This is a genomic window from Bacillus sp. LB7, assembly GCF_030449715.1.
Lineage (GTDB): Bacteria > Bacillota > Bacilli > Bacillales > Bacillaceae > Bacillus > Bacillus paralicheniformis.
Genome location: NZ_JASGCA010000012.1, coordinates 1 through 52,679 on the forward strand (window position 1 = coordinate 1; position 52,679 = coordinate 52,679).

Sequence of the window (52,679 nt, forward strand, 5' to 3'; positions counted from 1 at the left end):
CCATAGTTAAGCGCATTTTTAAAGTTAAATCTCGTTTCAATATACTGCCCGTCTGCAGCCAGACGGTCCCATAAAGTCGGGTAAATTGTTCCCTTACGATCAACACGCGCGTCAACAACTTCTTTTATGTTCGTTCCATCGGCATTGAGCACTAAATTTCTGAGCCGTGCTTTACCTGTTTCAATCTCTTGTGAAACTGTCAATCCACTATGATGTGAGATTTGTTCTGACGTATGGGCTTTTTTGGCTTCCTTATGAGAATTTAATGCCCTGATATTGTCGTTAAGTGCATTTTCCGTTAATGTTGCGTTTCGGTCAAGAATCGAAAAAAGGTTCGAATTTGGTGTCACTTCATGACTTTTCGTGAGCTTGTACAAGGCGTATCACCTTCCTATAAATCCTATAATCATGACCGTCACTTTCGAATCGGCTGGAGCGCTTAAAGGTTCTATTTCTTTACCATTCTGGAAGAAAGTGAGGATATATTGATCATGATTTATTTCATGCTGTTCTATTGCCGCAAAAATTCCGTTTTGCTTCATGATGGATGAGGTTTCCGCGGACGCATATTTCATCGTAATTTCGTCATCAGTTTCAAGAAGCAGCGTATTGCCTTCGATCGAAACAGAAGCATCTGACGTAGTCACTTGCCACGCTCCTTTTGTAAATCTCAAAGGATATGAAAATGTATTCGGTATGCTATCTAAAGAGTTCTTTGTCTCTCCAATCGCAAGCTGCAGGTCTTTTTTGGCGGCCAAAATTTCAGATTCAACAAATTTCTTTTGGTCGTTAATGTAACGCTGCTGATCTTTTATTCTCTTTTTCTGCTCAACCTGCAGATCGACAGGGTCCTTTTCTCCGCCGTCGATCGTCAGTTCTGGAGCTTCCGTAGAATCCAAGGGGTTATAGGAGACTTTGGTCACGCGAATGTCATCCTCGAATGTAATGCCATTCAATTCGGTGTCCGCCAATACGTGAATAGTATCCCCTTTGGTCACTTGGTCTTCTATGCCTTTCAATGCTGCATGTAACAATTCTTCATAGTCCACCTCAAAGGTCACTGTTGGATAAGGGTTTACCTTTTCTTTCAAAACTTTCATCATATCGGCTTCCGTGGTGATTGATTCGTCTGTTACCGTTGTAGCCCAGGAAGGCTGCCCCTCAATCAGAAAATTCTTTTCTTCGGGATGAATATAAGTGACAGGCGGAAAAACATACTGTTCGTCCTCACTTTTAAAGGATCGATAAATGTCGATCATATTCCCGCGCAACAAATACATAAGAGGATTAGCGCCCTTTGAACCCTTTGTATTGGGGTTCTTGCTGTCCTTACCCTTAAATGTCGCCACCACTTTATGCTTTTTGCTATCTAACCCACGAATGACATCAAATGATTTCTCGGACGGTTCGGAATCCTGATAGGTCGTAATAGTTTTGGTTTGATCATCAATTTTAAATTCCCATTTTCCGCCCAACTTGGAGACAAGCGTTTTAAATTTAAATCCTGTTCCCGTAAATGAAAAAGAAAAAGTGGCCCCTATTTTTTTGGTAAAATCTGCATTTAATGAGCTATCATAAGACCATTCCCCTGTCTTGGATTCATAGGTAATCGATTGATCACTCAGGATATCCTTTTCTTCTCTTTTCTTCCCGTATCCCTTGATCCTTGTCGTCGTATTGTCTTCCGACATGTTGATGTGCAAAGAGGTTAAATTGACGGAAGAATCCAGGGTTTTGACGATCTTTTTCCCCATTTTTTTATAGACGTAAATCATCGTATTATCGACATCGATTTCAACGCCATAACTTGAAATAATATCGTCCATCAGCTCAATAGAATACTTATTTCCGAAGCTCTCAAGCTTTTTAGGAGATATTTTTTTGGCGTCGTCCATGATTTTGTAAGAAAAGCCGCTGCCCTTCAATGCGTGGGACAAAGCTTCGTCAAGCGATTTTGTTCCTTGGATCGTATCAGGTATAAGCCATTTACCCAACCGAAAAACATAGATATGAGTTGCTGTAATATCCTTGGTGACCTGGCCGCCTTCTTGTTTGAGATTTGGCGCATTAATAAAATACCGCTGGCTTTTATGGACTGCTTCATCTATCACAATAAAATTACGGCCGACCAAAGCGTTAAAAGGAATCCGATTGTCTTTGTTTAACTCAATTGAAAAGCTCAAGTCTTTCTTGCCGTCAATCCCATCATTGACCTTCGGCTCTACGTACATCATTTCGTATTTTTGATTTGTCGTTTTATCCAGGACATACATTTGGTTCAATAGGAGCCGCCCCCTTTCTACTTGTAATAAAAGTGAGTAATAAATTTGATGTTGCTGCTTGTCGCACCGTTTATTCTGAATTTGTTTTTGCCTGGTTTAAGTGTTGGGAAACGCCCCTTTGTATTGATGACTTTCGATCCGTTTATGATATATGGCATTAAAAGAGTCAATTGATTTTTTTTAGACTGTTGCCCAAGCAGGGTGACGCTTTCCCCGGTCGTTTCGTTTAAGATTGAAACGTCTTTACCTTCGATATACATTTCCACTTGATAATTATGATCAACGTGGGACAGGGTAATATCTCCGAGGTTATACACCTCAAAGCTTTTTTTGTCTACAAATGAATAGGAAGGATTATCGACCATGCCTATATTCATGCCAAAATGAAATTTATTATCTATCAGATTAAAAGAAGCCTGGCTGTTATAGACTGACTCCGCCACTCCTTGAATGGCTGTCAAAGATATCTCAACTTCTTGCCATGTTTTCCCGTTCTCTTGAAAAACGGAGAATACATCATCACATGTTACGAGCCATCTTTTCAAAGGCTGCCATGTGTATATCACATAATACGGGTCTTCTTGTACAAAAAGCTTATATAAGGCATCCCTTTTTAAATGGAATTGCTGCGAATTGCTCGCCTCCACAGTGATCTTAAGTGTGATTTTTCTTTCCGTATAGCGCCCCATATTGTTTTTAAGAGGCATTGGAATTCCGTTTCTTAAGGGATGAGACGTCGGCAGCTTCCTTTCAAATTTGGGTGACTCCGGAATAAAAGAAGAAAGCGAGACACCTTTAATGTGCTCGCTTAACCGTTTATCAAATATGATCAGATCATAGCCCCTCATTCATTCACCCCCGCCAGAACGATTTTTTGCTTGTATTTCTTCATGTATGCCTTGTTTTGCTGCTTGGTTAGCTTATCCACGGGAACGACTAGCTCTTTTTCCACAAACTGAGCCATCAAGCTGATCATTGTATCAAGCTTATTCGTGAGTATCGCATTTTGTTTTTTCAACTCCGCGATTTCCGCACTGTTGTCATGTTGTATGATGGTTTGCTGCGGACCCGGATTGTACCCGACCATTGAGCTGGCCTGACTTAGCACTTTGTGAGCCTGGCTGCGTCTGAACCGCCGCAAAGGCAGAAGCATTTCCCCTCTATGGACCTCGGCCATATGATCCCGGGTAATCAAGCCTCCTTGGTCATAGCCAATGTAACGGCCGCCGCGCGCCATTGATTTTAATCCGGGATGGTTCATAATGCCGCCATACCTTTTATTTAGGTAGTTGATCGCCGCTAAGACTTGATGGACTGGATTTTTGATATTTCCGTATCCTTTTTCTTTGTAGGCGTTGAATGTACTAGGAATAAACTGCATGAGTCCTTGCGACGGATGACCGGCCTTCGCGTTAGAATCCCAAGTATTGACTACGTTCGGGTTGCCCCCGGATTCCTTCATAGCGATGGTTTCTAACGCTTTCGCGTATGTTGAATCCATCCCTTTAATAGCCAAAGCTTGGGCAACCCATTTCTTGACGGCCTTCGATCCACCTTCTCCTTTAAAAGAGGAAGTGAAATCGGCCATCATATTTTTTAGAAACGATACGGCTTTAACCTTTATGAAAGTGAACCCGCTACTGGCGATTTTACCAAAACCTCCAGCCATTTTAGGGGCACTCACGCCGAGCTTGTCTAATATGGTATTTAGTAGCTTTCCAGGATTAGTAGTATAATCAAATACGTCAATAGCCAGCCCTTTAATTTTGTCCCCTAATTGTGTGAACCAGTTCCCGCCGGTTCCATCTTTATAGAACGGGACTTTACCGCCAAACATTTTTTCAGCATCATCCCCGCCTATTACTTGGGTGCCGCGCGGCAGGTTCATAAGGGTGGGAACATTTGGGCTAATGCCTATTTGTCCATCAGGTGTTATAAAGGGCTCGTGTTTATAACCATCGCCCAAGACAGCTAAACCACCGGGGTGACCGCTCGTACCTTTTTCATAATGGGGAACTTCCCATTTTGGAATTTGGTTCTTTTTGTCAACGCCGATTTTTCCAAGAACCCAGTTAACGCCGCCAATGACGCCGTTTACGACTCCGCCGAGCCCATCAAACATTTTATTAGCTAAATGCTTGATCCCTCCCATGGCTTTACCTGCCATGTTCTTGATGCCGTCACCCATTCTTTTTGGCAAGGCCTTGGCTCCGTCTACGATGTCCCAAAATTTCTTGATGATCCCGTCTTTCATTTGTCCGACAAGTTGAAATCCCTTATCTTTTAAGGACCCGAACAATTTTACGGCATTCGCTACACCATCTTTAAACGTGTTTTTGATCCAGCCCCACATCTTCGGGAAAATACCTTTCAAGCCAGCACCTAAAGCCTTTGCGCCGCCTAAGATCTTCCCGAAAAATGAAAGACTTATGAAGTTCCAGACAAATTTTACGGCGCCGGAGAAAATTTGTTTAATACCTTCCCACATTTTTTCGAAGTTACCTGTCAAAAGGCCAGAAAAAAAGACGATAACCCCTTGGATGACAGAAAGAGCACCGCTGACTATGCCGGAAATATTACTCCAAACAGATTGGACAATGCCGACCACAAGAGGCAAGATAAATTGAACCACTGACCAGACATTTTGCAGGGCTTGAGATATGACTGCACCGTTTTGCTGCCAAAACTCCTTCCATTGAACGGCTAATTGATTAATAAAGGAGAGTACGCCTGAAATCGCCTGCTGAATGATTGGACCGAGTGTTACAAACATGCTTTTTGCAATGTTTCCGAGAGTTGAAAAAACCGGAGTCATTGCAGCAAAACCAGCTTTTACACTTGTGATTATGGGCTGTACTTGCTGCTTAAAACCGGCAAAGGCTATTTTTATATTGTTAATGCCCGTAACAATAAATTGAACCGTGGAAGGAGGTAGAAAATCTTTAAGAGTGTTCGCGCCCTTCGCTGTATCACCGTTAAAGATATCTGTAATTCCCGAAAAAATAGTCTTTAAATTGCCGCCGGTGTTGGCAATATTCTTCATTGCAGGTTCAAGGCTCTTCATCTTATTTTCTAAGCCGGACATAACGGGTTCTAAAATGTCCAGGATTCCGTTACCTATTGGCTGCAGGGCTGAAAGAGCCGAGCGCCCTAACTTTTTAAGACGGTCACCAAAGTTATCCTGTAAAGATTGGCCGGCTTTTTTCGTCGCCCCGTCAATATCGCCAATTTTTCCATTAATGCCACCAAGGGCATACATCGCATCGGCCTCAAGGTCTTCCCATTTCGTACCGTATAAGGCAACCCCGATGTTATTGGCCGCCACTTGGTCTTTCATGCCTTTCAATTCGCCAAGAACCGCGTTAGAAACGTCCTTTACTGTGCCCTTACCTTTAAGGAAATTTTGCCATACCTTTTGGGTGCTGCCGGACATTTGGGCCATTGCTTCGCTTGTCGATTTCGATCCGTCTTTGACTCTGATCTGAAATTCTTTCATGACATCGTTAATGTAATCAAGATTGTAAACCCCAGCGTCCGTGCCTTTCTTTAAAAGCTGAAAATACTCCTCAGCAGAAAAGCCCATTTTAGCGAATAAAGGGCCATACTCTGAAAGGTTGTCGAACAATTCATTTGAGAAGTTCAGGCCGTTTTGTGCCCCATAGGTCATTAGATCAAATGCCTTTTTGCTCTCAACGCCGAAGCCTTTCATAATATTGTTACCAGCCCGGGTTACCTCGTTTACATCCGCGTCAAAGGTTTCTGAAAGTATGATCGCGCCTTTGGTGACATCTTTCAGGTCCTTATCGCTCAAGCCCCTGATATTTTGCCTCACCTGTTTAATGGCATCCTTAACAACATCCATGTTGTCGCCAAAGCCATCTTTCCATACACTTGTCGCCGATTGCGTCAATGATTGGGCTTCCTCTTTGGTTAGACCCAACTGAGCGCGGAATTCACCTTGTGATTTCTGAGCATCCAATGACATTTTGGCCCCTAATGATCCAATCGCTGCCGTTAAACCGGCAACTCCTGCAACACCGGCAGACAAAGCGCTGACCAATCCCACTTTGATAAAAGATGAGAATTTAGACACTTTTCCGCTCACGCTGACGCTGGCAGCTCCGATTTCACGCTGGCTCTCTGCCATATTGTCAGAACTTTGGCTGGCTTCTTGTTGCGCCCGTTCGAGCTGTTGGTATTGCATTTGAGCACGCCGCAAAGATCCTTCTAGTGAGTGATAGGACTGAATTTGCGTGTTAAGCCGCTGCGCGTATTTTTGAGCCTGCTGCGAACCCTCGCCATATTGTTCAACCTGTTTTTCATAGGCTTTTCGGTATTCTTCTACTATCTTTTCTTGAATAGATAGCTCATTTGATAAGCCCTCGACCTTCTTCTTACTGGCTGTAAGTTCATCGCCCATGGATTTAAATTCCTGGACAGTTGCCTTTGTTGCTGTTCTCGCTGTTTTCAGATTGTTCCGGAGCCCAGTAATTCCTCTATTAACACCGGCATCATCTAGGGTTGTGTTAATGACCAAATTCCCTATCGGTCTACCTTCTGTCGCCAAATGGTTATCCTCCTTTCTTTAAATTTTGCACGCCAAAAAGAGCGTCTTGAATCGACACTCTTTATAAAGTCACGCCAAATATCCGGTAAGCTGGCACAAGTTTGTTTTCTTCTTCGTATTTGAAATCGGCAAGTTCAAAGAATCGGTGGATATCCATTTCATCAATTTCATGAAGTTTATAACCGTTTTCCATCAGATCAGTATATAACTTTTTCATTTGATTCAGGTAATCCCGATAGGTCAGATTCTCGCCTTTTATTTCTGAGCGTCCAACGCCTTCTTTTTTAACTTTCCCTTTTTTTCATCTTTCGCCATAACCTGTTTGAAAATGTCTTGCATCCAGTCAGCTAAATCATCAGACAAGACACCATCTAAAATGTCATCAAAAGTGAATTGATTGTTAAATAACTCAACCACGTAATGCAGCATTTCTTCCATTTGTTCAAATTCAGACATTCCCGATTCTTCTGCCGTTGCATGTATTTCCAATGCTCTGTATACGTGTCTAGAAGTTACAAACGGCTTAATATAAATCTTTTCCGGCACTTCAATAATATTTCCATCTTTATCAACTTTCGCTTGTGTGTAGTCTCTTAAAATAGCTTTAATCATCCTGTTCCCCATCCTTCTTTAAAAATATGAAAAGACAGCCTCGACGGGCTGCCTGTTATTTTCCTAGATCAACGCTTTCCTGCGGTGTTTCCGAGCTGTCCGGGTCTATGCCATAAGCTCTTTGGTAGAACTTCTCAAGAGAAAAATCTTTGTTTTGATCATATCCAACTAGGAACACCAACCCGTCTTTTTTACGAGGCAAAAACTGGCCTTCGATTGAATCTGTTTGAAAATCTACTTTGTCCTCTTTAGTCTTCCCTTCAGCAGAAGGAATGCCAAATTTCCCTTTTAACAAAGCATAATACACATAGCCCTTTTCATGATGTTTCTGGCGCCATGTGATACAGACGTATGGCGGTTCCATGTCTTTATGATACAATTCAATACCATCCTCAACCGTAACACCGAGGAGTTTTCTTTTCACTTCCGTGGTTAGATCAGCTAAATTTAATTCTAATTTTGTTTCACCTACACCAGAGCTTTTCACAGCATAAAGACCGTCATCAGCGTATAGTGATGCAAGTTCGGAAGCAACGTCCAACTTTGCTTCAATTGCTCCCGGCATACTCTGTACAGATGGAGCTTTTTCATTTTCGTCAAGTTCTCCAAATCGAATACCGTCTAATCCTGTACGGGCCATTCATATCATCCCTTCAAATTTATATTTTCTGAATATCGATTAATTTTGTTGCCCTGTATCTCCGGGCGTACCGGTACAAAGCAATATCTGGGTCACGATCAAAAGCAGAAGCATATTGCTGATAATCGTTGTTCGCCATGATCTGATCAATAATAGGTTGAATCTGCTGTGCTTCCTTGATCGTTTTCGTCCATAAATCTATTTGAATATCAACCTCAAACGTTAGGGCTTTATCATCCGCATAGTCTTTCCTGTGGCTCTCAAGCTCATTTATCCGAATCATTGGAGCCTTTTCTATGTCCTGATCCTCTTCTGGTACATAAACCAGGAAAATGCGCGCACTGTCCACAAAAGATGAAAGAGTTTCGTTTTCACTAAGAAGCTTTTCAACTTCCTGAATTGGCAGCATCATAGTCCCAACTCCCTTGCGTAAACCTCTTGGACTTTTCGCAAGACGATATCCGCATATTCATTTTCTGTTCTCTCAATGAAATGCTGCGGACGCTGTTTGATCGTCCCGAAGTTAGAAAAATGAAGCCGGGAAGCCGTTTCTTTTCCATAGCCCGTACTGGCGTAAATCTCTCCGTCTTCCCTGGGCTTCGAGTAGACCACATTGTCTTTCATGTGCGTTTTGTGGCCGTCGTTTCGTCCGATAGGCGTATTTCGTTCCAGACCTTCCGCGAAAATGGCCGTGCCTGCCTGAACGGCAGCTTTCGCAGCCCTCACCTTTTTCCTCGAAAGCTTGTCTAGCTCTTTTTCGATGTTTCTTGTTCCGTCGTCCTGGCGTGCCATTAGCTCACCTTCTCCGCTAAAACATTCATCAGGTCTTTTTTCTGAGAGTTTGGGAGGATGTCTTTTATTTCGAACAGTTCATCATCGTGAAGAACATACATGTTGTTTGTTACTTTCTTGATCTGCTGATAACGAATAATGAAAGTGATACTGTTTTCCAAAAAGGTGCCAGCCGTTGAAAGCTTTTCTCTTAACTTTTGTTCTCTCACCTCGGCCCAGCAAGAAAATAAGGGCTCAACCAGCTCAATATTTTCCCCGGATTCCGGGTCCTTCCCGTTTTTCCTCGTAACAAAGGAAATGCGTGTATTGAGCCGGCTAAACTCCATACTTGTATGCCCCTCTGAACTGCTGTATAAAATTTGTCACGCCGAACGGGATTTCTTGAAGAGCTTTGTCAACGGAAGAAACACGCTGCTCATACCATGCCCCCACCAAGAACATGACCGCCATATCAAATTTCGGATTATCTTTGAAAAAATCTTCTCGATCTGGTGAAAGCGTGACCGCATCCTTGATGTAATTTTCTGCAGCATCTTTTAACTGCTGAATTAAACGATCGTCAAATTCGTGATCGATACGCATAGCAAGCTTTAAATCGTCAAGCGTCATCTCGTCACTCCTTCCCAAACAAAAAAGGGACGCTATGAGGCGTCCCAAGCATTTTTATTATTCGGTTGTTTTTGGTTTCAGTTCGTCAATTTGAGCTTGGAGATTATCTAAAACCGCTTTGACTTCACTGTTTAAGTTAACTATCATGACACTGCCGGTGCCAATGTTGTTACTTCTGACAATGTTGTCACCAAGCATTTCATGAGTGATGCCTTTTTCTTCGATAACGGCCGGATCACCTTTGTCCCCTTTCGGACCTTGGGGTCCTGGCTCTCCCTGGGGACCTTGTGGGCCAGTATCTCCTTTATCCCCCTTGTCGCCTTTTGGACCTTGGGGCCCCTGCGGCCCAGGTTCCCCCTGCATCCCTTTGATGTACAAAGGATTTTCTTCGCTGTTGCCTTTCAAGTAAACGGGCGTTACCGGTTTGCCCGTGCCGTCGTCCTCTGCAGAAGTGTACACGCCGTTACTTTGGTTTAGAAATTGATCTGCCATTATCCCTCATCCTTTTCTATTTTTTATTTTCCAACGTCGACTGCTTTTTCTTCGGTTTCTGCTGCTGGCGGATTGATTGTGACAAAGTAACCAGCTTTTCCATCTGCCTTTTTAACATCAAAACGCACAGCAAGAGATAGGACTTGTCCATAAACTTCATTTTCGATCCATTTAGCTGTAGCATCCACACGATTTGCAAACAAAACAGCCCTTTTCAAGTCACCGATAAACATGACCGCGTCGCCTGACTTCGTCCCTAAAACTGTGTCATCCACAACTTTGACCTGACTGCCAAACAACATTTTGCCTGTTGGTGTTGAAATGTCCTGGCGTAAAATATATTGGCCGTTTTTGTCTTTTAAGGTGTCAAGAAATTGGAATGCCGAGGCTGTGGCTACGATATTACGGGCATAGGCTTGCTTTAAGTCCACATTAAAAATATGTTTAATCTCATCCGTTCCCGTAACTGTTTTCTTAGGGAAAGAGCGAAGAACCTCCGCGACTTTTGCGTTTTTAGTATTTCGTTTAACTTGCTGCAGATGATTGGCCACAAGTGCGGTTAAATCGATGCCTGAATCGTCAATCGCTTCTTGTGAAATAGGCAATTGACCGCGATATGTGTCAACTTTCCACTCCACTTTATTGAATTTTGGTTTCGCCAGCTCCGGGTTTTTCTCCAGTTCGGCGACAGATACCAGACCGGTATCCGCGTTTGCAAGCACCGGATAAGTCCCGGACGCCGTCGTCACATTGACGTTATTGACGATCGCCGCTAAATCTACAACGTCTTCCGGCTCTTGCTGTGGTTTGGTGATCACATCGATTGGAATAACCGCCTCAGCCCCATCCGATTTTAGGCCGTCTCGTGTCTCACCTTTAGATCGAAGAAAGGCCTCAAAGGCTCTGACTTCTTCCTTCCCTTGTCCAGGTAAAATTGCGCGATATTCGCCGCCAGGTAGTGATCTTTTCTCCTCGTCGTCGTCTTCTTTACCGCCAGCTGGCGCAGGATTCTCCGGCTTAAGCCCGGCTAACTCTTCATACTCCGCAAGCTTTTTCTGCAGGGTGTCAAGCTCTTCTTTCATGGAGGTAATTTCACCTTTCAGAGCTGTAGCTTCGTCCAACTTGTCTTCCTCTGCTCGTTTTTGGGCATCTGTGATTTTTGTATTAATGGCCGTTTGTTTTTTAATAATCTGTGATCGTAGTTCCTTAATTTTTTCAGTTAACATGTGTTTGCTCCTTTTCAAATAAAATAAGCACCCGATTTTCGAGTGCTTTTACAATCCGATTTTTAATAAATCCAACTGCAACAGCAGCTTTTCTTTTTCCGGATTCCGGTTTCTTTCCTCGTACTGCTGTAAATTCCGTTTTGCAATTGTCACGTCAGTGTCTTCATAAGCTGGATAAGTGACAACTGAGACATCCGTCAATTTAGATATGTTCCGCAAACTGCGCAACGGCAGGCCAGTTTCCTGATCTCGCGTAAAGCTGTCCCCGCCTTTTCCTAATAGGAAGCCGAAAGAACAATTCGAGATATTGCCCAGCCTGATATTCTCATATAGATCATTCGCGTATTGTGTATTCGGCAGCGTAATGTCAAAGCGTAACCCGACATCATCGACATCGAGTTTGAGCGTGCCGGCAGAAACCCGGCCAAGAATTTTAGAAGGATCATGATCGATTAGCGCCCTAACGTCGCTCAAATCTGTATGATCCAAAGCCCGTTTGTCGATCATTTCAATGAATCCGCCCAAGTTATGGCTTCGGGTGCCGAATTTCAAAGCGTACCCACTGATAACCTTGGGGCCGTCTTCTTCTGTATGAGCTTTTAAAGCCCCGCCCTGCTGCGTTCTGATCTCTACATCCTTAGACATCCCCCTCACCTCCTTTACCTGCTGACGGGATAGGCAGAGCCTTTGCTTTTGCTTTCTGAATTTCGTCCATCAATTCGATATCAACATAGTTCAAACTCATAAAACGTTTATCACCGTTTGGAATAGGTGAGAAACCATATTCGGCCAGCGCATTGTTAAGTGAAAAAATGCCGTTTTGCAGAAGCGCGATGACATTTTCCCGTTTTGTTTTCGCATCCGTTTCCCTGAATCGCCTTGTATCGAACTGGAATTTCGTTGTCAAATTCAAAGGATACGGCAACATTTTAAAGTTCAACTCTGAGGCAATAGCCACAAAGTAATTGGATAAGGTATTCGTCAGATAGTCCAAGTTTGCTTGTTCAAGCGATGTGTTCACCTGCTCGATCCCCAATTTGTGAGGCGGCAAACCAAATACTTTTGCAATTTGTTTTGTGGAATGTGTGTAATTATTGACGATTTCAAGAATCTTCGTATTGATTTCAAGTTGTTTGAATTCCTCATTATCGCTGAGAACAACAACCCGCTGCTGATTTCTGGCCCCTGAATTGGCTTTTTCGAATTCGTTGCGAATGTTGTCCTTTGCCTCCGGGGAAAGGTGCCCCTTTTTGATATTTACAATACCGCTTAAATTCGTGCCCCTTCTGAAAAAGTCGGTAACAAGGCGCTTGCCCGCCTCCTGGCTTTCAACTTCATGCTTGAGACTGTATAATGGCCCGACCCCGGTTATACCATCAAGGCTAAAAAATTTAATATGCAAAACGTTTTCAGGCTTTAAAGTCCTTTCCTTGCCGCCGGATGGATAATACCGGTAGACTATTTCATTACGGTCTTTCAGCTGTTCAGCATAAACTTCACTGTTCAATAAATGGATCAGCTCCAAGGGGGTACCCTCGCTGTCCCTTCTGATTTCAGCATAGGATTGCCCGTTTAATAAGGCATTAGCAACGAGAATAAACTTGAAAAAGTATCCTGAATAGTATTCATTGGGCTTTTCATTCAGTAGCCTAAACAAATCGGATTCCTTTTCCTCGACCCCGTTTTGTGTAACCATGATCGGAGATGCCGCAATATCTGACGCGAGGGTAAGAACGGCCGTGAAAACATCACTATTTTTAATTGCATTGACGGATGTGTAGTACAATCCATCAAGCCCTAATACTGCATCAATAAACTGCCTTTCTCCCCTGCTCATTTCTCCATCACTCTGCTTATTCATAGATCGAAAGAATGCCACTCAATTACCTCCCTTCCTCTTTAGGGTTTAATAAAATGGCAATGAGGACGAGGAATAAGCCTGTCATCATTAACCCGGCAACTGAATGAATTATATAGACTGCATAATTAATCACAAACAGCCCAGCCAAAAACAAAAGAGTATGTAAGTTTAATATGATAAACTGCCATACTCTCAAGAAAAACGTATTGATCTTTCCGATTTTCATTTCGTCTCGCCCTCCCTTGCTTAAAGTGTGAAATTGCCGCTTTCATAGTAGCTATTCCAGTCAAAATCATCAGAATAGTAATACATGGCTTCAAAATGCGCTGTTATTAAAGCGACAATAGGGTCAATCTTTTCTCGGTTCTTTTCCTTATCAATTCTGATTAAATCGTTAAACTCTTTGACGATTGCATTATTTACGGCAATCGTTAGTAAAGGATTATTGGCATGAACAATCCTCTTATCATAGACACATAGTCTAAAATCCTTTGATGGTGGCGATAGTCTTTTGGCTCCCTGTCCCACCTCGATCAAAGGGTATTCTTCAAGCTCATTCAACAAGAGAGAAATAGCATGAGGGTCATAAAGGATTCCTTTCACATTGAGTTTCTGGGTCTTAATTCGATTTTTGATATAGTCGAGGACTTGTTGTTGATTGATAATGCCCGTGTCTTTATCTGTTATTGTGCAATACCCACGTTCTGCTAGGCCCCTATAATCAATTTTATCTCGGCTGATTTTAGCATCTAAGCCGCCTTTCGTCCCCACAAAAGAATGACTATCTACAAAATATCGTTGGCGTTCATCATTCAACGGAAAAATAAATGATACCGCTGCTAAATCATCCGATCGTGCCATATCAAGCCCTATATAGACGTCTAATCCCTCAAGATTAGGCACTTTATCGGTGCCGCATTGATTCCAATCATCTATAGAGATAAAGCTTTCTTCGCTTGCTTGCCGCCAAACATTAAAATTTTTTACATATAGAGCATTTAAATTGTGCTGCTCTTTGGCTGCAACTAAATCCAGCTTTAAAGACTCCATGATCGTTTGACCAATTTCAGGATGTTCTAAAATAGGATTTGATTTGATCCATGTTTCTGGAAGCTCAGCCTCTTTTTCAACATCATCCTGTTCATAAATGGCGATAAAATAATCATCCATTTTCCGCTCTTTTTTCAATACTCTTTTGAGCATTTGAATTTCTTTATACATCGGCACATTAGGATTTAGACCTGCCGTACTAATGATTGCAAGCAGGCTGTTTTCCAAAGCGATCTGACCTGATTTTAAAACATTGTACATTTTTAAGTCTTTGCTTTCGTGAAACTCATCAATAATAGCAACCGTTGAGGCAAACCCGTCCCCAGTGGACGTATCAGAAGATATAGGATAGGCTGTGCTGCCTGAAAATAAGTCCTTAATTTCAGCATCCTTAATTTTCACTCTTTTTTTCATAGGTTTAGAGCCCTTTGCCAATGACCGGATTTGATCTTTCATATACTCAAATCCAAGTTTGGCCTGCTTCAAGGCATTCGAAGCAAAAACAATTTTTCTGTTTCGTTTCGGGGTTTCACACAAGAAAAGTTCATTCGTTCCCATTGTGGAAATAATGAAGGTTTTCCCGTTCCTTCGAGCCATAGAAATCATCGCTCTTTTAAAACGGCGATTTCCATTATCCTTTCTTTTCCACCCGAAAATACTGCCTATAATCCATTTTTGAAAACGTAGTAATTTCACTGGCTCTCCTGTTTCTGGATTAGGCAGAATTTCAGTAAAATCTATTCTTGTGTTTGCTTCCTCAACATCAAAATAATACATAAAGGTGTGTAATTTGGATTTTTCTAAATCCTCAAGATGCCGCTTGCAGGCAAGTATAATAAATTCCCCCGCAACGATTTCCCCATTAACAACCGCCCGGGCATATTCAGTTACATGGTCAATCATTGTTACCCCGGCGTTTCATAAATTTTGTAATTGGGTCCTCTTCTTCTTCGTCATCCCCAAGGCCAACAAGTCGCAACCTTGAGTCCAGGGAAAGTCCTAACTGACCTGCAATTCCACGAATCTCTTTTGACATGCTGTTCAAGATATCGACGGATGGGTTTTTCTTTTTGACCGGAAAACCTTTGCTGTTTATTTCCACGATCGTTTGACCGTTTTCGTTAATGTCATTCAGCGCGATCCTGTATTGAGCGTAACTATTGCAAAACAGAGCAAAGAGTGTCCTGTCTAACTCTGATATCGGCAGCTCGCTAAGATACGGGTATATCCTTTCCCATTCGTTCTTTGCCATCGTTGAAAGCCAGTAGGGTGGTTTCTCTTGCAATGGCGTAAAACCTTTTAATTTTTCTTCCTGTTGCTTCCGTTTCTGCAATTCTTCTTTAGATATTTGTCCTTTTAATGTTTCTGTCATTTGTTTTCGTCTCGCCAATAAAAACCACCACCTTTCAGCGAATTTCCGCACTACTGTTTTCAAACAAATGAACACATAACAAAAACGCCGGCCAACTTATGTGCGACAAGGGACCAAGCGCAAAGAACACATATTCAAAAACGGCTCAAAATAGTGAAAATCAAAATTTCATTTCAACAATTTTTACGAAGATGAGGGGGCGCCGATGTCCTGGAAATAAAAAAGCCCACCCCGTTCATTGTCGGGGGGACTTAATTATCTTTTTTTAACTGATATTGAAGTTTGTACCCTTCAAGCTCCCAAATTTTATCTTTTATTTTCTCAAGACAGATTTTAGCTCCAATGTTCTCATCATAGTTTTTTGGATCAACACAAGCTGAATATTCCACAATGACGAAACCGTTTGGAAGAACACATGTAACGATTGTGCATTTATCAAAAACCGTTTTCACATCCATAGTTGATTTACTAATGATCTTCTCTACTTGTTCTTTAGTTACAATATTTTGAGTCATTCCCTTACACTCCTTTTTTTAAATGTCACCTGGTTATGATGAAACTGACAAAGCACTTCAAGGTTGTTTAAATCAGTGCGCTCTATATCGTCATGGAATACCTCTCTAAGCTCTTTATGCTTATGATGAACCACTAACCTATCAGACTTGTTTAAACGTCCCTGTGCGGCGCATATGGCGCAATGATAGTTACTTTCTCGTAGCTTCTGTTCCCGCAATAACTTCCACTCTCTTGAATGATAGTAAGAGTAAAGATCATTGTTCTCCCTGTTGTATCTCACAGTCTTGTTGTAATGCTTGTCAGCATAGCCCTGGTGTTTCTCACAATACTTCTGTGTCCAATCCACATACTCGCGGCAGCCAGGTGCGTTACATCTTTTTAACGGCATGTTTTCCCCCGTCTTCCTTTTGGTTGCGGAAGCGTCGATTATAAACGATTGCCTTTGTTCCAAACTTGCTTTCTTTATCAGTGTATTCAATGTCGATATGTGTTGAATTAAGTCCTATAGCATCATTTGTTAAGAATGAAAAGTCTGCGTTTATAATCTCTTTTATCTTCTCACCCTTGTAAAAAACACATGGAGCTGAATCAATATCATCAAGCTCAATTTGTAGCAAAGGTGGCTTATTCAGCGGTTCTGCTTCCAGATTATTTAAATCGCCTTTTGGAATAGACCCTCCCTCGAGAAGTACAGTTCCCCCATGTTTGTAGCCAACATAATTCACAGCTTCTCTTATAGCGGATAATGAGTCTGGTTCTTCCCTCACAAATCCTGTTAACAGCACACCAAGCTTATGAAGCCTTTTAACAGCATCCTTTGGTATGCCTTCATCACAAACGACATTATAAAGCCCATCGACTTCTGATCCGTCTACATATCCAATAATATTAAGGTCCGGATGTTCTACCTGGTAACATCTCGCTATCTCTCTTTTTGTCAGGACAGGATAATTATTCTTTCTCGCAAACTCCAATAGGGCAGTTGTTTTACCAACACATCTTTGCCTAGCTCTTACATAAATTAGTTCATTCTTTTCAGCAGCCTTTTCTAACAACTCTAAAATACTCGTATGCGCTAAATTCAATTCAAAGCTCATAGGTCAATCCCTCCCTCAAATAAAAAACGCCCTCCCGTTTGGGAAAGCGTTTGGATATATTCTTTCTAAACCGGACCCACACTCAGAGGCTCTCATTGGCCGCCAATTGTTTTTTCTGAAATTCACTGGACCCGGTTTACAGAGAACATAAAACCAAGGGGTTTAAGACTGAACCCCCTGAAACGCTTGCTTTCATCCGGCTATCCGTGTGCACCCGAACGCCTTCCGTGGTCAGTAGCTACCCAAATAAAAAAGCACCCCGTAGGATGCCCATTGAAATAAATAAAAAATAACAAAAGATACTTGATACGTATTTTTATACGTGTTATAATAAGTATGTCGAAAGGAGATGGTAACCATCAAATGAATTCAAGAGAGCTAATCAAGAAAATTGAGCAAGATGGTTGGTACCAAGTAAGGGTAAAAGGTAGTCATTATCAGTTTAAACATCCAACAAAACCCGGAACGGTTACCATCCCACATCCTAAGAAAGACTTTCCAAAGAAAACAGTAAAATCAATCCTTAAACAGGCGGGGCTTGAATAGCCCTGCTTGTAAAGGAACTATCATAAAAATATAAAGGGGTTATATATTATGAAAAAAGATCGTTACATTTATCCAGCCCTTTTCGATTACGACGATGACGGAATCACAGTGACTTTTCCTGATCTGCCTGGCTGCATCACTTTTGGTGATACGGATGAAGAAGCTCTAACAATGGCTAAAGAAGCTATGGCACTCCATCTATATGGCCTTGAACAAGATGGTGATGAAATTCCTCAGCCCACATCTTCAAAAGATATCGAAACAGAAGATAGCCAAAGCATCGTATTAATCGAAACATGGATGCCGCCTTTCCGTCATGAAATGGAGAATGCGGCAGTTAAGAAAACATTAACTATCCCGCGCTGGATGGACGACATTGCAAAAGAGCATAAAATTAATTATTCGCATCTTCTTCAAGATGCTATTAAAGAACACCTTGGTATTTACAAAAACCCTAGATCATAAGACAAAAGAGCAGCCAGCCGGTTGCTCTTTTTTTAATTTCACTTTCGTTGTTTTTGACCTATTACCATATTAACCGATCTAAAACAAAACAGAGTGCCAACGTTGTGCCATAATTGTGCCAAAATCATTTTGCTGTCAATCGAATTTTTTTATTTATCCACATTATCCACGAATTAGCCATATCTTATATTGTGTCCAACTCACAGAAACGCTGAACCCTTTGCTCTGCAATGTTTTAAGCCATTTCTTCAAAATGAGTCGGACACTTTCTCATTATGGTTAGTTCGTTAAAATAGGCAGAAAAAAACTCATCCGTTTTGAAGACAGATGAGCCTATAAGCTGAATGAATCCATCGTTTGATCCATTGTGTCTTGAGTAATCCCGATATATCGAAGCGTGACGTCAGGGCTGGAATGGTTGAATATCTCTTGCAGCAGAGCCACATCTTTGAATTTTTTATAGTGCCAATAACCGAACGTTTTCCTCATGGTGTGGGTACCGATCCCATCAAGTCCGACGTATTCCGCCGCCTCTTTCAACATGTTGTATGCCGTGCTTCTGCTGATTGGTTTGTTAAGCCCTTCTCGGCTCTTAAACAAAAATTCCTGGTCATCCTTGTCTTTAATGTAATTAGCCAGGGCCTTTTTTAGGGCCTTATTTATTTTGATTCGTTTCTGCTTGCCGGTTTTCTTCTCGCGTAAATCGATGTACATTCGTTTGGCGTCGCGGACTCTTAAACGAAGTAAATCGGATATACGCAAGCCTGAGTTTATGCCGGTAACGAAAAGCAGATAGTTTCTTTCACTCCGTTCTCTCAGGAATTTCTTTATATAATAAATCTGGTCCATATCCCGGATAGGCTGCACAAAATTCATTATGAAGCACTTCCCTTCACATACACTTCTTCTTTCAATGCAAAAGCCAGGTTGTAAAAAGCGCGCGACTTAATTCTGAAGTATGTGCGCGGGCTTAACCCAATTTCGTTGTAAACCTCATAATCAAAACGGTTATCTTGGGACATATATCGCATGATGATGATTTGCCGTTCATTGACAGGCAAACGGTTCACAGCCTTTTGCACTTTTGCAAGAAAGGCATTTCGTTTCTGTTCCATTTCAATTCTTTTGATGGCCGTATCCTCGGTAGATGAATGAAATGCGTTTGTATTTGACGATGGAACGATGTTAAAACCCGCTGTTATCTTCGGCAGCAGATCATCTGGCACTTGCAGAAGAACCACCCTGTAATTATCCAATATGGCTTCAACCTTCTTTTTGGTTGCTTCTCTATCGATTTCGGGTAATTGAAATAACATTGGTTAATTCCTCCTTTTATTTGCGCTTATAAGCGCCGCCTTTGCCTCGTTTAAGAATCTGCTTGTTTTGCCCCATAATCTCTCTCCAAAAGCGCTCAGAGCGTTCCTGCACTTTTTCAGGGCGTTTTCTTTTGATAGGTTTCATGTCTATTGCTCCTTTCGCTAGACCGCAGCCGATACAAATAAAAAAAACAGACACCAAACAAACAGCGTAAAAGCTGTAAGTTCAGTGTCCGCAGGTATTCCATTTAGGACATTATTCTATTTCCGTCCGCCAGGCGCCCATCGCGCCTACAAATTTTAATTTGCAAGCATCGGCAAGATCACAATAACAAAGAACAGAACGGCAACCCCAAGTATCGGCAGCAGAGAAGATTGTTTCTGAGCATAGGCCACGTTGCCCTTAATCGCCAGCCCTTCAGTTCGCTCTATGATCGATTTCACGTAATCCGGGTGAAGTTCGTACTTCTCAGCCAGCTCGTCAATGGTCATCATGTTATCCCGCTGAGCCTTGATTGTATGGAGTAATGAAGATTGTAAGAGTGTCATTCTTTCATCGCCTCTTCTATTTTTTTAAAATCATCCGAATCTATCGCAACATCTTGGATTCCACAGAAAGGGCAAAAAATTTCGGACGGACAATCAGCTTCCGCCGTCTTGCATAGGGCGCACGGGTTCGAAAAAACATTCGGGTCATTCATCCCTTCTCACCCCCCGTCTGTTCCCAATGGATGACAACTTCATTTGAATAAATCCGTAAGAAATCCCCTGAATCAAAGCGGACCTCAAAACCGCCCTCGTTATGTGAAAAAACATTCCGATTATCTACAATATTTGTGACAGTCGCCATCTTGGTGAAGCCTGGCGGCTTATATTTTTGACCAAGCATATAAGTTTCAGAATTAAAGGTGATTGACTTTGCTTTAAACATTACGTTCCTCCCCCGCAGGGGAACGCCCCTGCAAATTAATTGAATTTGTGTGATGATTCAAGATTAATTCTGGAAAAAGCACCTTTAAACGTTTCGATGATCGTTCTGCCGTGTTCCGGTGCCTGTGCTTCATAAGCCTTTCCGTTCAAGCCATCTAAAACAATGACAGTGACCTTCCCGTCTTGAATTTTGCTTGATAAATCTTGATTGACGTTGATCTCTTTAGGACTGTTCACCAGCCGCACCCCCGTGTTAAAATAAAAGTGGCTAGTTTTTAATTTCCGGGGCTTTTAATAGCTCTGGTTTTTTTTATGCAAAGATTTCATCCGTCTGCCTGAGCATAGCCAGGTTATAAAGCTTTTTAATTTCCTCATCACTCTTCTGTTTAAGCGATTCCTTTCCGTACCTTTCAATCAAATTGATCCATTCGATTTTTTCCAAACGTTCTTGTTCTGTCATGCAGATTTCACCTCTTTAAAAGATTTTTCATCGCAGCATTTTTCAAATGCTTGGGACAAGATTCAAACCTGATAATGACTAAAAGCTGCTGTAAGGATGCTTTTTCAAACGATAATCTTGAACCGCCTTTTTTCTTGTTCAGATGCTTCCTCACCTAAAAGCCCCCCATTTCGCGGCTGAATCATTCCCTTGTTCCCCTGATCAATGACGAGGAATAATAATTCTTCTATTTCTCTTTTAAAGAATTTTGCGATTTTGATAATGGACTGCCCCCGATTCCACAAATCTCTAAACCTATAAAGCTATTGGTCATACCAAATAAAATTATTTTCAAGGAACGGGATATAAACAGGACTTTCACAGAATAGCTGTCTTACTCCGTTCTTTTTCGTTTTCATCATTTGCGGACTAATCCATATTCTCAGATTCGCGCCTATACCGTAAGGCCTGTGAGGGAGTATCCTTCTTTTGGCAAGGTCCACAATCAGAATCAAAAGCTCGTCCGGGTTTCTTTTCAGAAGATCGGCAGCGTCATATAATGACTTGCCGTCGTACCAGTAATCTATCACTTTACAAAGCTGGACATATGACCATTCATAATTCAAGTTATCAAGTGCAATTTCTAAACAATCAGCGTGGGCAGCCATTTTCATGCCCAACATTCCCGCACGGTCCCGGTGTGACGGTGAACAATGATTAGTCTTTGTTCATGCTGTAAATTCTTTGATATAAGCCAGTTCTCAGGGTTTAAACCGTTCTTTTTGATGATTTGCTTTTGCGCGCGCGTTGGTCGCTTACCGTGTTTCATATGCTTTCCCTCCGTATGTTTGACCAATAGGCCAGCCAATTTTCTAGTTTTTGTTCAATTTCCTTTAATCCTTGCTTGAGTTCCTCCGGTGTTTTATCGGTTGCCACATGCCCCCACACGCCCGGCATGATCGTTTTCAAGTTAGTATCCTTCACTTTATTTTCATCTCCTAAAAGGTTAGAGCAGGAGCTTTCCGCCCCTTTTTCTCTTTTTGTTTTTCTAAAAACTGAATCGCTTCAAGATGTGCTGTCAAACGGCTAACGGTTTTCTTGTCATAGAGTTTGGTTAAAGCCACACCTGAAAGATTGGTCGTGATGATCGTTACTTTTCCTTGACGGCCAGTAGAAACCCCATACCATACACGATGAATAAAATCATTTGCGGCTCTGTTTTCGTTGTCTGTGTCCCCTACTTCAGCGCCCAGGTCATCGATGACGAGATAATCAACCCTTGTCAGCAGCTCGATTGCAAAAGCCTCTGTCAACTTTTCGGAGTCATCTTTAAATGAGTTTTTAATTCGCCTCATGAGAGCATCACTGTTAACAAAGAGGGATGACTTCGCGTACTCTTCGACATCATTTTTGTTCAGTTCTTTGAGCGCGGCCATTGCAAGATGACTTTTTCCGGCGTTAGACTCTCCTGTCAAAAAGATGTTCATCACAGCGCCTGCCTTGATTTGGCTGACAAATTCCATCATCCTGCGTTTATTCTGCTCGTCCTCTTGGTTGTAGCTGCGGAACGTTTCGAACGTTGCTTTTTTAAGAGTAGGATCGGCAATAAGGGAATAAGTCGATAGAATCTGCCGTTCTACCTGGCGGCGCCATATCTCGGCTTCACGCTCGATTTCCTTATTACGTTGTTCTCTTTCGCACATAGGACATTTTATTGAGCCGTCTCGGAGTTTCATCAGTTGGACCTGATAAGGCTTTTCTTCTCCTCCAATGAGCCTTGTATGCTTGTTGCAATAGACAGGCTTTCCATTCTCATCAGTATGGAATGTCATCCTCCGTGATAACTCGGCCTTGACTCTTGCCGCCCGATCTTTGGTGAATGTTTCTGCCATGAGTTCTACCTCCTTTTGGCTTTTGGTTAAGATAATTTTCAAATTTAGTGCCAAACAGCGTTTCAGGCCTTAAATACTTGTCCAGATCAGTGCCGCGCCATTCTTCGCATTTGACTAGAATGACATGTTTGAAATCATCAAATCTAAAACCTTCGTTCCATCGTGCCTTTATTAAGGTCTTGGTTTTTGGTGTAGTATGACGGTACTTTGTTCCAGCGACTTTGTTTAAAAGGTCGATGATCAGTTTGTAAGGAATTTCATCTTTTTCAGAAGATGCCTCGTCGGGCTTGCCCGACAATATATTATTTTCTTTATCTATATCTTTATCTAATTCTTTATCTATATCTGCACCGTCACGTGACGTCACGCTAACGTCACTCTTTTTTTGGGGAGAAGAAAGCTGCAATTGCTTTTTTCTTTCTCTGTATCTCTTGTTTCGTTCGGCGTTGAGTTTTCGAACTCGGTCCATGCCTTCGACATTTTGATGCTTTTCCCAATTTGAAATATTAATGAAATTATGTTCATCTATCTCAATCATGCCGAACTGTTGAAACGTCTGTAATGCCATTCTTACGATCGGCAACGGCCGATTAAAAATTGTTGCCAGCATTTCGTCTGTATACGGGATATTTTTGCTTAGGTAGATGTATCCTGACGCATTGGTTTTCCCAGCCTGAGCCAGCAGCTTGACCCATATAATTAGAATGGTGTCGGCTTCCGGCATCTGTTCAATCAGTTTGATTTTTTCGTCTTCAAACATTTGCGTACTCAGCTTGATCCACTTGACCTCAGCCATTTACTTTCAGTCCTTCCGACTTGGTCAAAGGCCAAACTGATCTTTTCCCGTTCACGATCACAGAGCCGAGAGCATTGTTTTTACATTCATCTTTAATGATCGCGCCTCCCTGCTGTTTTAGCTTGCCCAAAGCCTGATTGTGCGTTTGGACAGATTCACTGATGACGGCATGAATTTGATTATGTAGCCATACATAGCTGACTAAAAACATGCTTGCTCCTCCTTTTTCGGTATAATGTCCCTATCAAATAATAGAAGGTGAAAGAATATGAAACTGATTGTGTCCACTAAGAAGATTTTCAAATTCAATTTAGATACATTCGGATACTTAGAGAGTTGCCTTCCGCTGCCAGGAAAAGTTCTGAAGGCTCGAAACCAAAATTTTCAATAAAATCAGATGTTAACTCTTTAATGTACTCATCAATATCTTTTAGTCGTGTATCTTTTATGATCAGTTTTATACAAACTTGATTTTCAACCTCTGTGGCCGCAGGGGTTGAGTTATTTTGTTTGGTCATTGTACATGTTCCTTTCTAATTGGATTCTGTTTTCTTTTCAAAAAGAAAATCCTGTTAAAATCAGACCCGTATTTCTTTTTAAAACCCTGTGCACCTTTTTGACCCATCTCATATCGAGAAAAAACAGGTGTAGTTGCAGCTATATATGGATCCCAACCAAGTTTATTTACACGACTTGTTAGTGTTTTATACCTGATGCCATTCTTTTCAGCTAACCTGACAAGATCTTCTGAGAATTTGCGGGGCTTGGTTCTCGGTGAGAGTTTACACATTATTTTTATATGTTCATTTCGATCTATTTTTGGTGTCGTAGCTGCTTTTTCTTTAGTCCAACCACGTCCTAACCTTTGGCGAAACACGGCTCTTGAGACACCATTTTCTTCAGCAAGCTTTCCCCATTCATCCCAGATCACTGAAAATTTATCCCGGTCTTGGAACTGAACCGGTTCGGTTAATGCTCTTTGCTTATCCCAACCTTGCCTCCGTATTCTCCAGATGAGTGTATCCTTACATATGCCGTTTGCCTCGGCTTGTGCAAATTCTTCCGGCGTAATGTAGAAGTCATAAGGGTTGAACATTTTCGCTCCTCCTTTTTGGTATAATGTCCCTATCAAGATAATAGGAGGTGAAAAGAATGGTAGTTGTTGCAAAAACTCTTGATGATTTCTCACATATCGTTAGGAATCATGGTCTAAATGGAATCGAGCCAGTTCACATTTATTATTCATGCGATTATGAAGACATTGCTTTTAATCAAAGGGTTGAACCAGGTCGTACATATAAGTACTCCCTTGCCCTTTTTTCACCTATTCAAAAAGTTTTCCATAATGGAACGTTTGACATACAATCAGCAGGTGAAGTTGGTCAAACTATAAGTGATTCCGCAATTATTTGAAACATTAGAGCTAATGGATGGAAACCTAATTACCTCGAATTACATGGGTTTAGTTTAGTGATTTTTTAGCGTCCTTTAGGGCGCTTATTTATTCAGCAGAATGCTATTGATCTCTTGTTTAACAAGTTTTTTAGCATACTCAGCAATTACTTGTTCGTTTTTTGGCTGATAAATAAATTGATCTAAACAATGTAGTAAGTCTCCATATGTCTGACAAAATGTTTTGAGTTGTCTAATGAGGTCTTTTGCTGTATTCTCCAAAGCCTCTTCATATTCAACTGATTTGATTTTTACTTTTTGCATTTCCAATCTAAAAGGCTTCATTTTCTTTCTCCTCCCATGGGTGTCCAGTTTTACCGGCTTCCTTTAATTATTGAAGCGACAGAATTAATGCAGTAAGAGACAGAATGACACAAATACTACTGACTATAATTCCAATTAAATGAAATCTTCTGCTATCCATATGATCACCCCGAACCTTTTCAACCTCTGTTGCCGCAGGGGTTGATTTATTTTCGTTTTGGTTGCTCATTTGTTTCTCTCCTCTTTGGTATAATGTCCCTGTAGGATAGGGGGTGAAAATATGAATCTAGATGATAAAAATATTCATGATTTTGCTATTGCTGTTGTAAACTCAACCTCTGTAGAAGGAGACTCCACAGAATCCATCGTACAGAAGAAATTAGAGTTATACGTTGAGGCGATACGTCAAGCAACTGCTTTAACAGTTAAAGTTGACAAAGCTGAAAACAAAAAATATGAGCAGTACTACGAATCTGGAAAATTTAGAATTTAATCTTCTCTTTCAAGGAGCGCAAGGACAATTCTCGCCACATAGTAGATTTGTTCTGTGCTCCATCCCTCTTTTTCTGCCCAGTCCAGAAACTTCGAACAACTACCTAATGAACGTTTCATGTGTCGGCTATGGATTAATTCTTGATTTTTTTTACTTTCGATGTATGCATCTTCTATGGATTTCTCAATTTGTTTTTCCATTCCATTACCTCCCATGGGTATTCTTTTGAGTAATCTCGTACCCTGCTTTGATTTCTTCAAGCGGGGTGTTTTTTATATAGTCCTCTGAAAAAAGATTCTCATGAAATGCTGAATAGAACTTCATCGGCTTTTCAAACTCTTTAATCCCTGCTTTTTTCATCCATTCAAGTTTGTCTTGAGAAATGCCGTCTTTCATTTCTTGTTTAAAAGGAACAGCATTGTCGTGATAAAACTTTTTAACTAGCGCTGGAATTCTTTCTAACTCTTTTAATGTAAAGCCGTGTTTTTCACACTCTTTGCAAATCAGGGTTACTAAGTTGTTTAAAGCTGACTCTCTTTCATTGTTCATTTTATTTACCTCCTAAATTTGTGTTTTCACAAAGGCTTGATAAATCTTCATAAAACGCTCCGCCTCGCTTAGAGCAAGCCATTCTCTTGTTTTGATCTTCATTTTTCTCACCTCCTGCTTTCAAGCTCATCAATATCCGTTTGTACGCGAAGAGCCTCTTCGAGAAGCCCGATTGCCTGCGAAAGTTTTCTTCCTGGGCTGTTTTCTTCTTTGTTGTATACTAATAGTTGCAGATCAAGTACCAGGTCGCCTTTAAGCGTGAATTGAAGGATTTTATTGTTTGACCAATATTGTTCAAAAACTACGTTGCCTTCTTCATCTATCCCAGAAACAAAACCTATATCTTCAAGCTTTTCACCTTTTAAAAAGTCGCTTGGTGTAGTTTTATCTGTCACTATAGTTCTAATTAGTGATTCATTTTGAACAGCTTCTAAATAAAATTCCACTTCTTCGAGTAGTTTGTCTTGCTTTTCCAACAGCTGATCTATTTTTTTCATCTTTTATTCCTCCTACACAGATTGACTTCCGTTAAAAATCGGTCTCCATCCTTCAATGAAGCTCATCGCTTCTTCAAAGTCTTTTTGCAGAATGTTCGGATAGGCATTGACTCTGTACGCATCTTTTAGGTTCTTCCATAATGCTGCATAAACTCTTCTGGTCGTTTCATAGAATGTTTTGTCGACCTTATTTTCATTCCAGAGCTTATGAACACGTTTGTTCACTGCATTCCTCATAGCTTGCTGCTGAGAGTAATCGAGTGTCAATTTTTTATCGAGATCATGACGAAGTTGCTTTATGTCTTCTTTCATCCCGTCAACCTCTTCGTTTAGCTGGATGGTTAGTTTCATATTGGCAATGATGCTCTCTTTTGCGTTCATCGCTTTTGGTTGCTGCTGTTTCTGGATGTATTCTTTCATCCTCTTAAATTCTTGAATGAATTTTATTTTGGTTTGAACAGCTTCTTTCGTGTTGTAACCGAACACAACTAGTGTGAATGCTTCTTCGGTTAGGTCGTATTTTGGATATTGTTTACCACGTACTTCATAATTTGACGGCGCAAAATTGCGCTGTGAAAACTCTTCACCTGCATAGTCCATTTGAATACGGATATCTCTCAAAACGTCTTTATGCTGTTTATCAAACGTTTCAGCGATTATCAAACTGTCTGTGACAGCAATATTTTCTTTATTGAAAACTAATTGGTTTTCCATTGGTAAGACCTCCAATTTTCACTTGTTAAAAATGTCAGCAAAATGCTTTTCTAAGAAGTCAGCCATCTTCGTTGCTTGAAAGCTCCATGTTTGCCCTTTGGATTTTGGGTAAAAAACAAACCCGCCTTTTTCAGTATCAAGCATTCTGCGGAAGCGACTTGGATATAAGATATTCTCTTTTATCCACTCGCTCTTTTTTGCTGTCTTCTCTTCCAAGTCTTTCATGCTCCAATAGACGCCTTTTAGTTCATTTGCTTTTAATTCTTCTAGTTCCACTTTATGAACCAGTACCATGTTTTCCGGAACAGGAATGCTCAAGCTAACATTGAGTTGTTGCATCTCATCTCATCCTTTCTATTGCTCGAATGCTTGTTTTCATCGTTTTCAAAAAGATACTCAATGTCACACTGAGGAAAGAAATGACGTTTGATTTTCAGTGCTTCATTAAAATAAAATCGATATTTTCCATTTACCTTGTCATTAACAGTCGCATAACGAACACCTAAAAATTTCGCAATGTCCACCATTGTAATACCGTTTCTAGCCATTTCTGCTCGCAAATTTCTATGCATTATTAATTATCACCTCTCAATGAACGAAAATGCGTCCGTGTTTAATCTCAATATAGACTCATTTTCGTTCATTGTCAACATTTTTTTAAACAAATGAACGAATTTTCGTTCTGATAATATTTACATACGAATTTCCGTATAGTATTATTAATTCACAAAACGATTTTTCGTCTTTATTTGTAAGAAGGAGTGGAAAGAAGTTGGATAAAAGAACAGAAATCTTAGAACGTTTAATAAGTGAAACGGGATTAAGCAAAAAAGCTTTTGCTGAAAAGATAGGAATACCTCCAACAACATTGCGCTCAATGCTCTCAAGAGGAATTGGAAATGCAACAGTTGATAATGTCATTAAAGTTTGTAGAGGGCTTGGGATTACAACGGATCAGTTAGAAAAGATGGCTAATGGCGAAGAAGAGATAACTACAATTGCTGCTCACCATGATGGCGAAGACTGGACAGAAGAAGAACTTCAAACAATAGAAACATTTAAAGCCTATGTAAGATCAATTAGAAAAAAGGAGAAGTGATTAATGTACGAGGCTCTTTTAAATCAATGCACTAAAGAAAACATTTTAGTACAAGAAAGAGATATAGAAATAAAAGGGGGGATTAAGGGCCTCTATGCAGAAAATGTGATATGGATTAACAAAAGGATAGAAAGTATAGCTGAAAAAAGCTGTATCTTGGCTGAAGAACTAGGACACCACTATACCTCCTTCGGAGATATATTGGATCAAAAAGACATGTGGAAAAGAAAGCAAGAGGTGAAGGCTCGAGAATGGGCTTATGAACGGCTTGTTCCCTTAAATAAAATAGTGCAAGCACAAAGAGAAGGAATAACTAACCAGTTTGAACTTGCTGAATATCTTGGGGTTACAGAGGATTTTCTGCAAAAAGCTCTTGATCGTTATAAAGAGAAGTATGGAATTTACACCTTCGTTAATGGACACCGCTTATTTTTTGACCCCCTTCGTGTTGGATAAGAGGAGAGAGGAATTAATGGCAAGTTTCCAAAAGAGAGGAAAGACATGGCAATATTGTGTGAGTGCAAAACCGAAACCAATCCGTAAAGGCGGATTTAAAACAAAAAAAGAAGCGATGATAGCAGCCGCCGAAGTTGAGGCAAAATTAAACAAAGGCGTCGCTCCCATAGAAAGGAAAAATATCCTATTCCATGAATACTTTAAAAGCTGGGTGGATGTTTATAAGGGTGATATTGAAGACATAACTCTTAAAAGTTACAACACTACGTATAAAACAATTGCGGAGAATTTCCCTGGAAAGTATATTCATGAAATAAGCAAACGTGAATATCAAAAATTTTTAAATGATTTTGGATCAAAACATGCTAAACAAACCGTTCGAAAGCTTAACACACATATAAGAGCCTGTGTACAAGAAGCGATTGAAGAGGGAATTATTCAAATTGACTTTACTAGAAGAGCTAAAATAGTCAGCAAAGTAGAATCAAAACGACCCGAAGAGAAACATCTAGATTATTCAGAGAGTCAATTGCTTCTAAATGAGCTCTATGTTCGAAAGGAGCGATCTATTGGGTATTACTTGCTTATCCTAGCTCTTACATCAGGAATGCGATTTGCCGAATTGGTCGGTTTAACTAAAAACGATTTCGATTTTGAATCGAATGAAATCACAATCAACAAAACATGGGACTATAAAACGGGAAAAGGATTTACTTCTACAAAAAACGATCCTTCAAACAGAGTAATTAAAATGGATTCTAAAACAATGAGTCTGTTCGAAAGTTTGTTTGAAAGAATACCTGATAACGAGCATGGCCTTATTTTCATTAGTCCCAATAACCCAAGGAAAGTTCTTACAAACGAATTCGTTAACAGAATATTAAGAAAAACATTGAATGACTTAAAGATTGAACCTGTAACGATTCATGGTTTAAGGCACACTCATGCCAGCATACTTCTTTACAAAAAAATATCCATATATTATGTGTCGGAACGGTTAGGACATGCTAATATTGATACGACCCTTAAATATTATGCACATGTAGTGAAAGAACTTCGAGAAGAAGATACACAAAACACACTCAAATTGTTTGAACAAATGCCGTCTCTTGAAAAAGCGACCGCGTAAAAAAATGTGCAAAATTTGTGCAAAAAAAAATAAAATAATAACGTTTTTTATCGCTTTCTTAGGTTTCTGATAAGTCCGCTAAAATAAAGAAAAACCCTTATGCTACAAGGGTTTTCAACTCGTTTATAATTTATTAATCTAAACCTATCTAATGCTTATAACGCGCTCGGAGGGATTCGAACCCCCGGCAGACGTGGTACCGGAAACCACCGCTCTATCCAACTGAGCTACGAGCGCACAATATGATTTTTTAACGTCAGCAATTCATATTATAAGGGCTGTTCTTTAAAAAGTCAATCATAATCTCTGCTCGCAACATAATACTCGATTTCTTTATTTACTTCGTCCGTTGTTTTGACAAGGCAGATCATGCCGTCAATAAAAGGCCAAATGAATCATGACATCCAGCCAGAGAAGCAGCATGGCTACAGCGCAGCCTTTTCTCTCGTCCAGATAAAATCTGTGAGCGGCAACACCTCCGAAAAACCACCATAAAAGAAATACGATCATCTTAGCTTTGGTTTCTTCTTATTTTGGAGCTCTGAACGCTCTTGTCAGCGTTCACATATAATTCCTTTTTTTCTATAAAATAAATGGAAGATCAATGGACTTAGACGCCAATTTTCTATACTTTGCTCTATAAAGTTGATATTTTGTTTGAATGTCCTTTAAAATGGGAAAAATAAACCCCAGTATGTCTTTTTAATGAAGGCGGCTTTTTGTTTGACCTTTATTGACCAAAAATGTATGATTAAACTACATACTTACCTTTTAAGGTGAAGGAGGAGCATTATGAATTTAATACCTACAGTCATTGAACAGACGAACCGCGGGGAAAGAGCGTATGACATTTACTCACGCTTGTTGAAAGACCGTATCATTATGCTGGGATCAGCAATCGATGACAATGTTGCGAACTCCATCGTATCTCAGCTTCTATTCCTTGAAGCCGAAGATCCAGAAAAAGATATCAGCATCTATATTAACAGCCCTGGCGGCTCCATCACAGCCGGTATGGCGATTTATGACACCATGCAGTTCATTAAACCGCAAGTCTCTACGATTTGTACGGGAATGGCGGCATCTATGGGTGCGTTCCTTCTCGCAGCCGGCGAGAAAGGGAAGCGCTACGCTCTTCCAAACAGTGAAGTCATGATCCATCAGCCGCTTGGCGGAGCGCAGGGGCAGGCGACAGAAATTGAAATCGCCGCGAAGCGCATTCTTTCATTGCGCGACAAACTGAACAAAATTCTTGCAGAGCGCACTGGACAGCCGCTTGAAGTGATCGAGCGCGATACAGACCGCGACAACTTCAAAACGGCTGAAGAAGCAAAAGAATACGGCCTGATTGATAAAGTGCTCACACGCAATATCGACGCACAGAAGTAAACAGCAAAAAAGCTGCCGATGATTCGGCAGCTTTTTTTATGTTGCCCTACCCTCCGCTCATTATGTAAGAGGTTCTATAAATCCTTCCACTTTTTCTCGAGGACAGGGTAGCGATAATCATTCATGTTCCCGATCAATTCCGCGGGACTCGCCGAAGCATGAATCAGCTGAAGGTGTGATTCGTTCGAAAAGCCTTCTTGAACGCTGTATTCGAGCATTTTAAGAAGGGGGTCAAAATAGCCGTTCACATTGTAAAGTCCGATCGGCTTTTGATGAATGCCGATCTGCGCCCAGCAAAGCACTTCAAACAGCTCTTCAAACGTACCGAAGCCTCCGGGCATCGCGACAAAGCCATCAGCTAATTCACTCATTTTCGCTTTGCGCTCATGCATGCCGCTCACTTCGATCAGCTCTGTCAGCTGCTGATGAACGATTTCCCCTGTAAAAAGTCCTTTCGGCATAACGCCGACAACTTCCCCGCCGTTTTCCAATACAGTATCCGCAATCACGCCCATCAATCCCATTCTCGATCCTCCGTAAACTAGGCGAAGCCCCTTCTCCGCAATATAAACGCCGAGCTCTGCAGCTTTCTTCTTGTACGCCGGGTCCGCCCCCATATTTGATCCTGAATATACGCATACCGTTTTCACTCTCGCTCACTCCAACTCCATATATTGATAAAAACAATTAACATTGTACTATATATTGTTCGTTCCGTGTGCGATAATATAATTGAATTTCTAAATAGGAGTGTAGACTTATGACAATCACAGACGCGGAGCAATGGACAAAGACATTTTACCGGAAAAGGGGATGGAGCGAATACGGACCTTTCATCCGGATGGGATTTTTAATGGAAGAGGCTGGTGAACTGGCGAGAGCGGTCAGGGCATACGAAATCGGAAGGGACCGTCCTGATGAAGTCAAACGGCCGGCTGCTGAACTAAAAAAAGAACTGATCGAAGAAATGGGCGATGTGATGGGGAATTTGATTATGCTTGCCGGTATATACGATGTTTCATTGGAAGACATGATGGATGCCCACCGCCGCAAACTGACGAAAAGATTTGCAGGAGAGCATCATGAAGATCAATGACCGCCTTTACGGAGAGGCAGATTTGGAGCCTGTGCTGACAGACCTCATTCATTCAAAAGCCGTTCAGCGTCTGAATGGAATTCATCAAGGCGGAGCATGCTTTCTCGTCAATCCCGTATGGAACATCAGCCGCTGCGAACACAGCATCGGGGTTATGCTTTTGATCCGCAGGCTTGGCGGAAGCCTTGAAGAACAAATTGCAGGATTGCTTCACGATGTTTCCCATACGGCATTTTCCCATGTGGCTGATGATGTATTTAACATGGAAAACGAAGATTACCATGAACAGATGTTTCGGCAATGGGTCAAGCAATCTGACATCCCCGGGATTTTGGATACATACGGATTCAAAGATGAAGACATCTTATACGATGAAAAAAAATGGACGCTGCTGGAGCAGCCGGCTCCTTCATTATGCGCGGATCGCATCGATTACACGCTTCGCGACTCTTTAGCCTATGGATTTGGCGATCAAGAAGAGATTGGACGATTTTTAGAAACGGGACTGACCGTTGTTGAAGGCGAAATCTGCTGCACTTCGGCGGAGCATGCCGAATGGTTTACCCGCCTTTACTATCAAGAGGTGATTGACTTCTTTATGAATCCCCTCAATGTATATGCGCTCTGTACGCTCAGCCAAATGCTGAAAAAGGCGCTTGACATGCGTATCATCACGGGACGCGATTTTTTCAAAACCGACACGGAACTGCTTGCGATGCTAAAGCAAAAAGCGCGCTTCCGGGAAACGCTTGAAAAGCTCAGCACTGCTAGCCAGCGCGTTAAACAAGGAGACGAAGGCGATTTTACTTTTCATCAAACATTAAAGGTAAGATGGATCGATCCAAAAGTCGCCGTTAACGGAAGAAAAGTCCCCGCTTCCACACTTTCAAAAGACGTCCTTTTGATGAAAGAAACGGCAATAGCTGCAATGAAAAAAGGCACATATGTAAAAGCCGCCGAATAAAAGCAACCGCCTGCTTCGGTCGGCCGGAACAGGCGGTTTTCTTTGGTTATGTCACGTCAAATATTTGTTCAGGCCTGTCGACAAAATGCTTTTTGCCGATTTTATGAAACAGCCCTGTTTTATGAAGAAGCTCACGCGGCTGCTGCTGCAGCCCGACAATCATCACTTTGCCGTTTTGCTGGTGGACACGGTTGACGATCGTCATCAAGCTGCCTTCTGCGGAAGAATCCATGTAGTCTACTTTGTTCATAAGCAGGATGAGGAGTTTTGGCGGGTGGCCTTTGTCCAAAATTGAATCCTCCAATGAATTCGATGAGCCGAAAAACAACGGGCCTTCAACAGAATAGATGCTGACAGAGCGGTGGAATATCTTTTCTTCCGCTGCAGCAGCCGACTGGACGATCGATTCAGACACATCCTTTTTAATACGGAACGATTTGCTCATTCTGGCGATAAAGGTGATGATCGCCAGCAGGATACCGGCCGCCACCCCAAAGACAAGGTCCTGCCAAACCGTTAAAAGAAATGTGACGACAAGCACAGCAGAATCAGAATTCTTAATTTTCAAAATGTTCGCGAACTCTTTCCGCTCACTCATATTCCAAGCGACCACCATTAAAATCGGCGACATGCTTGCAAGCGGGATAAGGGAAGCGTATGGCGCAAACAAAAGCAGGACCAATAAAACAAACACGCCGTGCACGATACCTGAAATTGGAGAAGCAGCACCCGTTTTAATATTGGTCGCCGTACGGGCAATCGCACCTGTCGCCGGAATTCCACCGAACAGCGGTGCGGCAATGTTCGCAATCCCTTGGCCGACAAGCTCTTTATTGCTGTCATGCCTTGTTCCCTTCATATTGTCTGCCACCATCGCGGAAAGCAGCGATTCGATTCCGCCGAGCATCGCAATCGCAAGAGCGGGAGGCAGCAGGTAAATGATTTTTTCCAATGACAATTCAGGAAATTGAAAGCTCGGTAAGCTGCGCGGAATTTCTCCGTAAGCTGAGCCGATCGTCACCACCTGTTCAGGAAACAGCATCGTGGCCATGACCGTCGATACAAGCAAGCCTGCAAGCGCCCCCGGCACTTTCGGAAGAATCTTCGGCGTAAACAGCACACAAAAGAGCGATACAACAGCCGTCAAAATGCTGTAAAAGCTGAGCGTATTCAAGTTGATGACAACCTCTCGCATATTCATATAAAAACTCTCATGCTTCTCAACATTTCTCAAGCCTAAAAACTTGGCGATTTCTCCGGTGAAAATAATTACCGCGATGCCGGCCGTAAATCCGATGATCACCGGCCGCGGAATAAACTTGATAATCTTGCCGAGTTTTAGCAGCCCTAATATGACGAGAATCACTCCGGCCATAAAACCGGCAATCAGCAGATTCTCAAATCCGTATTGGAGCCCAATAGCGAACAGGATCGGAACAAAGGCGCCTGTCGGCCCGCCAATCTGGTATTTCGACCCGCCGAGAAGCGAAATCAAAATACCGGCGACAATCACTGTGTAAAGACCGTGTTCCGGTTTCACTCCCGAGGCTATAGCAAAAGCCATGCCAAGCGGAATTGCAACGACTCCAACGACCATTCCTGCTACAATATCTTTTTGAAACCGCTTAAGGCTGTATCCTTCAAATCTGCCTGAAAAACGTAACATTTAACCTATCCTCCCCATTTCCGACAGCGAAACGTCTTCACGTAAATAACCATCTTCCACAACATCCAAACAGCCGGTCTTTGGATCAATCACTAATCCGTGCACCGGGACGTCTGAAGGCATCAGCGGATGATTCCGGACCATGTTCACGCTGTGGCTGACGCTGTCTTCAACGCTGTCAAAGCCCGTCATCCATGTGTCCAAATCGATGCCTGAATGCTGCAGGAGTTCGAGGCAGCCATCCTCAACACCCCGCTGTTTGGCCTTTTGAAGGATAGATGAAGCGTTCAGGCTTGCCATACCGCACTCATGGTGGCCGATCACGCAGACTTCTTCAGCCTGCAGCTCATAGACAGCCACAAGAATGCTGCGCATGACGCTTCCAAAAGGGTGAGAAACAACGGCTCCCGCATTCTTAATGATTTTTGCGTCTCCATTTCTTAACCCCATTGCATGATGGAGCAGTTCCAATAAACGTGTGTCCATACATGTCAAAATCACAAGTTTTTTCTCCGGAAATTTTGTCGTTTCATAAAACTCGTACCTCTTTTCCTCTACAAAAGACTGATTTTGCTTCAAAATGGAAGTTAAAATCGCCATTTCTCTCTCACTCCTTTTCACAGTCATATGACCTTGATATTGTTACAGCCGAATTATAGCACATGGATTTCCGATTTGGATTCAAATCAAAAAATTCGCTAAAAATGTACTGAATATTTTAAAAAGTCTAACTTTATATCTTTCTAAAATAATAAAATCTACACTGTTCTTCACCTATATAAATAGAACTAGAAGAAAAACGGACCATCTAATATTTGGATTTATAGTTATAAAAATGCATTAAAATAAATTAAAAAACTGAAATAAGTATCTATGATTTTCTAAACAACAATAATTGAGCTGATAGTCCTGCGTTTATTCGGAACAGTCTTTGATTTTTATAGAAGCCGCTTTTCCTCTATAATAGAAGCAGATGATACGCGGAAGGAGAATGCAGATGAAACCGTTTGTATATGTCACAAAACCGGTCCCAAAAGAAATCGAAGAGATGCTCGCCGAACACTGCACATATGAAATTTGGACTTCGCGCGAGCGTATTCCCAGATCAACCCTGCTCGAAAAAATCAAGGAAGCAGACGGTCTTTTGACCTCGGGGACAAAAATCGACCGTGAATTATTATGCAATGCGCCGAAGCTGAAAATCGTCAGCAACAATTCCGTCGGCTATGACAACTTTGACATTGAAGCAATGAAAGAAAAATCGGTTATCGGCACTCACACGCCATACATTCTTGACGGCACAGTCGCAGACCTCGCTTTCGGTCTGATTCTTTCCTCAGCGCGGCGAATCGCCGAGCTCGACCGCTACGTCCGCGATGGAAAATGGACCAAATCAGAGGATGATGAAAGCTTGTTCGGATGCGATGTCCATCACCGGACGCTTGGCATTATCGGAATGGGACGAATCGGCGAACACATCGCCAAACGGGCGGCCTTTGGTTTTGATATGGAAGTGCTCTATTACAGCCGCAGCCGCAAACCCGACACAGAGAAAAAAACCGGCGCGGTTTATACGGGCTTTCACGAACTGTTGGAACGCTCGGACTTCATTGTTCTGGTCACACCGCTCACAGATGAGACATACCGCCTTATTGGCGAAGCTGAATTCAAAAAAATGAAACCGTCGTCCATTTTCATCAACATCTCCCGCGGCAAAACCGTTGACGAACAAGCGTTGATTCAAGCGCTGAAAAAAGGATGGATTAAAGGAGCCGGACTTGATGTATTTGAAAAGGAGCCGATTGAAAAAGACAATCCGCTCCTAACCCTTTCCAATGTGACCCTCGTTCCCCACATTGGATCATCCACTCTTGTCACACACGTCAACATGCTGAAAAGTGCCGTCCAAAACCTGATTGACGGTCTTCAGGGCAGACAGCCAAAATATATAGTCAAAGAACTGAGATGACGCGCATTCTTTACATTCAGGCGCGGAATGTTTTGCCGAGCTCGCGCCCTAAACCAAAATAGTGTCTGAAAAGATAAATTAAAGGCCCCCATTTTTGAGGATCGATGTGATGTTCCCCTTTTATAATCGCTTCATGTGCGTGCACATGAAGCACTTTTGTTTCAATGACGGCAAAATACGGGGAATGTTCCGGAATGCGGATATTGACGGCTTCCGCTTCAATTTGAAGCGGACAATCGGCGACTCGGTCAGGTTTCACCGCCTGGGAATCCGCTGCCGTAAATCCGCCGGCTGCGAATTTTTCTTTAAGGTATGTAAAGCCGAGCCGCTTTTTTTCTTCCGGAACACATTGTTTGCCGGTATAGGGAGCGAGCCGTTCTACATTGCTCCATAAAGATGAATCCGGCACATTGATGACGCATCCGGCTTGCCTCTCTAAATTTTCCAATGCTTTGCCGCCGGTGCCGACGCCGAGTACGATCGAATCCCCAAGCGCCCAAGAAGAGGAAAGCGGGCTGAGATTCGTGGAACCGTCTTCGTTCAGCGTGCTGAGCAAAATGACGGGTGTTCCGTAGTATAAAATGCTTGGCTCTATAATTTTGCTGTTTTGATGTATATGCGTCTCCTCCTTTTATGCTTTTATTGTAATCCTTCAATATTTCAATTAACATCGAAGTATCGATTACATTTTAGGAGGAAGTGTCATGAACGTGAATCCGAATATCGCCGAGGTCGCCAAGCTTGTCACCGATCCGTCACGGGCCGCGATTTTAACCGCATTGCTTGATGACCGGTTTTATACGGCTACCGAGCTGGCCGGGTATGCGGGAATCAAACAGCAGACAGCAAGCTTTCACCTTTCCAAACTGCTTGACGCCGAAATGCTGACATGCCGGAAGCAAGGACGGCACCGCTATTACCGGCTCAAAGATGGCAAGGTTGCACAATCGCTGGAAACTTTGCTCAACATAGCACCCCCTGCTGAAATTCGCTCTTTCCGGCAGTCAGCCGAAGATCGGGCGGTCAGAAAAGCGCGCACATGCTATGATCACCTGGCTGGATCGCTCGGCGTCACACTTGCGGAGCGGCTCGTGGAGATGGGCGTGTTGAAAGAAGAAGAGACGGCTTATACAGTGACTGAAGCAGGAGAATTATTTTTGAAGGAGCTTGGCATCGATGTTGGGGAAGTCAAAAAGAAACGGCGCTCTTTTTGCCATAAATGCCTGGATTGGAGTGAAAGGCGGCATCACATTGCCGGCGCCCTGGGTTCCGCACTGCTCGACGCTTTCATCCGCATGGGCTGGATTGAGCGGCGCCCGCGCACACGGGCCGTTGCGGTCACGCCTGCGGGCGCAAAGGAACTTTACCGCCTATTTCACATTTCCATTGAAAAGAACTGATGAAAAACAGTCGGTTTTTTTCTTCCTAACATTGCGGGAGTCAAATAGGAAACCGCGGCGATCCGTTCCCGTCCCCGAGTTTCATGGAAAATTTACAATACTATAATGATTTCTGAGCATGTTATGAGGTACAATTCAATATGATTACAGACGGAATATAGAAATGAGGAAATGCGGCTGTTCAATCCCATAAAGGCACATTCTTCATGTTTATGCTATAAAGTCTAAAGACAGGGAGGACTTTATCCGTGAAAAAAATATTATCCACACTTGCGCTTGGCATTGTTCTCGCGCTGGGCTTTCTGGCGGGGAACCTTTTCACAAGCTCAGCTGAAGGGCCGCATGCAGAAAAAGGCGGCACTGTTCAGTCAAATGAAGTCATCAATACATTTGAAGGTGTTGCCGACTATATTGTGAAATACGGCAGGCTGCCTGACAACTTCATCACAAAAGCCGAGGCGTCAAAATTAGGCTGGGACCCGCAAAAAGGCAATCTGGTAGAAGTAGCGCCTGGTAAAAGCATCGGGGGCGATATCTTTCAAAACAGAGAAAAGCTGCTTCCAGATACGTCCGGACGCGTATGGAGAGAAGCCGACATCAACTATACATCGGGATTCCGGGGGTCAGACCGGATCGTCTATTCCAACGACAGACTGGTTTATAAAACAACTGACCACTATAAAACGTTTACGAGAATGAGATGATCATATGAAACAAGTCATTTTAAACGGAGACAAGATCACGAATGTATCAGATCTTCACCAAGCATTAAAAGAACAGCTGGAGCTTCCGGACTACTATGGCGAAAATCTCGACGCGCTATGGGATTGTCTGACCGGCTGGGTCAGCATGCCTTTGCTGATCGAGTGGAAGAATGTCGAAAAAAGCCGGATTTACTTGGGTGATCAAGCCGAAGCATATTTGCAGCTTTTTCGCGAAGCCGAAGAAACACTGGACGGCTTTCAGCTGAAAACAGAAGGATAAATCAGAAAACGAGCGGGCGCTGCAGACAGGCGTCCGCTTATTTTAATTGATGCCCGCAGCGGTTCTTCAGTCAAAAAATGCTTGAATGAAAATGGTCTGGAAATCTCCGGCGTTCACATCTTCTTTCGTCAAACCGCTCCCGGTTTGCTTTGTGAAGTGATCCTTCGACAAAATTAACTTTCCGTCCTTTGTCAGCTTGGAAGCGAGCGGGTTTTTATTAAAGGGAGACGCTTCCTCATCGAAAACCGCATCCCGCACGCACGTAAGCACTGCTTCATCGATTGGCGTCAGCGAAAATGCGTAGCCGATCTGCCATCCCTCTCCCTTATCCATTTCAAGAAGGTAATCTCCTTTATCTGTCTTTGTTTTCCTGATACGGTAAGCTCCTGTTTTTGAGGTGATAGGTTCACCTGAGAACGGAACGGGTGCAAGCGGCAGGTTGATGCCGAATCCGGTATCAAGCAAATAGGTTTCATCGCTTTCCCGCAAAATAACGGCGACATGCGTTCCCGTCAGCGCCCACGTCTGTTCTTTTGTATTAAAAACCGTCCCGCGTACCATGTGAACGGAAAAGCCGAGCTCTGTCAGCACATGGTAAAGAAAGGCGTTCAAATCATAGCATAAACCGCCCCTTTTATTGTTCAGCAAGACTTTCGTCAACCCTGTTTTCGTCATCGAAATCCGTTCGTTTCTTAAAACCGCGCCATTTTCAAAAGGAAACTGTAAAGCCAGCAGCGATAAAAACTTGGGCAAGTCAGCAAATGTCACCTGCTGACCGGGCTTATATCCGATCCTTTTAAACAGCGAATCAAGCATCGTCGTCATCGGTTATTCTCCTTCCGCTTTGAATCGATGAGAAAAAGCCAAACCTCATAAAGGTTTAGCTTGTTTCTCTTGAACATATGCAGTCAATGCAGCAAGAGCATCTTGTTCATCGGATCCGTCAGCGATCAGCGTGACTTCCGATCCGGTGCTGACAGCCAAGCTCATCAGCCCCATGATGCTTTTGGCATTCACTTTTTTATCTCCCTTTTCCAGAAAAATATCTGATTGAAAACGGTTGGCTTCTTGAACAAACAATGCTGCCGGGCGCGCTTGAAGTCCCGTTTTCAAAAGAATTTCCACTTTTTGTTGAACCATTCGATCTCCCCCATTCCCTATTTTAAAGAGACAGATTGTCCTGAACGCAGCTGCTCAGCTATTTCATCCAGTTTCCTAAGCCGGTGATTGATGCCCGATTTGCTGATTTTTCCGCTCGACACCATTTCCCCGAGTTCCTTTAAGGTTACTTCCTGATAATCAATGCGGAGCTGGGCGATTTCCCTCAGCTTTTCCGGTAGCGCATCAAGCCCGATTCTTTCGTCGATCAGCTTAATGTTTTCCACCTGCCGCAGAGAAGCGCCGATCGTTTTGTTTAGATTGGCCGTCTCGCAATTGACGAGCCGGTTGACCGAGTTTCTCATATCGCGAACGATCCGGACGTCTTCAAAGCGGAGCAGCGAATTATGCGCGCCGATCACATTCAAAAACTCGGTGATTTTTTCAGCTTCCTTCAGATACGTGATGTACCCTTTTTTCCGCTCAAGCGTTTTGCTGTTTAAATGAAACTGATTCATGAGCCTGCACAATGAGTCATTATGCTCTTTGTACAGCGAAAAAATTTCGAGGTGGTAAGAAGATGTCTCGGGATTATTGACAGAACCCCCGGCTAAAAAAGCCCCTCTCATATAAGAACGTTTGCAGCATCGTTTTTTGACTAAGTCTTCCGAGATGTTTCTGGCAATGACAAAGTTGTCTCCGAGTATTTTCAAGTCCTCGAGAATCAGCTTGGCATTTTCGATCAGGCGTACGATGTAGACATTGTTCTTTTTCAGTCTCATTTTCTTTCGAACGAGCAGTTCAACGGAAACATCGTATTGTTTCTTCAGCAATGTGTAAATTCTTCTGGCGATGGCCGCGTTCTCGGTCTGGACGTCGAGAACCACTTTTCGGTTTGAGAAAGACAATGAACCGTTCATCCGAATGAGGGCAGAGAGCTCTGCTTTCGCGCAGCAATCCTTTACTTCAAGGTTTGTAAGTTCTTTTTTCGTTTCCGATGCAAATGACATATTATAGACACCCCCATTCCAAGGCCTGCTATTCTTTTAACAAATCAACAAGTAGCGAAGCGACTTTATGTGTATCATGACGGATCACGCCATTCTCGTATGTCACAATCTGATCTTTGATGACCTCAAGCCCCATCGCAGACAGATCATCAATGTTAAACTGGACGGGCTGTGCCTGCTCCTTCGCATAGCGTTCCCGGATATCGTCCGGGATTTCCTCATTGTTGACGAGGATCGTATCGATAAACGGACCGCCCATATGCTCGTTAAGCGCTTTTACATGGTCGGCTGCGCTGTAGTACAGCGTTTCTCCCGGCTGGGTCATCACATTGCAAATATAAACTTTTTTTACCGGGGCGTTTAATATTTCTTCCCTTATCTTCGGAACGAGAAGGTTCGGCAAGATGCTCGTATACAGGCTTCCGGGGCCGAGAATAATCAGGTCGGCGCCGCGGATCACATCAATCGTTTCCGGGACGGGTTCAATTTTTTCAGGGGTTAAAAACACCCGTTTAATCTGCTTCCCGTAAGACGGAATCGTCGATTCCCCGGATATGATCTGTCCGTCATCCATTTCCGCATGAAGGACAACGCTTGTATTGGCAGCGGGCAGAACCCTTCCCCTCACATTTAAAACTTTGCTCATTTCAGTGACGGCGTGAAAAAAATCACCGGTTATATTCGTCATCGCCGCCAAAATCAAATTTCCCAATGAATGGCCGATTAAATCGCCGCCTTTAGAGAAGCGGTGCTGGAACAGGTCTTCAACAAGCGGTTCAACATCAGACAGTGCAGCGAGCACATTTCTGATGTCTCCCGGCGGGGGAATTTTAAGCTCATCTCGCAGCCTCCCCGAGCTTCCGCCGTCATCTGCGACCGTCACAATCGCCGTAATGTCAACGGGCTGTTGCTTCAATCCTCTGAGCAATACCGAAAGGCCAGTTCCTCCGCCAAAGATTGCGATTTTTTTCTGATCTGCCATGCTATTTTCTGCTTTTCTTCTCGATGTCCCGGTGAGTAACATGAGTATAGTAGTCCTTTTTATAATAATCGGCAAGGTATTCAGCAAGCGTCACAGAGCGATGCTGTCCGCCTGTGCAGCCAATCGCGATGACCAGCTGGCTTTTTCCTTCGCGCTTATATGACGGAAGCATAAAGCTCAGCAGTTCGGTTAGTTTTTCGAGAAACTTTTGCGTTTCGTTCCATTTCATCACATACGAAGATACTTCCTGATCTTTTCCTGTCAGCGGCCTCATGCTGTCGATATAGTACGGATTCGGAAGAAACCTTACGTCGAACACTAGATCCGCATCGATCGGCAATCCGTATTTAAACCCGAATGACATCACATTCACCGTAAAGGTATGTCCGTGATCTGCCGCAAAATGCTGGACGATTTTTTCGCGCAGGTCCCTCGGTTTCATATCGGATGTATCATAAATGATTTGAGAGCGGCCTTTCAGCTCTTCAAGAAGCTCCCGTTCCGTCCGGATGCCCTCAAGCGGCAGGCCCGTTGTCGCAAGGGGGTGGGACCTTCTTGTCTCTTTATATCTTGAAACGAGAACCAAATCCTTGGCATCTAAAAACAAAATTCGCGGGGTAATCCAGGATGTTTCCCCAATCTCGTCAAGCGCTTCAATCAGGCTGTCAAAAAACTCGCGGCCGCGCAAATCCATAACAAGGGCAACTTTGCTCATTTTTGAACTTGATTCCTTCATCAGCTCCAAAAATTTCGGCAGCAAAGATGGCGGCAAATTATCGACACAGAAAAAACCGAGATCCTCAAAGCTTTGAATCGCCACTGTTTTTCCTGCCCCTGACATTCCGGTTATGATCACAAGCTGTATATCATGGCCTCCATTCGCATTCATGCTTCTCTCCCCCTCTTATGTTTATTCGCCTTGCGGGTCGAGGCGATAGGACAGCAATTCAAAGTCAGGCGTATACGTAAAGGTGCCGTGAAGCAGTCCTTTGCCTTTCAGCATAAAATCCAGAATATGGACGTCTCCCGGCGCCATCGGCAGGCTCCCGACGTCTCCCGCCTGATGCCACCTGATGATGCCTTCTTCCGATTCTTCTACATGTTTACCTGTATAATGATCGGCGACGAATGTGAACATCATCCATTCAGATACGACCTGATCATTTTCTTTTATGATAAAGGTGAATATCCCTTTCAGCTGCGGGTTCAGCACATACAGGCCCGTCTCTTCGCGGTATTCCCTGATGACGGCATCCCTGACTGTTTCCCCGCTTTCCATTTTGCCGCCGGGGGCTACCCACCAGCCTCGTCTGGGCTTTTGCAGCAACAGGACTTTATCACCTGAAGTCAGCACACAATTCGTCACTCTTTGCAAAGTCTGTCACCCATCCTTTTATTCCTTCAATTCTTTTTTCTATTATACCGCTTCCTGTCCCCGCTCACAATGAACATGCAGTTCCGCCGCGAAAATCGCTTTTTTCCGGACCGCTTTAAGGCTTTTCCCGGGTAAAACTTAAAGAAACGGCTTTTTCAGCGAATGGAAGCGCTTGCGAAAACCGTTCTTTTATTCTATTTTACAGCAAAAACGGACGTTTCAATATTGAAATTTGAACAACTTGTGAAATTTGTAAAAATTTCTCTTCCAGGAAAAATAAAACAAAAAAAGGACACGGATAAGATCATCCGTGCCAATAAAATTCATTATAAAAGGGGGTCAATTACTATACCCATCATAACGAATAATTGTTTCACTGGTGTTACAGGGCGGTTAAATCATGATGACGATAAAAATACGTTATTTTACAGCCTTTTCTTTCTCTTTCAGCTCTTCGATATAGTGCTGAACGCTCTGAGCGGCAATGCTTCCGTCGCCTGTTGCCGTTACGATTTGGCGAAGGGTTTTCTCACGGATATCGCCCGCTGCAAAAATACCTTCGACTTTTGTTTCCATCTGTTCATTGGTCACGATGTAGCCCTCTTCATTTGTAATACCGAGGTTTTTGAACGGCTCTGAAAGCGGCAGCATGCCGATATAGATAAAGACGCCGTCAGTCCGGAACTCTTCTTCTTCGCCCGTGACCGTATCGACCAGCGTTACTTTGCCGACCTTTCCGTCTTTTTCATGAATTTCCTTGACCGTCTTGTTCCAGAGAAAGTCGACTTTTTCGTTGTCAAACGCGCGCGCCTGAAGGATGCTTTGCGCTCTCAGCTTATCGCGGCGGTGGACGATCGTTACTTTCGAAGCGAAACGGGTTAAGTACACGCCTTCTTCAACAGCGGAGTCTCCTCCTCCGACAACGACGAGCTCTTTGTTTTTAAAGAATGCGCCATCACAAACCGCGCAATAAGATACACCGCGGCCGCCAAGCTCTTTTTCGCCAGGTACGCCGAGCTTCTTATATTCGGCGCCTGCTGTGATGATGACCGCGCGCGCTTTAAATTCTTTTGATCCCGCTTTGACGATCTTGTAGTCTCCTTCATCGACGACTTCTTTAATATCGCCATACGCATACTCAGCGCCGAACTTTTTCGCATGGTCAAACATTTTATTTGAAAGCTCGGGTCCCAGAATGCTTTCAAATCCCGGATAGTTTTCGACATCCTCCGTATTGGCCATCTGTCCGCCCGGAACGCCTCTTTCAACCATCAAAGTCGACAGGTTCGCCCTTGACGTATAAACGGCTGCCGTCATTCCCGCAGGACCTGCTCCGATAATAATGACGTCATACATTTTTTCTTCTGACACAATGTTCACTCCTTCATGAATCTTATGCTGCCAAGCAGTCCATTCCTGTTTAATAAGATTCCCTTCTTATATCTTCCTTACCCATATCCTATAAAATATCATGAATAATCGCTATTTTTTTGCTCACATAATAAAACAGGCTGAACAGTGAAGTTCACACCTGTTTCTATAGATGTTCTTTTAATGTACGTTCGTACTTAGAAAGCGTTCCGGGCGATATATGGAAAATTTTAGCGGTTTCAACTTTTGTCAGCCGCTCCTGATGCTCTGTCTTCCAAATGTAATAGATCGCCGCGGCAAGCCCGCCGGCATTTTTCAGCTGAAGGCCGTAAGCCCTGATCTGCTGAATGACATGAAAAATCCAAAAGCACATGGCCTCCTGTTCCATCGCTGACTGATCCGCTTGTTCAATCGCTTTCGCAGTTCTGTAAGCAAGAAGCGCGTCTTTTGAATCAACGGCTGCACTGCTTTCCCCGTAAAGCACAAGCCTGACAAACTGATCTTCAAACGGCGTTTTTGCCATCTGTGAATCAAGCACCGCTTTCAGCTGGGCTTTTTCCCCTTTTCTTCCGCTGATATAGTACGCGGCAAGGCGCTCCTCCAGCGGCCGCTGGACAGGTTTCTTTTCCTTCCGTTCTTTCCACGGCTCCATGCGGGCGTCATCCGGATACTCTTCCTGCATCTTTTTCCATACAGACCGGGCAAATTGAGTACGGCCGGTGTAATAAGCCGAGCAGGCGAGCCAGTAATAAAAGGTCTCATCACCTTCAAACCCCATGCGGTAGAGTGATTTCAGCCATTTATAGCCGAGGTCGTATCTGCCGACGAGGGACAGCGTGGCGCCGAGCTTATACCTTTGTTCAAACAGCATCGGATAAACATTGGAAAGCTGTTCGGAAAGCGACTCGACCTTATCGTCCCGTCGTTCATAATGATAAAAAATGAGAAGATTGCAAAGCGCATGCAGGTTTCCATGACTTTTTTCCAAGACCGTAAAAATCGTCGTTTTGGCTTTCTGAATGTCACCGGCATAAAAATATGCCAGTGCAAGGTTGTTGTAAGCCGACCAAAACTCGGGGTAATCGGAAGTGATTTCTTCAAGCATCACGATCGATTCCTGAAGCTGTCCATTTTCCAGCAGTGATTTCGCCCGGTCCTGTTTCAGAATCAAGTCGTCCTGATCGAACTGCGAATAGTCCTCATCTTCCTCTCCCATATCCAATAAATCAAGGAGCTCCGCATTTTCCTCGCTGAACTCGCCGTCCGGGTCTTCTTTTAAATAGGTCTCCGCTGCTTTGTAGGCTTCGTGAAAAAGACCGAGGTGCGCATAGTTGTTTGCTTTAAAATAGTAGCATTCAGTCATTTTTTCGTTGATGTTCTTCAGGATAAAGTCCAAAAGTTCATTTGATTGCTGATAAAATCCCATTTCCGAGTAAATAACCGCAAGTTGGGACAGCATTCCCGTGTTTTCCGGTTCAAGAAAAATCGCTCTCTGAATGAGCTTGCTCGCGCGGGATAAATTGCGTTCTCTATATGCTTTGAGCCCTTTATGATAAAAATATTGCCCATCTTGGAACAGTTGGACAATTCTCGAATCTTTATGGTGTTCAGAAGTGTACTTTCCCACAGATACCCTCCATTTCAAACTATATACCGTGAGTAGTATAACATAGTTTCCAGCAGGCTTAACAGGCCAAAAACAAGTTTCGAGTAAATTCTCTTCATTTTCCACATATGGTTTTTTCACCATTTTATTCCGGACGTTTGGAGCACCGGAGCGCATAGGGCTTTCAGAAGGCTCAAGGCAGGTTTTTTATCGGAAGTACGCTTTTTATTTTCACCCGGGCAAAATCTTTTTTTAGCACTGGATGGTGACGAATGTACGTTCCCATTGTATGATAATAGAAAGGGGGATCATTACGTGAAAAAAAGCGGATCAATAGAATTGAAGCATTTCTCGGAAGAACATTCAGCTGCGCTTCTCGAATTCGAGCTTCCCGAAGAACAGCAGCGATTTACCGCGCTGCCGAAAGAGGTTTTAAAACGGACGGACGGTCAGTTTCCAATCGTAATGTTAAGCGAAGGCAAGCCCGTCGGATTTTTTATCCTGCATGCGACCGAGAGGGTAAAAGACTACTCGGACAACCCGGAAGCCATGCTGTTAACGGCACTATCCGTCGACAGAAAGCACCAGGGAAAAGGTTTTGCAAAAGAAGGAATGCTCAAGCTTCCTGAGTTTGTCGCCAAGGCGTTCACCCATTGTCATGAAATCGTGCTGGTTGTGAACGTGAAAAACACCGCGGCCCAGCACCTGTATGTGAAAGCCGGATTTGCAGACACAGGGGAAAGAAAAACGGGGCCGATCGGAGAGCAAATCGTGATGAAATTAAACATCAAATAGCTCCCCTATCGGGAAAACAACCAAAAGGCCAACTGCCTTTTGGTTGTAAGCAATGCGCTTATGATTCAGAGCCTTCATGGCGCTCTTTCAGGACGCCAAGCACATCATCAAGCGGAAGGGACTGCTCCCTCAGCAAAACGAGCAGATGGTAAAGAAGGTCAGCCGCTTCCCATTTCAGCTCTTCAGAATCCCGGTTTTTTGCAGCGATAATGACTTCTGCCGCTTCTTCGCCAACCTTCTTCAAAATCTTGTCAACGCCTTCACGGAACAAATATGTCGTATATGCGCCTTCAGGCATTTCAGCCTGCCGTTTGGCAATCACCGTTTCAAGTTCATTGATGATGTCAAAGCGGCCGCCGCCAGTCTGTCTGATATGTTCGCCGGGCGAGAAACAGCTGTAGCTTCCTGTATGACAGGCCGGTCCCGCCGGTTCGACCAGCACGATGAGCGCATCCTGATCACAGTCAAGCCTGATGTCTATCACACGCTGAATGTTTCCTGACGTCGCTCCCTTATGCCAGAGCTCTCCTCGCGATCTGCTGAAAAACCATGTCTCCTTCGTTTCCAGCGTTTTTTCAAACGATTCTTTGTTCATATAAGCAAGTGTCAGCACTTCCTTGCTCGCTGCATCCTGGACAATCGCCGGGATCAAGCCGGCTTCATTAAATGTCAACTCGTCTGCCTTGATCATCTTACATTCACCCCGCGCTCTTTTAAATAAGCTTTTACTTCTTTTACAGATGTTTCTTTGTAATGAAAGATAGATGCGGCAAGAGCCGCGTCCGCCCGCCCTTCTGCAAATGCATCATACATGTGGTCCGCATGACCTGCGCCTCCGGATGCAATGACCGGGACTGAAACAGCTTCTGACACAAGCTTTGTAAGCCTGCAGTCAAATCCGTTCTTTTCTCCGTCTGCATCCATACTTGTCAGCAGGATTTCACCGGCTCCCCGCTGAACGGCTTCCTTCGCCCATGAGACGGCCTCAAGGTCCGTCTTTTTACGTCCGCCGTGTGTATAAACATAATACTGATCAGCTTCCGGATCGAATTTTGCATCAATCGCGACGACAATGCATTGAGAGCCGAAAAAGTCAGCGCCTTCCGTTATCAATTCCGGACGGAGAACGGCAGCCGTATTAACGGAAACTTTGTCGGCTCCGGCCCGCAGGATCGTTTTCATATCATCCAAACGATTGATGCCGCCGCCGACGGTAAACGGGATCGCCAGCTTGGCCGCCACTCTTTCAACGACGTCAACCATCGTTTTTCTCCCCTCGTGGGATGCCGAGATGTCGAGAAAAACAAGCTCATCGGCGCCTTCACGATCATATACTTCAGCCAGCTCAACGGGGTCGCCGGCATCTTTCAATTCAACAAACTGTACACCTTTGACAACGCGGCCGTCTTTTACGTCCAAACACGGGATAATTCGTTTTGTGATCACTTTGCCGCCACCCTTTCAAGCGCTTCAGCCACGGTAAATTGATTGGTATACAGCGCTTTTCCGACAATGGCGCCAGAGACGCCTTCCGCAGCCCGGGAAGCGAGCGCCTCAAGATCGGCGAGAGAGCTGACACCGCCGGAGGCAATGACTTGTTTACCGGTTGCCCTGGCAAGCTCCACTGTACTGCTGATATTCGGTCCTGACAGCATTCCGTCAGTCGCAATGTCGGTAAAGATAAACACTTCCGCACCTTCATTCGCAAGCTCGCGGCCAAGCTCTTCCGCTCTAACGGAGGAGGTCTCAAGCCATCCTTCAGTCGAAACAAATCCGTCTCTTGCGTCAAGACCGATTGCGATATGCCGGCCGTAAGCTTTCAGCATGTTTTTGACAAACTCGGGATTTGATACGGCCGAGCTGCCTAAGATCACCCTTTCAACACCTTGCGACAAGTAGTCATACACGTCTTTTTCGGTCCTGATGCCGCCGCCGACCTGCACTTTAACGTTGAGCTCATCAGCAATGCTTATGACGTGGCTGTCGTTCACTTTTTTGCCTTCTCTTGCCCCGTCCAAATCGACAAGATGAATCCAGTCTGCCCCCGCTTCAGCAAACCGGGAGGCCATATCCAGAGGGGAATGACCGTAAACCGTTTCTTTTTCGTAATCTCCCTGGATGAGCCTGACGCATTTGCCGTTTCTCATGTCAATGGCAGGGTATACAGTAAACTCGCTCATTTTTTCACCTTCTGTTCTTGTGTAAGCTGCTTGAAACGCTTTAAGATCGACATGCCGACCGCACTGCTTTTTTCCGGATGGAACTGGGCGCCGTATACATTGCCAAGACCGACGACAGCGGGCACACGCACACCGTATTCGGCGCTGGCAAGCAAAGCCTCCTCTTCGATTCCGCTGACATAATACGAATGAACGAAATACGCATATCCTTCTTTCGTCTTTGGTAAAAGCGGAGAGTCGCGGTGGACCGTGAGCAGATTCCAGCCCATGTGAGGCACTTTTAAGCGATCTCCCGCTTGATCACGGTCTTTCAGTTTAACGATTTTTCCTTTCAAAAGGCCGAGTCCTTCTGACGCCCCGCGTTCTTCGCTTTCTTCAAACAAAAGCTGCATGCCGAGGCATATGCCGAGAAAAGGTTTTCCTTCGCTTACGGCATCTTGAATAAATGTTTTCAGGCCGGTCTGGCTTAAAGTCTCCATCGCATCCCGAAAAGCGCCGACTCCCGGAAGGATATAGCTGTCCGCTTTCTTAAGTTCATCCGGATGCTCGGACACGAAATAAGGAGCATCGATCCGTTCAAGCGCTTTAGAGACGCTGTACAGGTTTCCCATTCCGTAATCTATGACACCGATCATTTACAACATTCCTTTCGTTGACGGAATTCCTTTGACCCGCGGATCGATCAATGTCGCTTCATCAAGCGCACGTCCCAGCGCTTTAAAAATCGCCTCGATCATGTGGTGGGTATTCGTACCGTAATGAACGATGACGTGAAGATTCATTCGCGCTTCCAGCGCAAACTTCCACAAAAATTCATGGACAAGCTCTGTATCAAATGTTCCGACTTTCCGGCTCGGGAATTCGGCTCTGAACTCGAGGTGCGGCCTGTTGCTCAGATCAATCGCAACCTGGGCGAGCGCTTCATCCATCGGTACCATGCTCGAACCGTAGCGTTTGATTCCTTGTTTATCTCCGAGCGCTTCCAAAAGCGCCTGTCCGAGACAAATACCGATATCTTCAGTCGTATGGTGGTCGTCGATTTCAACATCGCCTTTCGCTTCAACTGAAAGGTCAAACTGCCCGTGTTTTGTAAATAAATCGAGCATATGTGTCATAAACGGGACATCCGTTTGAATATCCGCTTTCCCTTCTCCATCAATATGAAAGGATAATTTAATATCAGTTTCATTGGTTTTTCTTGCCCGTTCGGCTTTTCTCATCAGTTTTCCTCCCGGTTTCTGGATTCAATTGCTCTTGCATGGGCTTCAAGTCCTTCTAATCTTGCAAAGGCCGCGATGTTCTCGGCATTCTCGCGGAATGCATCCCTGCTGTAGGAAATGATGCTGGAGCGCTTTTGGAAGTCAGTCACATTTAGCGGGCTTGAAAATCTGGCTGTGCCGTTAGTCGGCAGAACATGATTAGGGCCTGCAAAATAATCGCCCACCGGCTCTGAACTGTAGCGGCCCAGGAAAATGGCGCCCGCGTGTTTGATCTGTCCGAGCAGGGCATCAGGCTGAGCTGTTAAAATTTCCAAATGTTCAGGAGCGAGCTCATTGATGACGGAAACGGCTTCATGCATCGTCTTTGTAACATAGATCAAACCGTGGTTGTCAATCGACTGCCGTGCAATCTCTTTTCTCGGAAGATGTTCGAGCTGTTCGTAAACCTCTTTTAAAACAGATTCGGCAAGCGGCTTTGAGTCGGTGACAAGAATGCTCGATGCCATCGCATCGTGCTCAGCCTGTGAAAGTAGATCAGCGGCGATTTCCCGGTGGTTTGCCGTACTGTCAGCGAGGATGGCGATTTCACTTGGGCCCGCGATCATATCGATATCAACCTGGCCGAATACTTCCCGTTTAGCCAAGGCGACGTAAATATTGCCAGGTCCCGTGATTTTATCGACGGGGGAAATGGATTCCGTTCCGTAAGCCAATGCGGCAATCGCCTGAGCGCCGCCCATTTTGTAAATCTCTGTGACGCCAAGCTCGGCGGCAGCCGCCAGCACTCCCGCCGACAATTTGCCGTCTTTTCCCGGAGGTGAGGCAAGGACAATGCGATCGACGCCGGCAACAAGCGCCGGAATGACATTCATCAGGACCGATGATGGGTAAGCAGCCGTTCCGCCGGGCACGTACACTCCGGCTGAATCAAGCGGCGTAATTTTTTGGCCGAGCATCGTTCCGTCCTTGCGGTGGTAAAACCATGATGATGTGAGCTGCCGCTCATGATATTCTTTAATGTTTAAAATCGCCGCCCGAATAATCTCGAGATCCCGCTTTTTGAGCGTGGTGTATGCTTCCTTGATTTCCTTTTCAGAAACGCGAAAGTCGGCCACATCCGCCCCGTCAAATTGCCTTGTGAATGCGGAAACAGCTGAATTCCCGTTCTTTTTCACTTCTTCGATAATGCGGCGGACTGCTTTTCTTTGTTCTTCCGTTCCGGCGTCAATGGTGCGCTTTAGTGAAACCGACGTATTTCCGCTGATGGATTTGATCTTCATTTTGCTTTTTCCCCTTCCACAATAAGAGAAAGTTTTGAAGCCATTTCATCGATGACTGCGTCTTTCATTCGGTAGCTGACAGGATTTACGATGAAACGCGACGTGATGTCGCAAATTTTTTCGGTTTCAACCAGCCCGTTT

General features: G+C 43.5%; 76 protein-coding genes, 1 tRNA gene and 2 pseudogenes (1 of these 79 running past the window's edge). 15 read left to right on the forward strand and 64 right to left on the reverse strand.

Annotated features, from left to right (window positions below; translation table 11 throughout):
* The 20 genes and pseudogenes from QMZ64_RS15490 to QMZ64_RS15585 all read right to left on the reverse strand — a co-directional run.
* A pseudogene (locus QMZ64_RS15490) lies at positions 1–377 on the reverse strand (right-handed parallel beta-helix repeat-containing protein); the annotation flags it as partial.
* A gap of 6 nt (positions 378–383) precedes the next feature.
* The gene (locus QMZ64_RS15495; protein WP_301441462.1) at positions 384–2,273 is read right to left on the reverse strand and encodes a phage tail protein; all 1,890 of its coding nucleotides are present in this window, start codon (positions 2,271–2,273) and stop codon (positions 384–386) included.
* A gap of 26 nt (positions 2,274–2,299) precedes the next feature.
* The gene (locus QMZ64_RS15500) at positions 2,300–3,130 is read right to left on the reverse strand and encodes a phage tail domain-containing protein (RefSeq protein WP_301441425.1); all 831 of its coding nucleotides are present in this window, start codon (positions 3,128–3,130) and stop codon (positions 2,300–2,302) included.
* The gene (locus tag QMZ64_RS15505) at positions 3,127–6,849 is read right to left on the reverse strand and encodes a phage tail tape measure protein (protein ID WP_301441426.1); all 3,723 of its coding nucleotides are present in this window, start codon (positions 6,847–6,849) and stop codon (positions 3,127–3,129) included. Before QMZ64_RS15505 ends, QMZ64_RS15500 begins: the two co-directional genes overlap by 4 nt.
* 61 nt (positions 6,850–6,910) lie before the next feature.
* A complete protein-coding gene (locus QMZ64_RS15510) occupies positions 6,911–7,066 on the reverse strand; it encodes a hypothetical protein (RefSeq protein ID WP_017474408.1) in 156 nt (51 codons plus the stop codon).
* A 38-nt stretch (positions 7,067–7,104) separates the two neighbouring features.
* Positions 7,105–7,461 (reverse strand): phage tail assembly chaperone G, encoded by a 357-nt coding sequence (gene gpG / locus QMZ64_RS15515; RefSeq protein WP_017474407.1) that lies wholly within the window; start codon positions 7,459–7,461, stop codon positions 7,105–7,107.
* A gap of 55 nt (positions 7,462–7,516) precedes the next feature.
* Positions 7,517–8,101: a major tail protein gene (locus QMZ64_RS15520; RefSeq protein WP_017474406.1), complete on the reverse strand. Its 585-nt coding sequence runs from the start codon at positions 8,099–8,101 to the stop codon at positions 7,517–7,519.
* A gap of 19 nt (positions 8,102–8,120) precedes the next feature.
* Positions 8,121–8,513, reverse strand: coding sequence for a tail completion protein gp17 (gene gp17, locus QMZ64_RS15525; RefSeq protein WP_145608396.1), 393 nt, complete (start codon positions 8,511–8,513; stop codon positions 8,121–8,123).
* The gene (locus QMZ64_RS15530) at positions 8,510–8,893 is read right to left on the reverse strand and encodes an HK97-gp10 family putative phage morphogenesis protein (protein ID WP_145608394.1); all 384 of its coding nucleotides are present in this window, start codon (positions 8,891–8,893) and stop codon (positions 8,510–8,512) included. Before QMZ64_RS15530 ends, gp17 begins: the two co-directional genes overlap by 4 nt.
* Entirely contained in the window at positions 8,893–9,219 is a 327-nt protein-coding gene (locus QMZ64_RS15535) for a phage head closure protein (protein WP_017474687.1), read from the reverse strand. The genes QMZ64_RS15530 and QMZ64_RS15535 overlap by 1 nt, the downstream gene beginning before the upstream one ends.
* Entirely contained in the window at positions 9,209–9,502 is a 294-nt protein-coding gene (locus QMZ64_RS15540; RefSeq protein ID WP_073412027.1) for a head-tail connector protein, read from the reverse strand. Before QMZ64_RS15540 ends, QMZ64_RS15535 begins: the two co-directional genes overlap by 11 nt.
* A 57-nt stretch (positions 9,503–9,559) precedes the next feature.
* Positions 9,560–9,994, reverse strand: a complete 435-nt coding sequence (locus tag QMZ64_RS15545; protein WP_020450355.1) for a collagen-like protein — start codon at positions 9,992–9,994, stop codon at positions 9,560–9,562.
* Between the two features lie 23 nt (positions 9,995–10,017).
* Complete coding sequence (locus QMZ64_RS15550) at positions 10,018–11,220, reverse strand: phage major capsid protein (RefSeq protein ID WP_120155418.1); 1,203 nt, start codon at positions 11,218–11,220, stop codon at positions 10,018–10,020.
* A gap of 48 nt (positions 11,221–11,268) precedes the next feature.
* Positions 11,269–11,865, reverse strand: coding sequence for an HK97 family phage prohead protease (locus QMZ64_RS15555; RefSeq protein WP_073412029.1), 597 nt, complete (start codon positions 11,863–11,865; stop codon positions 11,269–11,271).
* Entirely contained in the window at positions 11,858–13,099 is a 1,242-nt protein-coding gene (locus QMZ64_RS15560; protein ID WP_073412030.1) for a phage portal protein, read from the reverse strand. The genes QMZ64_RS15555 and QMZ64_RS15560 overlap by 8 nt, the downstream gene beginning before the upstream one ends.
* A gap of 4 nt (positions 13,100–13,103) precedes the next feature.
* Positions 13,104–13,307 (reverse strand): hypothetical protein, encoded by a 204-nt coding sequence (locus QMZ64_RS15565; RefSeq protein WP_017474257.1) that lies wholly within the window; start codon positions 13,305–13,307, stop codon positions 13,104–13,106.
* A gap of 20 nt (positions 13,308–13,327) precedes the next feature.
* Positions 13,328–15,034, reverse strand: coding sequence for a terminase large subunit (locus QMZ64_RS15570; protein ID WP_120155421.1), 1,707 nt, complete (start codon positions 15,032–15,034; stop codon positions 13,328–13,330).
* The gene (locus QMZ64_RS15575) at positions 15,027–15,521 is read right to left on the reverse strand and encodes a phage terminase small subunit P27 family (RefSeq protein WP_017474594.1); all 495 of its coding nucleotides are present in this window, start codon (positions 15,519–15,521) and stop codon (positions 15,027–15,029) included. The genes QMZ64_RS15570 and QMZ64_RS15575 overlap by 8 nt, the downstream gene beginning before the upstream one ends.
* A 233-nt stretch (positions 15,522–15,754) precedes the next feature.
* Complete coding sequence (locus QMZ64_RS15580) at positions 15,755–16,018, reverse strand: Gp49 family protein (protein WP_017474631.1); 264 nt, start codon at positions 16,016–16,018, stop codon at positions 15,755–15,757.
* Positions 16,019–16,387: 369 nt separating this feature from the next.
* Complete coding sequence (locus QMZ64_RS15585) at positions 16,388–17,116, reverse strand: hypothetical protein (RefSeq protein ID WP_301441427.1); 729 nt, start codon at positions 17,114–17,116, stop codon at positions 16,388–16,390.
* A 363-nt stretch (positions 17,117–17,479) separates the two neighbouring features.
* Between QMZ64_RS15585 and QMZ64_RS15590 the strand changes: the two genes are divergently transcribed.
* Both QMZ64_RS15590 and QMZ64_RS15595 read left to right on the forward strand, forming a co-directional pair.
* Positions 17,480–17,662 carry a type II toxin-antitoxin system HicA family toxin gene (locus tag QMZ64_RS15590; RefSeq protein ID WP_301441428.1) on the forward strand — a complete coding sequence of 61 codons (183 nt, stop codon included), beginning with the start codon at positions 17,480–17,482 and terminating at the stop codon, positions 17,660–17,662.
* A gap of 48 nt (positions 17,663–17,710) precedes the next feature.
* Complete coding sequence (locus QMZ64_RS15595; RefSeq protein WP_301441429.1) at positions 17,711–18,127, forward strand: type II toxin-antitoxin system HicB family antitoxin; 417 nt, start codon at positions 17,711–17,713, stop codon at positions 18,125–18,127.
* A 333-nt stretch (positions 18,128–18,460) separates the two neighbouring features.
* Here QMZ64_RS15595 and QMZ64_RS15600 read toward each other — a convergent pair whose 3' ends face one another.
* From QMZ64_RS15600 to QMZ64_RS15665, 15 genes are all read right to left on the reverse strand, one after another.
* On the reverse strand, positions 18,461–19,003 hold the full coding sequence (locus QMZ64_RS15600) for a site-specific integrase (protein ID WP_301441430.1): 543 nt from the start codon (positions 19,001–19,003) through the stop codon (positions 18,461–18,463).
* Positions 19,003–19,443, reverse strand: coding sequence for an ArpU family phage packaging/lysis transcriptional regulator (locus QMZ64_RS15605; RefSeq protein ID WP_301441431.1), 441 nt, complete (start codon positions 19,441–19,443; stop codon positions 19,003–19,005). Before QMZ64_RS15605 ends, QMZ64_RS15600 begins: the two co-directional genes overlap by 1 nt.
* Before the next feature lie 16 nt (positions 19,444–19,459).
* Positions 19,460–19,588 (reverse strand): hypothetical protein, encoded by a 129-nt coding sequence (locus QMZ64_RS15610; protein ID WP_301441432.1) that lies wholly within the window; start codon positions 19,586–19,588, stop codon positions 19,460–19,462.
* Positions 19,589–19,743: 155 nt separating this feature from the next.
* Complete coding sequence (locus QMZ64_RS15615) at positions 19,744–19,938, reverse strand: hypothetical protein (RefSeq protein WP_277709806.1); 195 nt, start codon at positions 19,936–19,938, stop codon at positions 19,744–19,746.
* 202 nt (positions 19,939–20,140) lie between these two features.
* Positions 20,141–20,374: a hypothetical protein gene (locus tag QMZ64_RS15620; protein WP_301441433.1), complete on the reverse strand. Its 234-nt coding sequence runs from the start codon at positions 20,372–20,374 to the stop codon at positions 20,141–20,143.
* A gap of 35 nt (positions 20,375–20,409) precedes the next feature.
* Positions 20,410–20,610: an XtrA/YqaO family protein gene (locus QMZ64_RS15625; RefSeq protein ID WP_301441434.1), complete on the reverse strand. Its 201-nt coding sequence runs from the start codon at positions 20,608–20,610 to the stop codon at positions 20,410–20,412.
* A 73-nt stretch (positions 20,611–20,683) separates the two neighbouring features.
* Positions 20,684–20,833 (reverse strand): BH0509 family protein, encoded by a 150-nt coding sequence (locus tag QMZ64_RS15630; RefSeq protein WP_301441435.1) that lies wholly within the window; start codon positions 20,831–20,833, stop codon positions 20,684–20,686.
* 302 nt (positions 20,834–21,135) lie between these two features.
* Positions 21,136–21,495, reverse strand: a complete 360-nt coding sequence (locus QMZ64_RS15635; protein WP_301441464.1) for a hypothetical protein — start codon at positions 21,493–21,495, stop codon at positions 21,136–21,138.
* On the reverse strand, positions 21,483–21,641 hold the full coding sequence (locus tag QMZ64_RS23350; protein WP_017475014.1) for a DUF6906 family protein: 159 nt from the start codon (positions 21,639–21,641) through the stop codon (positions 21,483–21,485). The genes QMZ64_RS15635 and QMZ64_RS23350 overlap by 13 nt, the downstream gene beginning before the upstream one ends.
* A complete protein-coding gene (locus tag QMZ64_RS15640; protein ID WP_301441436.1) occupies positions 21,638–21,796 on the reverse strand; it encodes a hypothetical protein in 159 nt (52 codons plus the stop codon). Before QMZ64_RS15640 ends, QMZ64_RS23350 begins: the two co-directional genes overlap by 4 nt.
* A gap of 14 nt (positions 21,797–21,810) precedes the next feature.
* Positions 21,811–22,644: an ATP-binding protein gene (locus QMZ64_RS15645; RefSeq protein ID WP_301441463.1), complete on the reverse strand. Its 834-nt coding sequence runs from the start codon at positions 22,642–22,644 to the stop codon at positions 21,811–21,813.
* Positions 22,628–23,500 carry a phage replisome organizer N-terminal domain-containing protein gene (locus QMZ64_RS15650; protein ID WP_301441437.1) on the reverse strand — a complete coding sequence of 291 codons (873 nt, stop codon included), beginning with the start codon at positions 23,498–23,500 and terminating at the stop codon, positions 22,628–22,630. Before QMZ64_RS15650 ends, QMZ64_RS15645 begins: the two co-directional genes overlap by 17 nt.
* Positions 23,493–23,711, reverse strand: a complete 219-nt coding sequence (locus tag QMZ64_RS15655; protein ID WP_017475008.1) for a hypothetical protein — start codon at positions 23,709–23,711, stop codon at positions 23,493–23,495. Before QMZ64_RS15655 ends, QMZ64_RS15650 begins: the two co-directional genes overlap by 8 nt.
* Positions 23,712–23,805: 94 nt before the next feature.
* The gene (locus tag QMZ64_RS15660) at positions 23,806–24,018 is read right to left on the reverse strand and encodes a hypothetical protein (RefSeq protein ID WP_301441438.1); all 213 of its coding nucleotides are present in this window, start codon (positions 24,016–24,018) and stop codon (positions 23,806–23,808) included.
* Positions 24,015–24,596, reverse strand: a complete 582-nt coding sequence (locus QMZ64_RS15665) for a hypothetical protein (RefSeq protein WP_301441439.1) — start codon at positions 24,594–24,596, stop codon at positions 24,015–24,017. The genes QMZ64_RS15660 and QMZ64_RS15665 overlap by 4 nt, the downstream gene beginning before the upstream one ends.
* 56 nt (positions 24,597–24,652) lie before the next feature.
* Between QMZ64_RS15665 and QMZ64_RS15670 the strand changes: the two genes are divergently transcribed.
* Positions 24,653–24,913, forward strand: coding sequence for a hypothetical protein (locus tag QMZ64_RS15670; RefSeq protein WP_301441440.1), 261 nt, complete (start codon positions 24,653–24,655; stop codon positions 24,911–24,913).
* A gap of 84 nt (positions 24,914–24,997) precedes the next feature.
* On the opposite strand, the gene QMZ64_RS15675 is transcribed toward QMZ64_RS15670, so the two are convergent.
* Complete coding sequence (locus QMZ64_RS15675; protein WP_301441441.1) at positions 24,998–25,237, reverse strand: hypothetical protein; 240 nt, start codon at positions 25,235–25,237, stop codon at positions 24,998–25,000.
* Positions 25,238–25,283: 46 nt separating this feature from the next.
* Complete coding sequence (locus QMZ64_RS15680) at positions 25,284–25,445, reverse strand: hypothetical protein (protein WP_301441442.1); 162 nt, start codon at positions 25,443–25,445, stop codon at positions 25,284–25,286.
* 51 nt (positions 25,446–25,496) lie between these two features.
* Between QMZ64_RS15680 and QMZ64_RS15685 the strand changes: the two genes are divergently transcribed.
* Positions 25,497–25,709, forward strand: coding sequence for a hypothetical protein (locus QMZ64_RS15685; protein ID WP_301441443.1), 213 nt, complete (start codon positions 25,497–25,499; stop codon positions 25,707–25,709).
* Here QMZ64_RS15685 and QMZ64_RS15690 read toward each other — a convergent pair.
* From QMZ64_RS15690 to QMZ64_RS15715, 6 genes are all read right to left on the reverse strand, one after another.
* The gene (locus tag QMZ64_RS15690; protein ID WP_017475041.1) at positions 25,706–25,909 is read right to left on the reverse strand and encodes a hypothetical protein; all 204 of its coding nucleotides are present in this window, start codon (positions 25,907–25,909) and stop codon (positions 25,706–25,708) included. The two genes, QMZ64_RS15685 and QMZ64_RS15690, sit on opposite strands and share 4 nt — an antisense overlap.
* A 4-nt stretch (positions 25,910–25,913) precedes the next feature.
* Positions 25,914–26,258, reverse strand: a complete 345-nt coding sequence (locus QMZ64_RS15695) for a hypothetical protein (RefSeq protein WP_301441444.1) — start codon at positions 26,256–26,258, stop codon at positions 25,914–25,916.
* 107 nt (positions 26,259–26,365) lie between these two features.
* Positions 26,366–26,755, reverse strand: coding sequence for a hypothetical protein (locus QMZ64_RS15700; protein WP_301441445.1), 390 nt, complete (start codon positions 26,753–26,755; stop codon positions 26,366–26,368).
* Positions 26,756–26,767: 12 nt separating this feature from the next.
* Positions 26,768–27,469 (reverse strand): Rha family transcriptional regulator, encoded by a 702-nt coding sequence (locus QMZ64_RS15705; protein ID WP_301441446.1) that lies wholly within the window; start codon positions 27,467–27,469, stop codon positions 26,768–26,770.
* An 18-nt stretch (positions 27,470–27,487) separates the two neighbouring features.
* Positions 27,488–27,808, reverse strand: a complete 321-nt coding sequence (locus tag QMZ64_RS15710; RefSeq protein ID WP_301441447.1) for a DUF771 domain-containing protein — start codon at positions 27,806–27,808, stop codon at positions 27,488–27,490.
* The gene (locus QMZ64_RS15715) at positions 27,784–28,041 is read right to left on the reverse strand and encodes a helix-turn-helix transcriptional regulator (RefSeq protein ID WP_301441448.1); all 258 of its coding nucleotides are present in this window, start codon (positions 28,039–28,041) and stop codon (positions 27,784–27,786) included. The genes QMZ64_RS15710 and QMZ64_RS15715 overlap by 25 nt, the downstream gene beginning before the upstream one ends.
* Before the next feature lie 200 nt (positions 28,042–28,241).
* Between QMZ64_RS15715 and QMZ64_RS15720 the strand changes: the two are divergent.
* From QMZ64_RS15720 to QMZ64_RS15730, 3 genes and pseudogenes are all read left to right on the forward strand, one after another.
* Positions 28,242–28,454 (forward strand): annotated as a pseudogene (locus QMZ64_RS15720) (helix-turn-helix domain-containing protein); the annotation flags it as partial.
* A gap of 117 nt (positions 28,455–28,571) precedes the next feature.
* A complete protein-coding gene (locus QMZ64_RS15725; protein ID WP_301441450.1) occupies positions 28,572–29,024 on the forward strand; it encodes an ImmA/IrrE family metallo-endopeptidase in 453 nt (150 codons plus the stop codon).
* Positions 29,025–29,040: 16 nt separating this feature from the next.
* Positions 29,041–30,153, forward strand: a complete 1,113-nt coding sequence (locus tag QMZ64_RS15730) for a tyrosine-type recombinase/integrase (RefSeq protein ID WP_301441451.1) — start codon at positions 29,041–29,043, stop codon at positions 30,151–30,153.
* Positions 30,154–30,314: 161 nt separating this feature from the next.
* Here the strand turns inward: QMZ64_RS15730 and QMZ64_RS15735 are convergent.
* Both QMZ64_RS15735 and QMZ64_RS15740 read right to left on the reverse strand, forming a co-directional pair.
* Positions 30,315–30,390: transfer RNA gene (locus QMZ64_RS15735), tRNA-Arg, on the reverse strand.
* A 138-nt stretch (positions 30,391–30,528) separates the two neighbouring features.
* The gene (locus tag QMZ64_RS15740; RefSeq protein WP_243942024.1) at positions 30,529–30,663 is read right to left on the reverse strand and encodes an NINE protein; all 135 of its coding nucleotides are present in this window, start codon (positions 30,661–30,663) and stop codon (positions 30,529–30,531) included.
* Between the two features lie 282 nt (positions 30,664–30,945).
* Between QMZ64_RS15740 and clpP the strand changes: the two genes are divergently transcribed.
* Positions 30,946–31,542 (forward strand): ATP-dependent Clp endopeptidase proteolytic subunit ClpP, encoded by a 597-nt coding sequence (gene clpP, locus QMZ64_RS15745; protein WP_003185550.1) that lies wholly within the window; start codon positions 30,946–30,948, stop codon positions 31,540–31,542.
* A 74-nt stretch (positions 31,543–31,616) separates the two neighbouring features.
* Here clpP and QMZ64_RS15750 read toward each other — a convergent pair whose 3' ends face one another.
* The gene (locus QMZ64_RS15750; RefSeq protein WP_165428176.1) at positions 31,617–32,192 is read right to left on the reverse strand and encodes an LOG family protein; all 576 of its coding nucleotides are present in this window, start codon (positions 32,190–32,192) and stop codon (positions 31,617–31,619) included.
* Between the two features lie 110 nt (positions 32,193–32,302).
* Between QMZ64_RS15750 and QMZ64_RS15755 the strand changes: the two genes are divergently transcribed.
* Complete coding sequence (locus QMZ64_RS15755; protein ID WP_243942020.1) at positions 32,303–32,638, forward strand: MazG-like family protein; 336 nt, start codon at positions 32,303–32,305, stop codon at positions 32,636–32,638.
* Positions 32,625–33,602 carry an HD domain-containing protein gene (locus QMZ64_RS15760; protein WP_265625555.1) on the forward strand — a complete coding sequence of 326 codons (978 nt, stop codon included), beginning with the start codon at positions 32,625–32,627 and terminating at the stop codon, positions 33,600–33,602. Before QMZ64_RS15755 ends, QMZ64_RS15760 begins: the two co-directional genes overlap by 14 nt.
* Before the next feature lie 46 nt (positions 33,603–33,648).
* Here QMZ64_RS15760 and QMZ64_RS15765 read toward each other — a convergent pair whose 3' ends face one another.
* Both QMZ64_RS15765 and QMZ64_RS15770 read right to left on the reverse strand, forming a co-directional pair.
* Positions 33,649–35,268 carry a SulP family inorganic anion transporter gene (locus QMZ64_RS15765; protein ID WP_265625554.1) on the reverse strand — a complete coding sequence of 540 codons (1,620 nt, stop codon included), beginning with the start codon at positions 35,266–35,268 and terminating at the stop codon, positions 33,649–33,651.
* Complete coding sequence (locus tag QMZ64_RS15770; RefSeq protein ID WP_265625553.1) at positions 35,269–35,868, reverse strand: beta-class carbonic anhydrase; 600 nt, start codon at positions 35,866–35,868, stop codon at positions 35,269–35,271.
* A gap of 397 nt (positions 35,869–36,265) precedes the next feature.
* On the opposite strand from QMZ64_RS15770, the gene QMZ64_RS15775 reads away from it, so the two are divergent.
* Positions 36,266–37,237, forward strand: a complete 972-nt coding sequence (locus tag QMZ64_RS15775) for a 2-hydroxyacid dehydrogenase (RefSeq protein ID WP_265625552.1) — start codon at positions 36,266–36,268, stop codon at positions 37,235–37,237.
* A 16-nt stretch (positions 37,238–37,253) separates the two neighbouring features.
* Here QMZ64_RS15775 and QMZ64_RS15780 read toward each other — a convergent pair whose 3' ends face one another.
* Positions 37,254–37,853, reverse strand: coding sequence for a flavin reductase family protein (locus tag QMZ64_RS15780; RefSeq protein WP_243942010.1), 600 nt, complete (start codon positions 37,851–37,853; stop codon positions 37,254–37,256).
* 88 nt (positions 37,854–37,941) lie between these two features.
* Here QMZ64_RS15780 and QMZ64_RS15785 point away from each other — a divergent pair, with 88 nt between their 5' ends.
* The 3 genes from QMZ64_RS15785 (at position 37,942) to QMZ64_RS15795 (ending at position 39,621) form a co-directional block, all read left to right on the forward strand.
* On the forward strand, positions 37,942–38,637 hold the full coding sequence (locus QMZ64_RS15785) for an ArsR/SmtB family transcription factor (protein WP_265625551.1): 696 nt from the start codon (positions 37,942–37,944) through the stop codon (positions 38,635–38,637).
* A gap of 248 nt (positions 38,638–38,885) precedes the next feature.
* The gene (locus tag QMZ64_RS15790) at positions 38,886–39,341 is read left to right on the forward strand and encodes a ribonuclease (RefSeq protein ID WP_265625550.1); all 456 of its coding nucleotides are present in this window, start codon (positions 38,886–38,888) and stop codon (positions 39,339–39,341) included.
* 4 nt (positions 39,342–39,345) lie between these two features.
* Positions 39,346–39,621: a barstar family protein gene (locus QMZ64_RS15795; RefSeq protein WP_243942005.1), complete on the forward strand. Its 276-nt coding sequence runs from the start codon at positions 39,346–39,348 to the stop codon at positions 39,619–39,621.
* A 66-nt stretch (positions 39,622–39,687) separates the two neighbouring features.
* Here QMZ64_RS15795 and QMZ64_RS15800 read toward each other — a convergent pair whose 3' ends face one another.
* The 8 genes from QMZ64_RS15800 to QMZ64_RS15835 all read right to left on the reverse strand — a co-directional run bounded on the left by QMZ64_RS15800 (position 39,688) and on the right by QMZ64_RS15835 (position 47,084).
* The gene (locus tag QMZ64_RS15800; RefSeq protein ID WP_301441452.1) at positions 39,688–40,446 is read right to left on the reverse strand and encodes an arylamine N-acetyltransferase; all 759 of its coding nucleotides are present in this window, start codon (positions 40,444–40,446) and stop codon (positions 39,688–39,690) included.
* Positions 40,447–40,491: 45 nt separating this feature from the next.
* Positions 40,492–40,761 carry an HPr family phosphocarrier protein gene (locus tag QMZ64_RS15805; protein WP_059230974.1) on the reverse strand — a complete coding sequence of 90 codons (270 nt, stop codon included), beginning with the start codon at positions 40,759–40,761 and terminating at the stop codon, positions 40,492–40,494.
* A gap of 17 nt (positions 40,762–40,778) precedes the next feature.
* A complete protein-coding gene (gene whiA, locus QMZ64_RS15810; protein WP_020453058.1) occupies positions 40,779–41,729 on the reverse strand; it encodes a DNA-binding protein WhiA in 951 nt (316 codons plus the stop codon).
* A 28-nt stretch (positions 41,730–41,757) separates the two neighbouring features.
* Positions 41,758–42,711, reverse strand: coding sequence for a gluconeogenesis factor YvcK family protein (locus QMZ64_RS15815; RefSeq protein ID WP_301441453.1), 954 nt, complete (start codon positions 42,709–42,711; stop codon positions 41,758–41,760).
* Between the two features lies 1 nt (position 42,712).
* A complete protein-coding gene (rapZ, locus tag QMZ64_RS15820) occupies positions 42,713–43,600 on the reverse strand; it encodes an RNase adapter RapZ (RefSeq protein WP_020453060.1) in 888 nt (295 codons plus the stop codon).
* 21 nt (positions 43,601–43,621) lie between these two features.
* Positions 43,622–44,086 (reverse strand): 8-oxo-dGTP diphosphatase, encoded by a 465-nt coding sequence (locus QMZ64_RS15825; protein WP_003185583.1) that lies wholly within the window; start codon positions 44,084–44,086, stop codon positions 43,622–43,624.
* A 420-nt stretch (positions 44,087–44,506) separates the two neighbouring features.
* Complete coding sequence (gene trxB, locus QMZ64_RS15830) at positions 44,507–45,457, reverse strand: thioredoxin-disulfide reductase (protein WP_243942000.1); 951 nt, start codon at positions 45,455–45,457, stop codon at positions 44,507–44,509.
* Positions 45,458–45,623: 166 nt separating this feature from the next.
* Positions 45,624–47,084, reverse strand: coding sequence for a tetratricopeptide repeat protein (locus QMZ64_RS15835; RefSeq protein WP_265625546.1), 1,461 nt, complete (start codon positions 47,082–47,084; stop codon positions 45,624–45,626).
* A 294-nt stretch (positions 47,085–47,378) separates the two neighbouring features.
* Between QMZ64_RS15835 and QMZ64_RS15840 the strand changes: the two genes are divergently transcribed.
* The gene (locus QMZ64_RS15840; protein WP_265625545.1) at positions 47,379–47,858 is read left to right on the forward strand and encodes a GNAT family N-acetyltransferase; all 480 of its coding nucleotides are present in this window, start codon (positions 47,379–47,381) and stop codon (positions 47,856–47,858) included.
* A 58-nt stretch (positions 47,859–47,916) separates the two neighbouring features.
* Here QMZ64_RS15840 and hisIE read toward each other — a convergent pair whose 3' ends face one another.
* The 7 genes in view from hisIE to hisG are tightly spaced (each overlapping or abutting the next) and all read right to left on the reverse strand, a layout consistent with a single transcriptional unit that may run on beyond the window.
* On the reverse strand, positions 47,917–48,549 hold the full coding sequence (gene hisIE, locus QMZ64_RS15845) for a bifunctional phosphoribosyl-AMP cyclohydrolase/phosphoribosyl-ATP diphosphatase HisIE (RefSeq protein ID WP_243941994.1): 633 nt from the start codon (positions 48,547–48,549) through the stop codon (positions 47,917–47,919).
* A complete protein-coding gene (gene hisF, locus QMZ64_RS15850; protein WP_265625544.1) occupies positions 48,546–49,304 on the reverse strand; it encodes an imidazole glycerol phosphate synthase subunit HisF in 759 nt (252 codons plus the stop codon). Before hisF ends, hisIE begins: the two co-directional genes overlap by 4 nt.
* On the reverse strand, positions 49,301–50,038 hold the full coding sequence (gene hisA, locus QMZ64_RS15855; RefSeq protein ID WP_265625543.1) for a 1-(5-phosphoribosyl)-5-[(5-phosphoribosylamino)methylideneamino]imidazole-4-carboxamide isomerase: 738 nt from the start codon (positions 50,036–50,038) through the stop codon (positions 49,301–49,303). The genes hisF and hisA overlap by 4 nt, the downstream gene beginning before the upstream one ends.
* On the reverse strand, positions 50,035–50,673 hold the full coding sequence (hisH, locus tag QMZ64_RS15860; RefSeq protein WP_020453067.1) for an imidazole glycerol phosphate synthase subunit HisH: 639 nt from the start codon (positions 50,671–50,673) through the stop codon (positions 50,035–50,037). The genes hisA and hisH overlap by 4 nt, the downstream gene beginning before the upstream one ends.
* The gene (gene hisB / locus QMZ64_RS15865) at positions 50,674–51,258 is read right to left on the reverse strand and encodes an imidazoleglycerol-phosphate dehydratase HisB (RefSeq protein ID WP_020453068.1); all 585 of its coding nucleotides are present in this window, start codon (positions 51,256–51,258) and stop codon (positions 50,674–50,676) included.
* On the reverse strand, positions 51,258–52,538 hold the full coding sequence (hisD, locus tag QMZ64_RS15870; RefSeq protein ID WP_265625542.1) for a histidinol dehydrogenase: 1,281 nt from the start codon (positions 52,536–52,538) through the stop codon (positions 51,258–51,260). Before hisD ends, hisB begins: the two co-directional genes overlap by 1 nt.
* Positions 52,535–52,679, reverse strand: partial view of an ATP phosphoribosyltransferase gene (hisG, locus tag QMZ64_RS15875; protein WP_020453070.1) — the final stretch only. It continues 497 nt past the right edge of the window; the window shows 145 of its 642 coding nt (coding positions 498–642); the start codon falls outside the window, past its right edge; its stop codon occupies positions 52,535–52,537. Before hisG ends, hisD begins: the two co-directional genes overlap by 4 nt.

Coding starts and splice junctions, on each gene's coding strand:
- QMZ64_RS15765 (WP_265625554.1), bottom strand. CDS start 35,268: ATGTTACGTTTTTCAGGCAGATTTGAAGGATACAGCCTTAAGCGGTTT.
- QMZ64_RS15815 (WP_301441453.1), bottom strand. CDS start 42,711: ATGGCAGATCAGAAAAAAATCGCAATCTTTGGCGGAGGAACTGGCCTT.
- hisA (WP_265625543.1), bottom strand. CDS start 50,038: ATGAGCGAGTTTACTGTATACCCTGCCATTGACATGAGAAACGGCAAA.
- rapZ (WP_020453060.1), bottom strand. CDS start 43,600: ATGAATGCGAATGGAGGCCATGATATACAGCTTGTGATCATAACCGGA.
- QMZ64_RS15685 (WP_301441443.1), top strand. CDS start 25,497: ATGAATCTAGATGATAAAAATATTCATGATTTTGCTATTGCTGTTGTA.
- QMZ64_RS15635 (WP_301441464.1), bottom strand. CDS start 21,495: ATGTTGGGCATGAAAATGGCTGCCCACGCTGATTGTTTAGAAATTGCA.
- QMZ64_RS15520 (WP_017474406.1), bottom strand. CDS start 8,101: ATGGCCCGTACAGGATTAGACGGTATTCGATTTGGAGAACTTGACGAA.
- QMZ64_RS15610 (WP_301441432.1), bottom strand. CDS start 19,588: ATGAAACCTATCAAAAGAAAACGCCCTGAAAAAGTGCAGGAACGCTCT.
- QMZ64_RS15500 (WP_301441425.1), bottom strand. CDS start 3,130: ATGAGGGGCTATGATCTGATCATATTTGATAAACGGTTAAGCGAGCAC.
- hisD (WP_265625542.1), bottom strand. CDS start 52,538: ATGAAGATCAAATCCATCAGCGGAAATACGTCGGTTTCACTAAAGCGC.
- QMZ64_RS15730 (WP_301441451.1), top strand. CDS start 29,041: ATGGCAAGTTTCCAAAAGAGAGGAAAGACATGGCAATATTGTGTGAGT.
- QMZ64_RS15565 (WP_017474257.1), bottom strand. CDS start 13,307: ATGAAAATCGGAAAGATCAATACGTTTTTCTTGAGAGTATGGCAGTTT.
- QMZ64_RS15550 (WP_120155418.1), bottom strand. CDS start 11,220: ATGTTAACTGAAAAAATTAAGGAACTACGATCACAGATTATTAAAAAA.
- gpG (WP_017474407.1), bottom strand. CDS start 7,461: ATGATTAAAGCTATTTTAAGAGACTACACACAAGCGAAAGTTGATAAA.
- QMZ64_RS15770 (WP_265625553.1), bottom strand. CDS start 35,868: ATGGCGATTTTAACTTCCATTTTGAAGCAAAATCAGTCTTTTGTAGAG.
- QMZ64_RS15775 (WP_265625552.1), top strand. CDS start 36,266: ATGAAACCGTTTGTATATGTCACAAAACCGGTCCCAAAAGAAATCGAA.
- QMZ64_RS15710 (WP_301441447.1), bottom strand. CDS start 27,808: ATGCAACAACTCAATGTTAGCTTGAGCATTCCTGTTCCGGAAAACATG.
- QMZ64_RS15795 (WP_243942005.1), top strand. CDS start 39,346: ATGAAACAAGTCATTTTAAACGGAGACAAGATCACGAATGTATCAGAT.
- QMZ64_RS23350 (WP_017475014.1), bottom strand. CDS start 21,641: ATGAAACACGGTAAGCGACCAACGCGCGCGCAAAAGCAAATCATCAAA.
- QMZ64_RS15595 (WP_301441429.1), top strand. CDS start 17,711: ATGAAAAAAGATCGTTACATTTATCCAGCCCTTTTCGATTACGACGAT.
- QMZ64_RS15580 (WP_017474631.1), bottom strand. CDS start 16,018: ATGACTCAAAATATTGTAACTAAAGAACAAGTAGAGAAGATCATTAGT.
- QMZ64_RS15535 (WP_017474687.1), bottom strand. CDS start 9,219: ATGGAGTTTAGCCGGCTCAATACACGCATTTCCTTTGTTACGAGGAAA.
- QMZ64_RS15680 (WP_301441442.1), bottom strand. CDS start 25,445: ATGAGCAACCAAAACGAAAATAAATCAACCCCTGCGGCAACAGAGGTT.
- QMZ64_RS15695 (WP_301441444.1), bottom strand. CDS start 26,258: ATGAACAATGAAAGAGAGTCAGCTTTAAACAACTTAGTAACCCTGATT.
- clpP (WP_003185550.1), top strand. CDS start 30,946: ATGAATTTAATACCTACAGTCATTGAACAGACGAACCGCGGGGAAAGA.
- QMZ64_RS15620 (WP_301441433.1), bottom strand. CDS start 20,374: ATGTTTAAAGCAAAGTCAATCACCTTTAATTCTGAAACTTATATGCTT.
- QMZ64_RS15510 (WP_017474408.1), bottom strand. CDS start 7,066: ATGAAAAAGTTATATACTGATCTGATGGAAAACGGTTATAAACTTCAT.
- QMZ64_RS15570 (WP_120155421.1), bottom strand. CDS start 15,034: ATGATTGACCATGTAACTGAATATGCCCGGGCGGTTGTTAATGGGGAA.
- QMZ64_RS15690 (WP_017475041.1), bottom strand. CDS start 25,909: ATGGAAAAACAAATTGAGAAATCCATAGAAGATGCATACATCGAAAGT.
- gp17 (WP_145608396.1), bottom strand. CDS start 8,513: ATGATGCTGCCAATTCAGGAAGTTGAAAAGCTTCTTAGTGAAAACGAA.
- QMZ64_RS15660 (WP_301441438.1), bottom strand. CDS start 24,018: ATGACCAAACAAAATAACTCAACCCCTGCGGCCACAGAGGTTGAAAAT.
- hisB (WP_020453068.1), bottom strand. CDS start 51,258: ATGAGAAAAGCCGAACGGGCAAGAAAAACCAATGAAACTGATATTAAA.
- QMZ64_RS15615 (WP_277709806.1), bottom strand. CDS start 19,938: ATGATGACCATTGACGAGCTGGCTGAGAAGTACGAACTTCACCCGGAT.
- QMZ64_RS15700 (WP_301441445.1), bottom strand. CDS start 26,755: ATGAAAAAAATAGATCAGCTGTTGGAAAAGCAAGACAAACTACTCGAA.
- QMZ64_RS15785 (WP_265625551.1), top strand. CDS start 37,942: ATGAACGTGAATCCGAATATCGCCGAGGTCGCCAAGCTTGTCACCGAT.
- QMZ64_RS15665 (WP_301441439.1), bottom strand. CDS start 24,596: ATGTTCAACCCTTATGACTTCTACATTACGCCGGAAGAATTTGCACAA.
- QMZ64_RS15530 (WP_145608394.1), bottom strand. CDS start 8,893: ATGGCACGCCAGGACGACGGAACAAGAAACATCGAAAAAGAGCTAGAC.
- whiA (WP_020453058.1), bottom strand. CDS start 41,729: ATGTCATTTGCATCGGAAACGAAAAAAGAACTTACAAACCTTGAAGTA.
- QMZ64_RS15630 (WP_301441435.1), bottom strand. CDS start 20,833: ATGACAGAACAAGAACGTTTGGAAAAAATCGAATGGATCAATTTGATT.
- QMZ64_RS15675 (WP_301441441.1), bottom strand. CDS start 25,237: ATGAAGCCTTTTAGATTGGAAATGCAAAAAGTAAAAATCAAATCAGTT.
- hisH (WP_020453067.1), bottom strand. CDS start 50,673: ATGATCGGTGTCATAGATTACGGAATGGGAAACCTGTACAGCGTCTCT.
- QMZ64_RS15755 (WP_243942020.1), top strand. CDS start 32,303: ATGACAATCACAGACGCGGAGCAATGGACAAAGACATTTTACCGGAAA.
- QMZ64_RS15760 (WP_265625555.1), top strand. CDS start 32,625: ATGAAGATCAATGACCGCCTTTACGGAGAGGCAGATTTGGAGCCTGTG.
- QMZ64_RS15555 (WP_073412029.1), bottom strand. CDS start 11,865: ATGTCTAAGGATGTAGAGATCAGAACGCAGCAGGGCGGGGCTTTAAAA.
- QMZ64_RS15805 (WP_059230974.1), bottom strand. CDS start 40,761: ATGGTTCAACAAAAAGTGGAAATTCTTTTGAAAACGGGACTTCAAGCG.
- QMZ64_RS15495 (WP_301441462.1), bottom strand. CDS start 2,273: ATGTATGTCCTGGATAAAACGACAAATCAAAAATACGAAATGATGTAC.
- QMZ64_RS15605 (WP_301441431.1), bottom strand. CDS start 19,443: ATGTTATTTCAATTACCCGAAATCGATAGAGAAGCAACCAAAAAGAAG.
- QMZ64_RS15590 (WP_301441428.1), top strand. CDS start 17,480: ATGAATTCAAGAGAGCTAATCAAGAAAATTGAGCAAGATGGTTGGTAC.
- QMZ64_RS15540 (WP_073412027.1), bottom strand. CDS start 9,502: ATGACGCTTGACGATTTAAAGCTTGCTATGCGTATCGATCACGAATTT.
- QMZ64_RS15725 (WP_301441450.1), top strand. CDS start 28,572: ATGTACGAGGCTCTTTTAAATCAATGCACTAAAGAAAACATTTTAGTA.
- QMZ64_RS15705 (WP_301441446.1), bottom strand. CDS start 27,469: ATGGAAAACCAATTAGTTTTCAATAAAGAAAATATTGCTGTCACAGAC.
- hisIE (WP_243941994.1), bottom strand. CDS start 48,549: ATGATCAAGGCAGACGAGTTGACATTTAATGAAGCCGGCTTGATCCCG.
- QMZ64_RS15670 (WP_301441440.1), top strand. CDS start 24,653: ATGGTAGTTGTTGCAAAAACTCTTGATGATTTCTCACATATCGTTAGG.
- QMZ64_RS15645 (WP_301441463.1), bottom strand. CDS start 22,644: ATGACATTCCATACTGATGAGAATGGAAAGCCTGTCTATTGCAACAAG.
- QMZ64_RS15545 (WP_020450355.1), bottom strand. CDS start 9,994: ATGGCAGATCAATTTCTAAACCAAAGTAACGGCGTGTACACTTCTGCA.
- QMZ64_RS15585 (WP_301441427.1), bottom strand. CDS start 17,116: ATGAGCTTTGAATTGAATTTAGCGCATACGAGTATTTTAGAGTTGTTA.
- QMZ64_RS15800 (WP_301441452.1), bottom strand. CDS start 40,446: ATGACGACGATGCTTGATTCGCTGTTTAAAAGGATCGGATATAAGCCC.
- QMZ64_RS15715 (WP_301441448.1), bottom strand. CDS start 28,041: ATGCATAGAAATTTGCGAGCAGAAATGGCTAGAAACGGTATTACAATG.
- QMZ64_RS15600 (WP_301441430.1), bottom strand. CDS start 19,003: ATGAATTTTGTGCAGCCTATCCGGGATATGGACCAGATTTATTATATA.
- QMZ64_RS15740 (WP_243942024.1), bottom strand. CDS start 30,663: ATGATCGTATTTCTTTTATGGTGGTTTTTCGGAGGTGTTGCCGCTCAC.
- QMZ64_RS15655 (WP_017475008.1), bottom strand. CDS start 23,711: ATGTTTTTAGTCAGCTATGTATGGCTACATAATCAAATTCATGCCGTC.
- QMZ64_RS15650 (WP_301441437.1), bottom strand. CDS start 23,500: ATGGCTGAGGTCAAGTGGATCAAGCTGAGTACGCAAATGTTTGAAGAC.